Origin of the sequence: Terrihalobacillus insolitus, from assembly GCF_028416575.1 — a bacterium.
In the GTDB taxonomy this organism is placed as follows: Bacteria; Bacillota; Bacilli; order Bacillales; family Amphibacillaceae; genus Terrihalobacillus; species Terrihalobacillus insolitus.
On record NZ_JAMQKB010000021.1, the window covers coordinates 1 to 42,828 of the forward strand.

General features: G+C 37.1%; 46 protein-coding genes. 4 read left to right on the forward strand and 42 right to left on the reverse strand.

Annotated features, from left to right (window positions below):
- Positions 1 to 192, forward strand: a 192-nt coding sequence (locus NC797_RS14845) for a hypothetical protein (RefSeq protein WP_272437596.1), incomplete at its 5' end; no start/stop codon positions are given.
- Between the two features lie 105 nt (positions 193 to 297).
- Here the strand turns inward: NC797_RS14845 and NC797_RS14850 are convergent.
- From NC797_RS14850 to NC797_RS14870, 5 genes are all read right to left on the reverse strand, one after another.
- On the reverse strand, positions 298 to 519 hold the full coding sequence (locus NC797_RS14850) for a YneF family protein (protein ID WP_272437597.1): 222 nt from the start codon (positions 517 to 519) through the stop codon (positions 298 to 300).
- 45 nt (positions 520 to 564) lie between these two features.
- On the reverse strand, positions 565 to 1,026 hold the full coding sequence (gene sirA, locus NC797_RS14855; protein ID WP_272437598.1) for a sporulation inhibitor of replication protein SirA: 462 nt from the start codon (positions 1,024 to 1,026) through the stop codon (positions 565 to 567).
- Positions 1,027 to 1,179: 153 nt separating this feature from the next.
- On the reverse strand, positions 1,180 to 3,183 hold the full coding sequence (tkt, locus tag NC797_RS14860; protein WP_272437599.1) for a transketolase: 2,004 nt from the start codon (positions 3,181 to 3,183) through the stop codon (positions 1,180 to 1,182).
- 209 nt (positions 3,184 to 3,392) lie between these two features.
- Positions 3,393 to 3,629, reverse strand: coding sequence for a DUF896 domain-containing protein (locus NC797_RS14865; protein ID WP_272437600.1), 237 nt, complete (start codon positions 3,627 to 3,629; stop codon positions 3,393 to 3,395).
- 156 nt (positions 3,630 to 3,785) lie between these two features.
- Positions 3,786 to 4,445, reverse strand: coding sequence for a YneB family resolvase-like protein (locus tag NC797_RS14870; RefSeq protein WP_272437601.1), 660 nt, complete (start codon positions 4,443 to 4,445; stop codon positions 3,786 to 3,788).
- A 289-nt stretch (positions 4,446 to 4,734) separates the two neighbouring features.
- On the opposite strand from NC797_RS14870, the gene lexA reads away from it, so the two are divergent.
- Positions 4,735 to 5,358 (forward strand): transcriptional repressor LexA, encoded by a 624-nt coding sequence (lexA, locus tag NC797_RS14875; protein ID WP_272437602.1) that lies wholly within the window; start codon positions 4,735 to 4,737, stop codon positions 5,356 to 5,358.
- A 108-nt stretch (positions 5,359 to 5,466) separates the two neighbouring features.
- On the opposite strand, the gene glnA is transcribed toward lexA, so the two are convergent.
- The 15 genes from glnA to NC797_RS14950 form a co-directional block, all read right to left on the reverse strand.
- Positions 5,467 to 6,804, reverse strand: a complete 1,338-nt coding sequence (gene glnA / locus NC797_RS14880; protein WP_272437603.1) for a type I glutamate--ammonia ligase — start codon at positions 6,802 to 6,804, stop codon at positions 5,467 to 5,469.
- A gap of 19 nt (positions 6,805 to 6,823) precedes the next feature.
- Positions 6,824 to 7,219, reverse strand: a complete 396-nt coding sequence (locus tag NC797_RS14885; RefSeq protein WP_272437604.1) for a MerR family transcriptional regulator — start codon at positions 7,217 to 7,219, stop codon at positions 6,824 to 6,826.
- A gap of 120 nt (positions 7,220 to 7,339) precedes the next feature.
- Entirely contained in the window at positions 7,340 to 8,614 is a 1,275-nt protein-coding gene (locus NC797_RS14890) for a methionine gamma-lyase family protein (RefSeq protein ID WP_417168717.1), read from the reverse strand.
- Positions 8,589 to 9,863, reverse strand: a complete 1,275-nt coding sequence (gene hflX, locus NC797_RS14895) for a GTPase HflX (RefSeq protein ID WP_272437606.1) — start codon at positions 9,861 to 9,863, stop codon at positions 8,589 to 8,591. The genes NC797_RS14890 and hflX overlap by 26 nt, the downstream gene beginning before the upstream one ends.
- 125 nt (positions 9,864 to 9,988) lie before the next feature.
- Positions 9,989 to 10,918, reverse strand: coding sequence for a stage V sporulation protein K (gene spoVK, locus NC797_RS14900; protein WP_272437607.1), 930 nt, complete (start codon positions 10,916 to 10,918; stop codon positions 9,989 to 9,991).
- 258 nt (positions 10,919 to 11,176) lie between these two features.
- The gene (locus tag NC797_RS14905) at positions 11,177 to 11,689 is read right to left on the reverse strand and encodes a hypothetical protein (RefSeq protein ID WP_272437608.1); all 513 of its coding nucleotides are present in this window, start codon (positions 11,687 to 11,689) and stop codon (positions 11,177 to 11,179) included.
- A gap of 12 nt (positions 11,690 to 11,701) precedes the next feature.
- Complete coding sequence (locus NC797_RS14910; RefSeq protein ID WP_272437609.1) at positions 11,702 to 12,358, reverse strand: ABC transporter ATP-binding protein; 657 nt, start codon at positions 12,356 to 12,358, stop codon at positions 11,702 to 11,704.
- A 13-nt stretch (positions 12,359 to 12,371) separates the two neighbouring features.
- Positions 12,372 to 13,184 (reverse strand): hypothetical protein, encoded by an 813-nt coding sequence (locus NC797_RS14915; RefSeq protein WP_272437610.1) that lies wholly within the window; start codon positions 13,182 to 13,184, stop codon positions 12,372 to 12,374.
- On the reverse strand, positions 13,181 to 13,981 hold the full coding sequence (locus tag NC797_RS14920) for a hypothetical protein (RefSeq protein WP_272437611.1): 801 nt from the start codon (positions 13,979 to 13,981) through the stop codon (positions 13,181 to 13,183). Before NC797_RS14920 ends, NC797_RS14915 begins: the two co-directional genes overlap by 4 nt.
- Complete coding sequence (locus NC797_RS14925; protein ID WP_272437612.1) at positions 13,968 to 14,744, reverse strand: hypothetical protein; 777 nt, start codon at positions 14,742 to 14,744, stop codon at positions 13,968 to 13,970. The genes NC797_RS14920 and NC797_RS14925 overlap by 14 nt, the downstream gene beginning before the upstream one ends.
- A 17-nt stretch (positions 14,745 to 14,761) precedes the next feature.
- Positions 14,762 to 15,535 carry a hypothetical protein gene (locus tag NC797_RS14930; RefSeq protein WP_272437613.1) on the reverse strand — a complete coding sequence of 258 codons (774 nt, stop codon included), beginning with the start codon at positions 15,533 to 15,535 and terminating at the stop codon, positions 14,762 to 14,764.
- A complete protein-coding gene (locus NC797_RS14935; protein ID WP_272437614.1) occupies positions 15,528 to 16,484 on the reverse strand; it encodes a hypothetical protein in 957 nt (318 codons plus the stop codon). The genes NC797_RS14930 and NC797_RS14935 overlap by 8 nt, the downstream gene beginning before the upstream one ends.
- A 335-nt stretch (positions 16,485 to 16,819) precedes the next feature.
- A complete protein-coding gene (locus NC797_RS14940; protein WP_272437615.1) occupies positions 16,820 to 17,011 on the reverse strand; it encodes a hypothetical protein in 192 nt (63 codons plus the stop codon).
- 107 nt (positions 17,012 to 17,118) lie between these two features.
- Positions 17,119 to 17,532: a hypothetical protein gene (locus NC797_RS14945; RefSeq protein ID WP_272437616.1), complete on the reverse strand. Its 414-nt coding sequence runs from the start codon at positions 17,530 to 17,532 to the stop codon at positions 17,119 to 17,121.
- A gap of 52 nt (positions 17,533 to 17,584) precedes the next feature.
- Positions 17,585 to 18,058, reverse strand: coding sequence for a GNAT family N-acetyltransferase (locus tag NC797_RS14950; protein ID WP_272437617.1), 474 nt, complete (start codon positions 18,056 to 18,058; stop codon positions 17,585 to 17,587).
- On the opposite strand from NC797_RS14950, the gene NC797_RS18460 reads away from it, so the two are divergent.
- Entirely contained in the window at positions 18,033 to 18,092 is a 60-nt protein-coding gene (locus NC797_RS18460; RefSeq protein WP_417168718.1) for a hypothetical protein, read from the forward strand. The two genes, NC797_RS14950 and NC797_RS18460, sit on opposite strands and share 26 nt — an antisense overlap.
- A 138-nt stretch (positions 18,093 to 18,230) precedes the next feature.
- Here the strand turns inward: NC797_RS18460 and NC797_RS14955 are convergent, their stop codons facing one another.
- From NC797_RS14955 to NC797_RS14975, 5 genes are all read right to left on the reverse strand, one after another.
- Positions 18,231 to 18,593, reverse strand: a complete 363-nt coding sequence (locus tag NC797_RS14955) for a nuclear transport factor 2 family protein (RefSeq protein WP_272437618.1) — start codon at positions 18,591 to 18,593, stop codon at positions 18,231 to 18,233.
- A 21-nt stretch (positions 18,594 to 18,614) separates the two neighbouring features.
- Complete coding sequence (locus tag NC797_RS14960; protein WP_272437619.1) at positions 18,615 to 19,016, reverse strand: thiol-disulfide oxidoreductase DCC family protein; 402 nt, start codon at positions 19,014 to 19,016, stop codon at positions 18,615 to 18,617.
- 114 nt (positions 19,017 to 19,130) lie between these two features.
- Positions 19,131 to 19,919: a GNAT family N-acetyltransferase gene (locus NC797_RS14965; protein ID WP_272437620.1), complete on the reverse strand. Its 789-nt coding sequence runs from the start codon at positions 19,917 to 19,919 to the stop codon at positions 19,131 to 19,133.
- A 115-nt stretch (positions 19,920 to 20,034) separates the two neighbouring features.
- Positions 20,035 to 21,150: an NAD(P)/FAD-dependent oxidoreductase gene (locus NC797_RS14970; RefSeq protein ID WP_272437621.1), complete on the reverse strand. Its 1,116-nt coding sequence runs from the start codon at positions 21,148 to 21,150 to the stop codon at positions 20,035 to 20,037.
- Between the two features lie 385 nt (positions 21,151 to 21,535).
- A complete protein-coding gene (locus NC797_RS14975; RefSeq protein ID WP_272437622.1) occupies positions 21,536 to 22,546 on the reverse strand; it encodes a LysM peptidoglycan-binding domain-containing protein in 1,011 nt (336 codons plus the stop codon).
- A gap of 229 nt (positions 22,547 to 22,775) precedes the next feature.
- On the opposite strand from NC797_RS14975, the gene NC797_RS14980 reads away from it, so the two are divergent.
- Positions 22,776 to 23,156, forward strand: a complete 381-nt coding sequence (locus tag NC797_RS14980) for an SET domain-containing protein (RefSeq protein WP_272437623.1) — start codon at positions 22,776 to 22,778, stop codon at positions 23,154 to 23,156.
- Positions 23,157 to 23,268: 112 nt separating this feature from the next.
- Here the strand turns inward: NC797_RS14980 and coaA are convergent, their stop codons facing one another.
- From coaA to NC797_RS15065, 17 genes are all read right to left on the reverse strand, one after another.
- On the reverse strand, positions 23,269 to 24,213 hold the full coding sequence (gene coaA, locus NC797_RS14985; RefSeq protein WP_272437624.1) for a type I pantothenate kinase: 945 nt from the start codon (positions 24,211 to 24,213) through the stop codon (positions 23,269 to 23,271).
- Between the two features lie 459 nt (positions 24,214 to 24,672).
- Positions 24,673 to 26,514, reverse strand: a complete 1,842-nt coding sequence (locus NC797_RS14990; RefSeq protein ID WP_272437625.1) for a M6 family metalloprotease domain-containing protein — start codon at positions 26,512 to 26,514, stop codon at positions 24,673 to 24,675.
- Positions 26,515 to 26,841: 327 nt separating this feature from the next.
- Positions 26,842 to 27,066 carry an RNA chaperone Hfq gene (hfq, locus tag NC797_RS14995; RefSeq protein WP_272437626.1) on the reverse strand — a complete coding sequence of 75 codons (225 nt, stop codon included), beginning with the start codon at positions 27,064 to 27,066 and terminating at the stop codon, positions 26,842 to 26,844.
- A 37-nt stretch (positions 27,067 to 27,103) separates the two neighbouring features.
- Positions 27,104 to 28,039: a tRNA (adenosine(37)-N6)-dimethylallyltransferase MiaA gene (gene miaA, locus NC797_RS15000; protein WP_272437627.1), complete on the reverse strand. Its 936-nt coding sequence runs from the start codon at positions 28,037 to 28,039 to the stop codon at positions 27,104 to 27,106.
- 137 nt (positions 28,040 to 28,176) lie between these two features.
- Positions 28,177 to 28,629, reverse strand: coding sequence for a Dps family protein (locus NC797_RS15005; protein WP_334313201.1), 453 nt, complete (start codon positions 28,627 to 28,629; stop codon positions 28,177 to 28,179).
- 300 nt (positions 28,630 to 28,929) lie between these two features.
- Positions 28,930 to 29,247, reverse strand: coding sequence for a hypothetical protein (locus NC797_RS15010; protein ID WP_272437629.1), 318 nt, complete (start codon positions 29,245 to 29,247; stop codon positions 28,930 to 28,932).
- 140 nt (positions 29,248 to 29,387) lie between these two features.
- Positions 29,388 to 31,226 carry a DNA mismatch repair endonuclease MutL gene (gene mutL / locus NC797_RS15015; RefSeq protein WP_272437630.1) on the reverse strand — a complete coding sequence of 613 codons (1,839 nt, stop codon included), beginning with the start codon at positions 31,224 to 31,226 and terminating at the stop codon, positions 29,388 to 29,390.
- Positions 31,227 to 31,240: 14 nt separating this feature from the next.
- A complete protein-coding gene (gene mutS / locus NC797_RS15020) occupies positions 31,241 to 33,826 on the reverse strand; it encodes a DNA mismatch repair protein MutS (protein ID WP_272437631.1) in 2,586 nt (861 codons plus the stop codon).
- A 205-nt stretch (positions 33,827 to 34,031) separates the two neighbouring features.
- Positions 34,032 to 34,595, reverse strand: a complete 564-nt coding sequence (cotE, locus tag NC797_RS15025; protein WP_272437632.1) for an outer spore coat protein CotE — start codon at positions 34,593 to 34,595, stop codon at positions 34,032 to 34,034.
- Between the two features lie 208 nt (positions 34,596 to 34,803).
- On the reverse strand, positions 34,804 to 35,232 hold the full coding sequence (locus NC797_RS15030; RefSeq protein ID WP_272437633.1) for a YlbF/YmcA family competence regulator: 429 nt from the start codon (positions 35,230 to 35,232) through the stop codon (positions 34,804 to 34,806).
- Position 35,233: 1 nt separating this feature from the next.
- On the reverse strand, positions 35,234 to 36,814 hold the full coding sequence (gene miaB / locus NC797_RS15035) for a tRNA (N6-isopentenyl adenosine(37)-C2)-methylthiotransferase MiaB (protein WP_272437634.1): 1,581 nt from the start codon (positions 36,812 to 36,814) through the stop codon (positions 35,234 to 35,236).
- Positions 36,815 to 37,045: 231 nt separating this feature from the next.
- On the reverse strand, positions 37,046 to 38,221 hold the full coding sequence (locus NC797_RS15040; RefSeq protein ID WP_272437635.1) for a glycine C-acetyltransferase: 1,176 nt from the start codon (positions 38,219 to 38,221) through the stop codon (positions 37,046 to 37,048).
- Positions 38,222 to 38,250: 29 nt separating this feature from the next.
- Positions 38,251 to 39,291 (reverse strand): L-threonine 3-dehydrogenase, encoded by a 1,041-nt coding sequence (gene tdh, locus NC797_RS15045; RefSeq protein WP_272437636.1) that lies wholly within the window; start codon positions 39,289 to 39,291, stop codon positions 38,251 to 38,253.
- A 925-nt stretch (positions 39,292 to 40,216) separates the two neighbouring features.
- Positions 40,217 to 41,140 (reverse strand): dipeptidase, encoded by a 924-nt coding sequence (locus tag NC797_RS15050; protein WP_272437637.1) that lies wholly within the window; start codon positions 41,138 to 41,140, stop codon positions 40,217 to 40,219.
- Positions 41,141 to 41,244: 104 nt separating this feature from the next.
- Complete coding sequence (locus NC797_RS15055; protein WP_272437638.1) at positions 41,245 to 41,505, reverse strand: stage V sporulation protein S; 261 nt, start codon at positions 41,503 to 41,505, stop codon at positions 41,245 to 41,247.
- Between the two features lie 106 nt (positions 41,506 to 41,611).
- On the reverse strand, positions 41,612 to 42,409 hold the full coding sequence (locus NC797_RS15060) for a TIGR00282 family metallophosphoesterase (protein ID WP_272437639.1): 798 nt from the start codon (positions 42,407 to 42,409) through the stop codon (positions 41,612 to 41,614).
- A 229-nt stretch (positions 42,410 to 42,638) separates the two neighbouring features.
- Positions 42,639 to 42,828: hypothetical protein (locus tag NC797_RS15065; protein ID WP_272437640.1), on the reverse strand; the 190-nt coding region annotated here is incomplete at its 5' end.

The following is a 42,828-nucleotide window of genomic DNA, read 5'->3' on the forward strand; positions in this document are numbered from 1 at the left end:
ATACCATATTTAGAAGAAAGAAAAAGCCTTTGGGCTATCGCCCAACCGAAATTCATCTCCCCCTTACCGTTGGGCTACGCCCTTTACACGCTTGAAGAGGGAGACTTCTTTCGGAAGTACGTTAAAACAGCCTCAAATAACATAAAAAACCACTCCTTTCTGCTTTATTTCAACAGAAAAAGTGGTTCTTGAGAAAAATTTTCCAATCATACGTTAAAATGACTAGGAAAATTAAGTAAACAAGGTTTTACAAAGAGATAAAATTTATAGAAATACGATAAACCTTGTCCCAATTTTTTACTTCGTTTGTTGGTTATTCATCGCTCGCATCATTTGATTGATTTTCTTCTGTGATGGTTTTTGTCCCATCTGCATCATCATGGTACGGAGCATTTGTTCATTAATTGGTGGATTCTTTTTTAAGTAATTCATCATGTACTTTCTTGCGATGAAGAACCCTAACGCAACACCAGCAATTAGAGCCAGAACAGCAATTAGTACTACCCAAATCGTGCCCATGTCAAGCCTTCCTCCTTCATGTTGTCTCTCATACAGTATAGTAAATCAACGAGTAGAATACAATAGTTCCTTATCTAATATATCTTTTCTTTTCTTTAACGGTGAAATCCAGCCATAATTGTGTACTCCTTGTTCAATGACAAAGAAACAAGAATCAAATGTTCGTAATGGCTGAAATACTACACTCTCCGCATCTTGAATATGCTGACAACGTATTTGAACTTGCTTTCTATGTATATCCATTGTAACCATCAGTTGATCGTTTCCATTTAAAATTATTTGATTTCCTTCTACTTGGATATCTAAAAATGGAGTGTAATAACTTTTAATATGATTTACTAATTGAATATAAGGTATATCCTGCGCAACAAATTGAAATTGAGAAGATAATATGGGATTGTGCGTTTCTTTATGATAGCTTGCAATAAAACGAAATAGGATCTCAGAACGGAAAAAATAACGATTACAGAATTCTTTTCTAATCCAATAAATTGTATACTCTCTCATGGCTTGTCCCTCCTATTGAGGAACATTATAAACTAAAAAATCTGAAATTACTGTCAAACCACGTCGGAGATACAAACGTATTTTGTCGAAAAGCTTGTACAAATTGAAAAACCCTTGACAGAAGAAGTGTAGTCAAGGGTTTTTTACACCGAACTACTTACTAAATAACGCTTCTACATGTTTTACAACCTGATCTACGGTGAATCCATACTCCTCAATCACCTTCGTGCCATTAGCAGAAGCACCGAATGTATCGATTCCCATTATAGTTCCTTCATCCCCAACATATCTTTCCCATCCAAATGGTGACGCCATTTCAATTGCAACCCGGCGTTTTACAGATGATGGTAAAACTTGCTCTTTGTATGCTGTATCTTGTTCCTTAAATCGATCCCATGAAGGCATACTAACAACACTTACATCATGGCCCTTTTTCTTTAGCTCTCCTTGTGCTTTAACAGCTAACTGTACTTCGGAGCCAGTTGCAAGTAAGAGTGCATCTGGTGTTTCTTTCGAAGCTGGACTTAGCACGTATGCACCTTTTTTAACACCTTCATATGCCTGTTGCTTTGTTCCTTCAAGTGTTGGTAACCCTTGCCTTGTTAGTACAAGTGCAGTTGGAATGTTGTTAGATTCAAGTGCCAAGCGCCATGCAGCTTGTGTTTCATTACCATCTGCAGGACGAATAACAGATAGATTAGGCATTGCTCTTAAAGAAGGAAGTTGTTCTATTGGCTCGTGGGTTGGACCATCTTCCCCAACAGCAATAGAGTCATGGGTTAGTACATAAGTGACTGGTACTCCCATTAAGGCTGATAACCGAACTGCCGGGCGTAAGTAATCACTAAATACAAAGAATGTCCCACCAAATACTTTTAGACCACCATGCAAAGCCATCCCATTAAGCGCAGCTGCCATCGCAAATTCTCTTACGCCAAACCAAATATTTCTACCGGAATAATTATTGCTAGAGAAGTCTCCACCATCTTTAATGGTCGTTTTATTCGAACCAGCAAGGTCTGCACTACCACCAAAGAAATAAGGAACAGTTTGTGCTATTGCATTTAATACATCACCTGAAGCAGCCCTTGTAGCTGGCTTGTCTTTTCCAGGTTCATATACAGGTAAGTCTTGGTCCCAGTTTTGAGGTAATTCTCCGTTTATTGCTTGTTGTAATTCAGTCGCCAACTCTGGGTACTTTTCTTTATATGCATCGAAAAGCTTATTCCATTTATCTTCCGTTTCTTGACCTTGTTTTTGAATCTTTTCTTCAAAATCTTGATACACTTCTGCTGGGACGTGGAAATCGTCATGCTCCCAATCATAATATGATTTTGTTAACTTCACTTCATCTGCACCTAGTGGAGCACCATGTGATGCCGAAGACGCTGATTTGTTTGGCGATCCATACCCAATTACCGTTTTCACTTCAATAAGTGTTGGCTGATCGTTAGTAGCTTTAGCTTGCTCAATCGCACGGTGAATTTCTTCTACATTGTTTCCATCCTCCACACGAATGACTTGCCAGCCATATGCTTTAAAACGTTCCTCTACATTTTCAGAAAAAGATAGGTTTAGTTCCCCATCCAACGAAATATCATTAGAATCATATAATGCAATTAATTTACCCAATTTTAAATGACCTGCAAGTGAAGCCATTTCATGAGAAATTCCTTCCATCAAATCGCCATCACTACAGATTGTATACGTATAGTGGTCAATTACTTGAAATGAATCACGATTATATTTTGCCGACAAATGCTTTTCAGCCATAGCCATACCTACTGACATGGCAATTCCTTGTCCAAGTGGTCCTGTAGTTGCTTCAACACCGTCAGTATGGTGAACTTCCGGGTGTCCAGGTGTTTTTGAACCCCATTGACGGAAATTTTTAATGTCTTCTATTGTTACATTATAGCCTGCAAGGTGTAACAGACTATATAATAACATTGATCCATGTCCTGCTGAGAGAACAAAGCGATCTCGATTAAACCATTTTGCGTTGTTGGGATTATGGTTCATATGTCCAGTCCATAATGTGTATGCCATTGGAGCAGCGCCCATAGGCAAACCAGGATGACCTGAATTTGCATTTTCAACCGCATCAATGGACAACGTACGAATTGTGTTAATTGACTTTTGCTCAGTTTGTCCCATTTTTCCAAACCCCTTTCTTATGAAAACTCATTTATGTACCATGTATTATCCTATACCTAAACGCGGATTGAGACAAGTAGTTATTAAGACAAAAGTCAACAAAAAACGAATAAATCTTATTAAAAACTATTTCTGTTGGTAATCAAACTTGTTTCAACATCATTCTTTTATTTTGTAGTCGATCAATATAGTAAGCAATGTTGTCAGATTTAATGCTTTCGTTTCTCACGAGCTTGCATTTCTTTTAATTTCTTTGGTGTTACATCATTGCCATTAGGATCAACAACCGTCATTCCTTTAAATTGGTTTTTGAATGATTTACGTACGTTCTTTAAGTATTCTTCACGAAGACCCTTTTGTTCATTTTTTTCGGCGTCACTTAATCTTTCCGTTTTCGATTTATTTGCAAGTTCATTAATTCGTTGAATCTTTTCTTTTGAAAGCATTTTAGAACCCCTTTTCATAGTAAAGAAACTCGACGAATGCCGAGTCTATTAAGGCGACAGCAAGCCATCATCCCACAAGAATAACCTAAAGACCTTTGCACTTATTATTAATAAAGCAAGGATAGAGTATACCTGCTTCAATCTCATCTTTACATTTTAACGTTTCGATTCGTTTGATTCAACTAATGAAAACTCCTGGTATCGTCGATGTACAGTTGCTTTAGAAACATTATAACCAAGTCCCCGTAGTGTAATCGCAATTTCATCAAAGCTAAGCTTATTACGTCGAAGCCTTACCACTTCTTCGATAGGGAACTTTATTCGTTCTCTTCCTTGAGCATTTTGTTGATTTGAAAGATTTTTCTCTGGATTAAATCCTTTATCAATCGCTTTTCTCATACCGCGTTTAATTTTTAAATTATGAATTTTTCGTTGATATTCCTCCACAAGACCTACTATTTGTAGCACCATCGTATCAGATTCAGATAACTGCAATTCTCCTTGATGAGAAACAGAAAACACTGGTACATTCATTTTGTTCAATTGATGAAACAGGGCTATCTTTGTGTTACCCCGCCCTAGCCTTGTTTCATCTTGAATTAATAGACAATCAGCTTTCTTGTTGGTAAATAGATCTAGCATTTCAAAAATGCCTTCTCTATCAAAATCGTATCCACTTTCTTTTTCTTCAATTATTTTTAATACGGTGAAATTTTTATCAGCTGCTAACTTTACAAGTTCTTCTTTCTGCCTAGATAATGAAGTAGTCTGTTGTTCTTTTTGCGTGCTAACTCTACAATAAATAATTGCTTTCATTATAAGGGTCCTTCCTTTTATTCATTTTTCAACTTTTATCCACTGGTGACCATTGAAAAGTACATAAATCCTAATGTTAATACAAATGAAATAAGATAAAAGACATCTACCTTTGAAGTTTTTCTTTCCATATATATCCCTCCTGTCAAGAACTTTTGTTCGCTTCATCTACTATCTATTATATAGAAACATAAGTTCTTGTCAAATGTTTTTTCGAACGAATGTTTGTGTATGCTTTATTTGTGTGCTATACTATTTATATTAAATCTATGTTGGAGGGGTTGAATATATGAATAAACTATCTGTTAGGCAGCAAGCGATATTGGATTATATTAAAAGTCAAGTACTAGAAAAGGGATATCCACCATCCGTACGTGAAATTGGAAATGCAGTAGGTCTCGCTTCTAGTTCCACGGTTCACGGACATCTATCTCGTCTAGAAAAAAAGGGGTACATTAGAAGAGATCCGACAAAACCGAGAGCTATTGAAGTATTACATTTAGAAGACGATAGCACTATTCCAAAAGGGGAAGCTACTTTTGCTCCAGTGATCGGAAAAGTAACGGCTGGAATCCCTATTACAGCAGTTGAGAATATTGAAGAATATGTTCCACTCCCAAACACAATCGGAGCTCCTGATGACAACTTATTTGTTCTCGTAATAGATGGAGAAAGTATGATTGAGGCTGGCATTTTAGACGGTGACATGATCATCGTAAAGCAGCAACAAACTGCAAATAACGGAGAAATTGTAGTTGCGATGACAGAAGATAATGAAGCAACAGTAAAACGTTTTTTTAAAGAAAATAACCATATTCGTCTACAACCTGAGAATACAACAATGGATCCTATTATTCTTGACAGTGTTTCTATTTTGGGTAAAGTTGTGGGATTGTATCGTGCCATCCATTAAAACAATTCGAATTTTTAACGATCAAAAAGGCTGTATCGCAATTGACACAGCCTTTTTTCAAAAAAGCATAAAAACCTCTCAACGCTTATGCGCCAAGAGGTTTTACGATTAATACGTAGATAAATACTGTTCACGTTCCCAAGGGTGTACTTGTGTACGGAACATGTCCCATTCGATTTCCTTTGCTTCGATAAAATGTTCAAACAAGTGCTCTCCTAATGCTTCCACAATAGTATCATCTTTTTTTAGATACTCTAATGCTGCAAATAAGGTTGCCGGCAAGTCCTGAACACCATTCTTTTCTCGTTCTTCTTTATTCATAACATAAATATTACGGTTAACTGGTGTTGGTGCTTCAAATTTATTTTTCACACCATCTAACCCTGCAGCTAACATTACAGACATTGCTAAGTATGGGTTTGCAGCTGGGTCTACACTACGGACTTCAATCCTTGTACTTAAGCCTCTTGAAGACGGTACTCGGATAAGTGGGCTTCTGTTTTTTCCAGACCACGCTACATAGCAAGGTGCTTCATATCCAGGTACTAGTCTCTTATAAGAGTTTACTGTTGGGTTCGTTACAGCTGTAAAGCTCATTGCGTGCTTAATAATACCCGATAGGAATTGATAAGCCGTTTCACTCAATTCTAATTCTCCATTCTTATCGTAAAATGCATTTTCGCCATTCTTAAACAATGACATATTTGAATGCATTCCTGATCCATTCACACCAAACAACGGCTTTGGCATAAAGGTCGCATGGAGATTATGTTTGCGCGCAATTGTTTTAACAGCAAGTTTGAATGTTTGAATGTCATCACAATGCTTTAATGCATCCGAATATTTAAAGTCAATTTCGTGTTGTCCTGGAGCAACCTCATGGTGTGAAGCTTCAATTTCAAAACCCATTTCTTCTAGCTCTAAAACAATATCACGACGACAATTTTCACCAAGGTCAGTTGGAGCCAAATCAAAATAACCACCTTTGTCATTTAACTCCATCGAAGGCTCCCCTCTTTCGTCGAGCTTAAAGAGGAAAAATTCTGGTTCGGTACCAATATTGAAAGCCGTGAATCCTAGTTCTTCCATTTTTTTAAGGTTTCGCTTTAAGTTATATCTAGGGCAACCTTCAAAAGGAGTACCATCTGGATTATAGATATCACAAATGAATCGTGCTACTTTTCCTTTTTCAGATGTCCACGGGAATACAACAAATGTATCAAGGTCTGGATACAACTTCATATCAGATTCTTCAATTCTTACAAATCCTTCGATTGATGAACCGTCAAACATCATTTCGTTATCAAACGCTTTTTCAAGCTGACCTAAAGGAATTTCTACATTTTTTATGGTCCCTAGCAAATCTGTGAATTGCAGTCGGATAAAACGTACATTTTCCTCTTTGATCTGTTTTAAAATTTCTTCTTTCGTTAATTTCGCTCCCATTCCTTACTCCTCCTATTTTTTAATGAAAGAATCGTGATAATTCTCCCTGGCGTAACGATGCTTTTCCTAGGCGGCCGCTTTCAAACAATTCTTGATGAAGCATGGTCCTGAGCTCCTTATCAGATAGGTCATCAGCTTTATTCTGAGACAAGGCTTCTTGGTTGGGCTCGTATTGCTTCATCGATAAAACTTGCTTAATACCCGCCAAGTTAATTCCTTTTTCAATTAGCTCTCTTATTTCTAAAAGTCTATCTACATCATTGAAGGAAAATAATCTTTGGTTGCCAGTTGTTCTAGCAGGTTGTATGAGATGATGTTCTTCGTAATAACGAATCTGTCTCGCAGTTAACTCTGTTAGTGATTTGACAATACCAATTGAAAATAAGGGTAATGAACGTCTATCCATATCACTCAATTTCCTAACCCCTTTCCTTCTTGTTTATAGTTCTATTATACAGAGGGAAATTAAATTGTCAACACATGTGAGGTTTATTAACATCATTTTTAGACAAAAATTAAAGCAGTAGACACTACTCTACTGCTCTGTTTCATCCGTATTATTTGTAAGAGGAACCAGACCTTGTTCCTGCAATCTTTGTAAGGCAGCGATCATCGCAATTTTAACATGGGCGTACGTTAATCCTCCCTGAACAAATACGGTATAAGGCGGTCGGATTGGCCCATCGGCGGTTAGCTCTATGCTTGCACCTTGTACAAATGTTCCTGCAGCCATTATTACTTCACTTTCATATCCTGGCATTGACGAGGGGTGTGGCTTCACATAGGAATTCACTGGTGATGCCTCTTGTATTGCCTGGCAAAATGCAATCATTTGTTCACTAGTTGCAAAATTGACAGACTGTATAAGATCTGTCCGCCTCTCGTCTGGAGCGGGTGAAGTTTGGAAACCTAACTCTTTTAATAGCTTTGAAGATAAAATCGCACCTTTAAGTGCTTGCCCAACTATGTGTGGCGCAAGAAAGAGCCCTTGAAACATCTCCTGGAGTAATCCTAGATTAGCACCTGTTTCTTTTCCGAGTCCTGGTGCAGTGAGACGGTTAGCGCATTGTCGAATATAGTCCTTTTTGCCAACGATATAACCGCCCGCTCGTGTAATTCCACCTCCAGGATTTTTGATCAACGAACCCGCTATCAAATCTGCACCTATGTTAAGGGGTTCATCTTTTTCTACAAATTCCCCGTAGCAATTATCAACAAAAACGATAAGATTAGGATCGATATTTTTCACAAAACGAACCATCTCTTTCATCTGCTCGATCGTAAAAGACGGACGATTCGCATACCCTTTAGATCGTTGAATACCGATTATTTTGGTGTTCTTAGATATATTTTTTCGTATTTGATCCCAGTTAACAGTTCCTGCATCTGTTAAAGGGATTGCATCAAAGCCAATATGAAAATCTTTAAGTGAACCATTATCTCTATTATCTCCACCACGGCACCCGATAACTTCCTCTAACGTGTCATATGGCTTACCAGTAATGTAGAGGAGTTCATCTCCAGGTCTTAAAATCCCAAACAAAGCTGTCGTGATCGCGTGTGTTCCAGATACAATTTGTGGACGAACAAGTGCATCCTCTCCTCCAAAAACTGTTGCATATACTTGTTCCAACACGTCCCTGCCGAAGTCGTCGTACCCATAACCTGTTGTAGGATTAAAATGACTATCGCTTACTTTATGAGTCTGAAATGCACGTAATACTTTTTGTTGATTTTCCTCCACTATGTGATCAACATGTTTAAAATGTTTTTCTAATTCTTGTTCAACTTTCGCCGCTAATTGTTCCATCATTGTCGGAAGATACCTGCACTTTCATTGAATATTTTAATGGATGATCAGGGGCAATTTTACCTCTTACTTTATATGTTTCTTCTGCATCATCAAAAATTTGTTCCAAAATAACAGTTTGTCTTTTTAACCGTTCTAATAATTTTCCGTTTGAAGCTGGGACAATTTGCTCGTATTCCTCCCAACTAGCAGTTATCACTTCTTCTATTTCCGTCAACACCCGCTTACGATCTTCACTATTTAACGCACTGATCGTAATGGAAGGGTGAAAGCTAGGAAAAAAAGTTTCTGTTAACAAATCTTTTTTGTTATAAACTGTAAGCATAGGTAGTTTTTCAGCGCCTAGCTCATTTAACAGCCGTGTAACAGTTTGTTGATGTTGCATTTGATCAGGGTGGGAGGCGTCGACCATGTGTAAAATAAAATCTGCTTCCGTCACTTCTTCTAGAGTAGAGCGAAAAGCTGCAACTAATGATGTCGGAAGGTCTTCAATAAATCCGACCGTATCCGTTAGCAAAACTCTAAACCCTGACGGAAGGATAATTTGTCTTGTCATTGGATCAAGTGTTGCAAACAATTGATTTTCCTCAAGTGATTCGCTTTTTGTTAAACGGTTAAAAATGGTAGACTTACCTGCATTTGTATACCCTACAATTGCCACCTGAAATGCTTTGTTTTCTTTTCTACGTTTACGATATTGTGCTCGTTGATTTACAACAGCTTCAAGCTTATGTTTGATATCATCGATTCTTCGTTGAATATGTCTACGATCTGTTTCCAACTTTGTTTCACCAGGACCACGCGTACCTATTCCTGCACCTAAACGAGACAAAGCTAGTCCTTGTCCATAAAGCCTTGGTAACAAATATTTGTACTGCGCTAACTCAACCTGCAGTTTCCCCTCTTTTGTGTGGGCTCTTTGAGCAAATATGTCAAGAATTAATTGGTTTCGATCTAGTACACGTACGCCTATCTTATCGACTAAGTTTTTCTGCTGACCAGGTGAAAGTCCATCATTTGATATCACTAAATCAATTTCCATTTCATCTACTAACGCATGAATCTCCTGCACTTTTCCCTCTCCTAAATACAAAGCAGGGTGGATCCGATCACGTTTTTGGGTAACAACCTTTACTACAGTGCCCTCTGCCGTTTCTGTTAATGCTTTTAATTCATCTAAGGACGAATAAAACCGCTCTTCCTCTTGATTTCCATGTTGGACTGCAACGAGTAATGCTTTTTCCTGCATAGGCCGATAACCTCTTTTCTTTTCTTGGATTCATCATATCAAACAATAATTTTAAATTGAAATTTAAAACCCCCTTGAACGATAGGATCAAGGGGTTAGGTTATCATATTTGAACAACCTGTAGCTTAGTCTACCAAGGTAAGGTCATTTTTAGTAATCAATGTTAAATCTTTTGTCGTGTATTGCTGCCTTTGCATTAAGCGAACTGCATGTTTACGAATGGACTTTTCTATCGAGTTTCGAATAAAGCGTGCATTGGAAAAATGACTAGGATAACTTTGCTTCTTTCGTGTCAAATAGTCTCGTAGTTTTGATTCGGCTTCTTCTGTTAATTGATATTCGCGTTCCATCATCATTTGATTTGCGATTTTTAATAACTGATCAACAGAGTAATCATCGAAGTCAAGTGTAATCGGAAACCGTGATTTCAACCCAGGATTTAATGACAAAAATCGTTCCATCTCATTTGGATATCCAGCTAGGATAAGGATGAAGTCATTACTCCGATCCTCCATCTGTTTCACCAATGTATCGATTGCTTCTTTTCCAAAGTCTTTTTCTCCACCCCGAGCAAGCGAGTATGCTTCATCAATAAACAACACGCCACCAATTGCTTTTTCAACCAGATCCCTTGTTTTTTGGGCGGTGTGTCCAATGTATTCTCCTACAAGGTCAGCACGTTCCGCTTCAATGAAATGTCCTTTTGATAAGACATTCATGTCGTAAAATAAATTTGCCAGCTTTCGTGCAACTGTTGTTTTGCCTGTTCCAGGATTTCCTTTGAACAACATGTGCAGCACTTGCTTCTGGCATTTTAAACCAACTTGCTCACGCTTTTGATTAATGTGTATATTTGCGTATATTTCTTTGATTGTTTCTTTAAGGTTATGCATACCGATAAAGGAAGAAAACTCTTGCTCAATACTCTTAAAGGGATCTTCTTGTTTTTCCTTAAAATACTCATTTTTTTCTACGATTACATTTTCTCGGTCATGTAAAACAATATTAATTTGGCCATTTTTATTTTTGTTGAGTGTTACTTGTGAATCCACCACGTCACCACCCCTTACACAACACATTATACGAAAAAGAGGCCATATATGTGACATATGCCTATAGTTTTGTTTTTTGAAAAGGATCCTGTTGTCTGGTTGGATCATTTTTAAATTTAATACAGCAAGAACATACATTACTCTGAAGTTGGATGTGTCCGCATGTTTTGTTACAGATCACTAAAATGAAAAACAGAAAAGCTATGTACCTTGGTATCTTAATTTCATCATTTCTCAAGTGATAAATCGTACCCTGAACCATTATAGTTGAATTACAATTCCGTACCTTTTTCCTGTTTGATATTTATCCATGACTTGTTCTCCATATAAATCCTGGGGGATGTATAATTTCGCTTCTTTACCATTATATTTTGGTTTGACTTGATAGGTTAGCTTTATGTTGGTTGTTGTTTTTGGAGGTAAATTTTTCAATTCATATATATCAAAATCCCCATCTCTTGTTTGGTAAAAATCCAATCCGTAAGCAAGCTTGGTTTCAATAATTCTACTAATTGCGATACTTTTATCTGAAGTATTCTGGACTTCCATCTCTATCGTAAGAGGAATTGTTTTAGAATCATCTTCTTCAATTGCACCATAACGAAAGTCAATAACTTTATAAGTTGCATTATCAAAGAGAACATTATCCAAAACTTGATATGTTTTTATGTCATACTCTTTAGCGATCCCGTCGTTAACGTAATAAACCCTTACACCCCAGCTAATCATAACAACGATAACTACCGATAGTACGATGATTGATTTTTTATTCATTGTCCAACCCCTTCACAAATTGTAATGGTCTACAATTTTGCCGTTTTCCATCATAAAAATTTCATCCGAAAGATAATCAAGCTCCTCTTTATCATGGCTAGCAATGAGAATGCACTTGTTCTGCGCCTTCAAATCAAGTAACAACTTTTTGAATTCCTCCACACCATCTGAATCCAATGCATTGGTTGGTTCGTCCAAAATGATCAATTCTGGTTTTTCCATGATGGCCTGCGCAATTCCTAGACGTTGTTTCATTCCAAGCGAATATTTCCGATATTTTCGTTTATCATTAGGATCCAGTCCGACCAAACGAATCGATTCACTTATGCGGTTATCGTCAATCACATCATTAAGGTTTGCAAGCATTTTTAAATTTTTAAACCCAGTATAACCATTTAAAAAGCCTGGATATTCAATTAATACACCAACGCTCGGCGGAAAAGACCCTTCTTTTCCCAAAGTAATTCCTCCAATTGAAATTGTCCCTTTCGTTGACAGAATAAGACCACATAATGCCCTGAACAGCATCGTCTTACCAGAACCATTTTTTCCTCTAAAACCATAAATAAAGCCTTTTTGTAATGATAAATTGATATCATCCAAAATCAGCTCATTTTTTATTTCTTTCGATACATGGTCAGCTTTTAAATAAACATCATGTTCAGTCATTTTCCCTCTCCTCCTATAGAATGTCCTTTTTTCTAGAGACAATGAACGTTACAATTGAAACTAAAAAGTATAACACAACAGAATACATGATTGAAAAACGCAATGTAAGATAATGTTCATAATCAAAGATGGCTTGCTTTAAAATCATGGAATGAATGGCAGGGAGCCATTTTAGATCCGAAAACGTAGAGACACCACTCAGGATAATGACACCAAAGTATGTTATTACTGGTGAAATAAATTGGATACCAAGTAGCAAGATGCTAGATAATACAATACTTGTCATGATATATCCCAACAATATCCGCGCGATGAATTGTACAGGAGTGATTTGGATATCCATTTGTGATGCAATAGCGTTTTCAAAATAGGGGGACGATCCAACCGAAAAATCACCTATTGTCATGCTCGAAACAATATAAATAACAGCAAATATCACAATATATAGGACTATATTTTGAACCACTATCCAACACATTTTGGAAAAAATATATCGCCCTCTCGAACGGCACCTCAGTAACAAATAGGTACGATTATTGTCAAGATCCTGAAATAAGAAATCACCGATCAGAAACAGAACTAAGAATTGGATAAAAACCCAATTGAACGGTACTTGATAATCGGAAAGTTGATAAATATAGCCATTATCCTTTAGCAAAGAATAAAATATCCCCACACTATTACTACCATATGAATCTAGCTGTATACTGGTCATAAGTGATAAAATAGCAACGATGCTAAACAAGAAGACATACTTATATTTACCATTGGATATGCTGTATGCCATGTCTCTTGAAAACAGCTTATAAATCGAATATTTCATCATGAAAGAAAGTCCTTCCTTTCATATAACCATCCTGTGATAGCATATAACACCAATGAAACAATAAGTAAATAAATAGAGTTATAGATAGTAACTATCGGATCTAACCAGTTATTTATTGATAAAGTCGCCCTCCAGGTGAATATTGGAATAAAGGCACCTGTCTGATCTAGCCCGGCTAGTCCAATTAAAATAATCATAATAAGGGCGCCACTCTTAATAAATTGTTTCAGAAAAAGGGCAAAAAAAGAAATCATTAAAAACCCTAAGAACTTAGTAATAAATAGGCTAAATACAATTTTATAGGTTGTAACATTTGCGACTAATGACTGGAATTCTTCCCGATCATTTAATAGTTTTCCAATTGTTCCAGAAGGGTGTACCCATGTATTATCCATCCCGACAAACAGTCCACCAACAAGGAAAGAAATAGTCAGAATAAGAAAAGTAAGAATGAAGGACAAACAGACTACAGATGTGACATGGCTATGCCAGGCGCGAAAACGTGAACCAAAGGTAATCACATATAATGCGCCTTCGTGCTTTTCTATTAATTGGGTAATTATGGTTACAATGATCGGTATTGCTACAATATAAAACATATGATGATTGGTACTGCCAAGCGCGCCACCTACATCAGCAATCAAATCAAAAATACCTCTATCCGACCAGGCGCCATTTCTAGCAATCAACATCAAAGACGGTAAGACAACAAAACAATACACAATTATAGCTAACCAAATTTTCTTGAACGTAAATAGCTCTTTAATTGAAATACGGATTATTTTATACGGTTTCATTTTTATCACCCAAAACGTAGTACCAGATAAAACTTCCGATAAGTCCTACAAACAAATAAATGAAAAGTTCCCAACTCGCTCCAACAATCCCTAAAAATAAAACTGTAATAGAATGTTGCCCCATCGTACTAGTCAAAACATCTATTCCCATCACGACTAGAAAAGGAAAAATTAGGACGATGTACCGATTTTTCACGATAGTGGAAAGCGCGAGGCCTAATGACGCAAGCACGCCACCTAGCAAAAATAATAGAGTAACTCTTACAATCACATAAAGTAAAGGATAATTGTAAAACAAATCAGGCCAAAAGGAAATTCTAGAAACTGGATTCATGCCAAAATAAAAGTTATTCTCGATCAATGGATAGGCTGCCATTTCACCCAAAAAATTTATAACAAGTGGAAAAACCGCTACAAATCCGCCTACACAAAAGTTAACTGTATAGCGAATGAGTAGATATTTTTTCTTTTCCACTTTGGTTAAAATGTTTTTGATTAACCCTGTATTAACATCTTCAGCGTAAGTATCTGAGTAGGCTAAAGACGCAAGAAGAGGGAAAACCAATGAGTAAATATAATATGTGCTTCCTACAAAAAACATCCAACTGATATAAGGATTTCTGGGATAAAAAACATAATAATCATCTGTAACACCGCGCGGCCAGGTGTTGATAACAGGAATTAATGCAAGAGCAAAACCAGCAACAATGATTAACCAAAAAATTGGTCTCGTAACAATTCGGTTGAATTCCATTCTAAGCATTAATCTCATCCTATCTATTAATCATAAAATTCCTTTTTATCATAGTTTCTCAAGCAAATTAAATAAACTATAACGATTCCAAATATAAAATATACGATATTAAACATCTGATCTTCTGGTGATATCCAAGTTTCCAAATTTATTCGAGTTTTTCCTAAAAACAAACTATATCGTCCTGAAAAAAATGCATCTGTACCAAATAAGATCAATGCGACAAAAAACACATATATGTTTTTCTTTAGAATTAGCTTTAAAAATATCACACAAGTCGCAATAAATAAGGTAGCCAGAAATCTTGAACTGATAATATATGCCCAAACTTTAACACTCGTAACACTAGGAATATATAATGGAAAATACGCCTTGTTATCTAATAAGAAATAAATTGTTCCTTCCTTTGTTCCCCACAGATTATCAATATTTCCTGTAAGAATAAAAGAAGCTATAATACCGCCCAAAACCATTACCAGGGTGAAAAAGGCACTTGTAAGGATTGAAAAAATAAAATGGCTGTAAAATAGTTTTCTTTTGTGCTTTAACCTGAGCACAATCATATCTTTTTCCAATTGATCAATCATTAAAGGAAGGACGAGTGCGATTACCGGGAGAACACCCAGTACTAACGGCATTATACTAGCACTACCTCCGCCCCGATTATTGGAAACGTAATCAAATAAAGAATTACTGACCCCATTTGCAGCGCCACTTAAAATACTTACAATAATGACTGCCATGAAATAAACAACAGATAAAACAAACAGTTTATTGGAAGCAAATTTAAATTCAATCATTGCTCGTTTCTACCCCACCAGGTTTTTTCTCATAATTTTCAATACCACTTAAGTTAAACTCCTTATTAGATACCTCTTTATCACCAGAAACATCCAACTGAAAAACGTCGTCAGAAACGCCTTGATTAATCTTAATCTCCTTTGCCTTGAGATATAGAATGACTTCATTATCCTGACCATAACACTTTAAAGCTAATAAAGCACCCGTATCTTTAGAAACCACCATTGTAAAGGGGCCAGCTAAGTCTTCGGATTTTTTTTCGGATAGTTCTCCTTCAATTTGATAAACAGGCATACCATATTTTTCATCAACTTTATAATTCCAATCTGAATAATTATTGTATACAAGCGTGTACCATTCACTATTCGTAATCACACTGTTAAATAAACCTATATAACGCTGTTGGTTATCAGTTGTGACAGGTTCTTTAGTAAAAATGTTTGTTTTCGGCTTTTGACGAATGGCATTGCTATCCTTTAATAAGAGATTAATTGTTTCAGTAACCTTGCCATCTTGCAACCGTTCGTATTTGGCTCGATTTTTTTTCTTAACAAAGTCTACATAAAATTGCACTTGTTGAATATCACCAATATTAGGGCTACCGTATTCATATTCACCTTGGGCATTATCAATATAGTCCCAAGCATAGTACATTTTTTTTGCGATGTTAAATTTGTCAGGATATTTTTTCGCGAGTTCTTCTTCCGCTTTTTCCCTAAATGGAAATTTTTCTGGTTTTGTTTTATCTTTGTGTTTCGCACTATCTATTTCAGGTTTCTCATTCGTTTCACTGGAACTATCAGCATCTTTGATAAGTTCCTTATTACCTTGTGCTTCATAATCATCTTCGTTTACCATCATATCTTTAAGTTCAGGGTAAAATTTAATTCCTACTAATAGTAGAGCTAACAAAGTAACCAAAAAAATGGGAAGCAACTTCTTTAACATCGACTACTCCTCCAAAAACTTAATTAATTATTAAACAAAAGATGGATAGTTTTGTACTGTCCATCTTTTGTTTAACTACTAAATGGAATCTGGACTCCAAACGCCTGATCCATAGAATCCGTTTGGATCTGGACCTCTCTCTCCTTTAATACGTACTTTTACATTAACGCCGTCATCTTCATAATCTATTTTTTGTAACCGTTTACAAACATAAGACTATCATACTATTTAAAACTCTGCAACCAATCATTAGTGATTGTTCCTGTATTTGTAAAACACCTTATAAAACCAACATATTCATTTTGGGTTTTTGAATGATCTGGTATTTTTTAATATTAACGACGTTTCCTGTGAAAATTGGATAAAAAAATCATTGCTAAGCCTAAAGCCAAAAATGAAATAGCTGCCCATTTATTTGGCGTTATCGGTGAATATTCAACCATACCTGTTATTGGACTTGCTCCAAACATAAACAATAGGAAGCCTAACCAAAAAATTATTTTACCAGCCTTTGTATGCTTTATCATTTAAATCTCCTTTATTTTTTTGGAGTCGAACTACTTCCTTTTGTATAGGAAAATACATCGCAATTATCCTAAATTTCAGAACTCCGATATATCATAGTTCCCCCTTGTTATCCTTCAATTAGTCCGATATAAGGTACCTTCTTGCCTTTTATAATAGCTACTAGGACTGCACCTTGCTTTTCTTTCGGTTCATAAATTTCTGTTCCGACTGGCAGTTTTGTTGCCATGTCAGCTTTAAAATCACTTCCACTATATTCCTTTCTAATTTCTTTTACCCGATTACCTAATGTAAGGTTAAACTCTTCCGCCCGGTCTTTGGCATTTGTATAAACGATTTCTTTATATTGAAATATGTCTGCGTCAGAATTATCTTCCAGAATTTCTTCTGGTGTTGGATTGCCGATTTCTGATAGTGAATCGTCTGAAGTGTTTGCATTATCCTTTGTACATCCTGATAGTATGAAGAGAACAATGATTACACACAAAACGAACCTACCTAACTGTGTTTTTCCAAATAGCAACGGATCAGCACCTCCTTCATTAACCAGAAAGTTTCATTAACGCTTCACATTACTAATTACTACAACAATACCCCTTCATTCTAATTACTTTTCCATCCAATTCTAAACCGACTTCTTGCATGCCATTTTTCTTATAAAAATTAATTGCGCGGGTATTAGAAGGGGATACTCTTAGGTGATATTCATTCACATTATGATCATAAAAATACCGCATAGCATATTGATAAATTTCATCGCCTTTACATTGTCCTCTTTGTTCTGGAATGAGATAATACAGATGAATATAACCGATCATTTTTCCTTTATATTCTTTGATAGATAGTTCAAGCTGTCCAACGATTTGATCGTTTTCTACTACCATGACATACCCTTCTGGAAATTGGACTGACTTTTCCTCAATCCATGAAACATATTGATTTTCATCAAAATCCGAAGCATCTCCAAAACTTATTTTAAATGCATCTTTGCGAAATTGGAGCATTTCATCCCTATGTTCCATACTGTCCAATTTTTTAAAGGTTAACATAGACATCAGACCTCCTAATGTTGAACATTTATAGATCAGTTGTTTTGTTGCTTATTCTTATTAACCAAATAAACCTTACCGTTATTTGGAATAAGTTTCCGTATTTATTTTTTTAAAAAAGGAACTACTCTATATTTTAAAGAATAGTTACCTCGTGAAATGACTTCGTTCATCATAACTTTAACTTGGTTAAGGTTCCTTGATGAAAAAACATTTGCCATCTGTTATTTCTAAACTTCCAAATGGAGCTGCGCAATGTATGATGTTCTCGTGTTTTATCCTCCACACGATATGTTGTTAATACAACATCAGTTGCTAAAGGTTTTATATCAAAATCATAAAGATTCATTTCACAAACACTAATCCCACTTTCACCTACGAAATCCTTTTTATACCAAACGTTTCCAGAACTCCCGAATTCAAAAAAATCGTCTGAAAGTAATCTTTCTAGTTCTATTGGGTCTGTACGAACCTCAGGTTTGAGCAATCTTTCCTCAAGAAGGTATAAATGTTCTTTTAACGCTTGTTCATCCAATTTTTATTCACCTCTCAATACCTACTCTATGAATCTATTTTTGTTCTCTGGAGTAGGGATCATGCAATGATCCCTACTCCCAAACCATTTATAACGATTTTTTGCAACAATAGTATAGATGGAGTCTCTTAATGGCCTTGGGATCAACCGAAGTACAACGAGCAACTTCCACAACCCTTTTAGGTTTCTACACACTTCAAGTGCTGCACTAGATTTGGAGTACCACTTTCCGTGTTCAATTAAAATAAATGTATCCGTATTTTCTGGTATGCCGTATTCATTTATCATTCTCTTTCCTGCTTCACTTTGCAACGAAGCGAATACAAAATGTTGCTTGGGATCTCTTTTTAAAATAAATTGAATACTCCCGTTGCACAGGTTACACATTCCATCAAACAAAATAATATTGGACTTGGAGATCATGAAAAATCACCCTAATCTCAAAATTTCGGTAAACATAGCATTTCTGTCCTTTTTCTTCTTTTCATTTTAATTTTATCAAATGTAAAAAAACACACCAATCGAAAGTAGACAGATCTAAAAAACGTGCATTACCCATTTACCGATGTCGACAAAACCAAGTCTCTTATAAATATTACCCGCTTTTGGATTATCATAAAATAGGCAGAGATCTTTCCCCTCTTTTAACAGTTCTCCACACAAATGGGTCATACAAGCACTCGCATAGCCTTTTTTCTCATATTCAGAATGGGTACAAACGCCAACAACCATCGCTGACATACTATTTTCAGCTGTTGTCATAGCAGTTGATATTATTTTTTCACCGTCCTCAACATAATACGTGCGTGAAATACCTTCTTCCATATTTTTTTTCAAACTCTCTTCTTGTCCATCTCTTGTCTCAAATTCTGGAATCTGTTTTTGCAGTTCAATGATTCGAGGAATATCATGGATTCCCGCCTGTTTTATATTTATATCTGGAATTTGTAAATCCTGCATTTTTTCACATTTAGCGTAATAAAATTCCCTCGTCTTCCTCGGCTTTTGGGATAGGTGGACAACTACTTTATTCACAATAGATGATATGCCAGATAAGAATTTATGTGTACGACTATCTTTAGCAATAATTTCTCCAATCCCACTTGCATTAAAATCCCCAGGGGAATAAATGATGTAATTTTCCCGATACCTTAGCAGGACTGCTTTTAGATCCCCGGCCTCATCAAAATCGCCCCACAAATCCTGAAAGTCTTCGTCAAATCCAAATGCTTCAATATCGCCGATGATAAACAAATTTTCAGCTGGTTTTTCTTTCACAAACGCCAAACATTGCTCTCGATCCGTTTCCGTAAGTACCCGTATCATCTGACAACCCCTCTTTTAAATATAAATTGTATCCATAATACCAAAATTATCCGAAAACACAAGATAATCTACAATAGTTTAAATATTCTAAATTGCATTTGGAAAGGGGTAATTGTTAGCTAAAAGCACTTGATACGTCGTAGTCATTTAAATCAAGTTCAGTAGGATGACCAAGCGCTAATTTAGCGAGCTCTGAACCTAAGTAGGGGCCACTTGTTAAACCTGAGGCACCAAGGCCATTTGCAACGAATAAACCATCTGTGTTGGGTACTGGACCAATCACAGGCAGATGATTTGGTGTGAATGGTCTAAAGCCAACTTTTGTTTCTACATACGTACTAGAGGCTAAACCAGGTGCCACTCTTAATGCTTTATCCATGATTTCATGAATTCCGCCCATTGTTACTCGATAATCCATGCCTACATTATTCTCGTGGGTAGCACCTAAAACGATCTTCCCATTATTAAACGCTAGCATATATTGATTGAAAGGTGGGATTACAACAGGCCAGAAACTAGTGTCCGTGTTAGGCATGTTAAGGTGAACTATTTGTGCTTTTTGTGAAGTTACTAAAAAGTTCATTCCGAGTGGCTCTAATAACTCTTTAGACCAAGCCCCTCCAGTCACAATCACTTGATCAGCGTGGATTATTTTTTCATTAACGGTTACTCCCGTAATTTTCGCACCATTATAAACAAGTGATGCGTCTCCATGAATAAAAGTTGCCCCATTTTTTTCAGCACAACGTATAAGTGCGTTACGTAACGCTCCTCCGTTAACACGAGCAGCACCACTAACATGTACAGCACCATATTCCTCTGATAACGGTGGAAATAATGCTTTTGTCTCTACAGGAGATAATTTTGAAATTTCCCCCATCTCAGGTGTGCTTTCCTTACGTTTAAAAGCTAACTCCATTTTCTTGTCTAATTTCTCTTCCGTGTCAAAAATGTTCATTGCTCCAACTCTAGCATAACCCGTTTCTGTTTCCCCACCCGCTTCTAATTCCTGAATAAGCGTAGGATAATACTTTGCTCCTCCAACAGCTAAACGATACCAAGCTTTGTTACGACGTTTCGTAAGCCATGGGCATACAATACCTGCCGCAGCATTTGTTGCTTGCCCAACATCATTCCGATCCACCAACGTTACATCTACACCTTGCTTAGCCAAATGATATGCGGTAGATGCACCGAGAATACCAGCCCCTATTACGATATATGTTTGCATGTGAACACCTTTCCCCATTTAATCTAACGTGTCTAAAATTTTAACATAGAAATAGACCTTTTTTGAATGAATGTTGAGGATCACCAGACTCCACGATGGAGGAAATTAGGTTTAAACTGGGGCAGAATCAAGATAATGGCCACTCTTTTCGCGTTATGAGAACCCATGACTAGGCGAAAATCACGTTAACACGCTCTCATTCGCGCTATGAGAACCCACAGACAGGCGAATATCACGTTAATGCGCTCTCTTTCGTGCCAAAGTGACCATTCTGAGGCAGGCTGGCAAGAAAAAGACCCTTCATAAGAGCTATGAAGGATCAAACTAGGTCGTATCTGCACCTCACAAGAGAACCAGTTGCATGGGGCCTGAGTTTTTTTTTACATTAATGCATCGTTGCTAAAATTTCTTGCATTTTTCGTGACACGAGCGGATAAAAATTATTTTTTGCACTTGTTGTAGAATTCCCTTCGAAAAATCCCGTGCCTGGACAAGTTTTAACAGCATGTCCTTCACTGTTATCTAATACCCTTTCTCCTGAGTTCATATCCCACCAATGGTGGTATGTGATACTGTCAACGGATGGAGTTAATCCGAATTTCAGCATAAGTAAGGCTGTAACACTAATAATCGTTTCCCTTTGTTCTGAAGTCATTTGATTGTTACCTTTGTCAAAGTTCCCTACATTTTCAATTGCTAATGCATCAGCTTCGATGGCCTCCATTGCGGATTTATTCTGTAGTCCAAATGAACCTTCAGGGGGTGTGTTAAATGGTCTACCAACTGCTACTTTCCCATCTGGAAATGTTGTTAATTGTTGGCTTATATTACTCCATCCCATTTCATTCACATGATAATCCTCCATACCCTTCAACAAGGAAAAATGATTGGATCCATTGAATTGTTGATAAGACGGTTGGTACGTATGGTGTTGTTGAATTTTACCAATTTCCCTAGTGAAACGATGGTTAAATAGCCAGTCCTTAAATTCCTCCCTCGTCATAAGAACGTACTGTCCTTGCATGTCCAGTGTTTTAGGAGGAATCTTTAATTTTTGCCCAATATTAATTAAATTAGATGAAAGTCCATTTGCTGATTTTATTGCTTGGACGGAAGAATTAAAGGATAAAGAAAGCTTCCATAGTGTATCACCAGAAACTACTTCATACGTGATTGGAACCCTCAATTTCTGCCCAACTAGTATTAAATCGGATTGCAATCCATTTATTGCTTTTAAATCTTTTACAGAAGTACTATACTGATTTGCAATTTTCCATAAATAATCTCCAGATTTCACCTCATAAATATTTCTGGGGTTATTAGCTGCATGAGCAGAAGATACATTCATTGCCATCATTAAAATCACACTAAAAACCAGTACAAATTTTTTTCTCATATTTATGTCCTTTCATTGGTGTCACAAAAATTTTGTTCTCAGTAAGACACCATTTCTATGTTTATAGTTTTAAAACAGCTATAAAATTATTCTAATTACTTGTTGTTAATTTTTGTATAAGTAATCTTTAAAGCTAAACCAAGCCAAGTGCAACTAGTTGCTATCCTTCATAATAACTGTCAAAATTAAAAGGTATGATTAAATAAAATACGATTAGGTGATGAGTATCATGATTGAGGTAAAAACTTCTCCACTAAGCGATGGAGAATTTAATAGAGGCGTATTTGCGACTCGTGCAATAAAAAAGGGGGAGCTTATCCATGAGGCACCAGTCATTCCCTATCCTAATAGGGAGCACATATTAATAGAGCAAACCATATTAGAAGATTACGTGTTCGAATACGGTAAAAATCATACAGCTGTCGTCTTAGGATATGGCATGCTGTTTAATCATTCATACAAGCCAAACTGCACGTATGATATCAATTTTCCGAATCACACGTTTGACTTCTATGCTTACTCAGATATAAAAGCGGGAGAGGAACTACTCATTAACTATAATGGAGATGTTGATAACAATGATCCACTATGGTTTAATATGGAAAATTGATTCTGGTGATGATCCGTTGAGGATACTGTTTATGATAGGCTGACTACGAAAACACAACGTTTTTTAAACATTTGCTTTTCGTAGTCAGGAAATGGCAGAAACTTAGCATTTTTTAAATCTTTCTTAGCTTAATATTAGAAACAGAATGGTTTTTCCCCTTTCTAACAATAATATCCGCACGATTTTTGGTTGGCTTAATATTCAGGTCAAGATTTTTTTTGTTAATATTGTTCCAAATATCCGTTGCCACCTTTTCCGCTTCAACAACTGAAAGGTCAGCAAACCTTTTAAAATAGGACTCCCTTTTTGTAAACGCTGTATCCTTCAGCAATTTAAATCGGTCTACATACCATTGTTGTATATCCTTTTCATCTGCATCAACAAAAATGGATAAATCGAAGAAATCAGATACATACACACTAGGAAGCGTTTTGTCCTCGTTTTTCGGTGTCTGGAGAACGTTGATCCCTTCAATAATAACAATATCCGGTTGAACAACCTCTTGATATGTATTTGGAATAATATCATAATACAGATGTGAATAAACAGGTGCTTTTACCTTTGTATCTCCAGACTTGAGATTTGTCAAAAAGGTAATTAACTCCTTTATGTTATAACTTTCTGGAAATCCTTTTTTTTCCATCAATCCATTTTTATTTAAAACGTCATTTGGGTATAAGAAGCCGTCTGTCGTAACAAGTTCTACTTTAGGATGATCTGGTGATCTCATAAGTAAGGATTGCAGTATTCTTGAAGTTGTGCTTTTTCCAACTGCCACACTTCCCGCTACCCCAATTACATACGGAACTTTTCTCGTTTTTTCTCCAAAGAATTCATCCGTAACAGTATGTAGTTGTTGCGAAGCCTTTATATATAGATTTAACAAGCGGGTAAGAGGTAAATAGATGTCCTCAACCTCTTTCATTGAAAGTTTTTCGTTCATTCCTTGTAATTCCTGGATTTCAGATTGTGTTAAAGTCAATGGTGTGTTAAAGCGTAATTTCGCCCACGCTTCTCGCGAAAACGTAATATACGGCGAGTATTTTGTGGAAATCATCGTAAGCTATCCCCTTTTAATAAACTGCTATTGCTACATTTTAGTGCGTGTTCAAAATGTCGCCGAATTAGAAGCAAGCAGGTCGAGGCGGCGTAGTTTTGAGGAGCGCAGTGTAGACATAACCTACATGAGCACCGGAAAAACAAGCCAACGAAGAGATGCGCAGCTTATCATTTGGTGACTTTTTGAACAACCTCTTTTAGTATGGTTTTTTTCATTATAAACGATTATACATTCTTACCATAGACATTTGTATTCCATCTAGGTCAAAAGTTATAATAGGCACGATATTTTTGAGTATCTTTTGTTTTCGATTTGTATCAAAAATAGTATAGTTCACGGGCATAGCTAAGTGAAACATCGTTTTCTCCAAGAGCATTTGAAATTTTTACACACGAAAGGCTATACCAAAAACATTGATATAGCCTTTCGTTAAACTTCTATCATTTGTTGTTTATGTTACTTTACTTTCGCTTCATTAGTGGAATAGTAAAAGTTTGCTGTGATAGAGCCATCATCATTTTCTACAATGTCTGTAACATGGATTCCAGAGTCAGCTGGAGTGGCACTATTACCTTTCCAAAAGTAGTATGAACCGGTATGCACATTGCTTGAATTAGGAGTAAGGCTGTCTCCAGTTTTAAAGAAGTCTCCTGCATCTCCGCGGTTTACATACTTTTCAAGATCATAGTTTCCATCAGCTTGAAGAACAGACAAACCATAGTGAGTCACTTCTGTTCCATCACTTGCAGTTTGGGATTGGTTATACTGAAAACGCTTATTCATCCAGTTTTCAACATTATTTGGTCTAAACCCTGCAGTTTGATATAGATTTATAATATTTTCATCAACATGCCATGCAACCAATCCATTGGAATCTTCACCTTGACGGATGAGACCTTCATTGAAACCGCTTTGCTGAATGTTTTCAAATAAGAAATACTCCGTACCGTTTGATCCTGGTACTTCCATTTTCACGATTCCATTCGTAGCATCTGCTTTATCAATTGATGGTAATGTAATTTCTTGAATTCCACTTTCTGGGGTTACATTTATCGGCTCTGCCCAATCTAAAAATATTTTTGAAAATGGGTCAAAGTTGGTTGGCGAATTTCCTGAATATGCACTAGCGTCAGGGTAACGCATCCAAGATCCACCTGCCATCATAGAGTAATTACCAACACCTTCAGAAGTATAGGCAGTATCGTAAAAGTCAGGTAAGCCTAAAGCATGCCCGAATTCGTGCGCATATACACCAGCTTGAGCTGGATATGGCCCTGTTTTTAATTCTTCGTCATAGCCACCTGTTTCTAAATTATAACCAGAAACATTGCCACCAATTTCAGGCTGTATATTGTAATTGTTAACAATTACACCATCATACGTCATGTCTTCTTTTATTGTGTTATTTTCCCAATCATTATAATCTACTCCTTCATATTCTGGAGCAGGTTTACCTGTCTCGTAATATTTACCATAGTATAAAGCGCTTAACAAGTTCCATTTATGAGACCAAATTTGTGCAGGGTCTCTACTAAACTCCGCACCTGTACCTTCATGAATTATAAATACGTTGGGAACTTCACCATCTTCTGCATATTTACTAAAGTCTACTTGGTCATCTGCTGCTTCTAATGCATCACGAACGAGTTCACCAATTCGAGCATAACCATTTTCGTTACCATATTTATAAGAGTCGCCATCTGCATATGTGCCATCTTGATCTAAATAGTATGAGGCACCCTTTGGTAACTCCACCCATTTATAATCCGTGTTTTCTTTATTTACTAGATTAATTCTTCCATTACTAGATTCTTTGTAAGCGTTTTGCATCGTTTTGTTCGTTGGTGCTTTTACACCATTAAATTCTGCATATTGCTTAAATTGATCTAACTCATAAGGATTGTATTCGTTACCAAAAATTAAATCCTCAAAATATTTTGCAGGAACTTGGCCTTCTGGATCACCTACTGGCTCATCATCGCCTTTAAATTTGGCAAGAATCACAAGCATTGGTACGTCACCTTTTGCTTTTTGATAGGTTACACGATTATCTCCAGCTTGTTGAAATTTTGAACCACTATTCCATTTTTCTGCAGGATCAACCCGAGATAAATCTACACCTAAGTCTTTTGCCTTTTCTACTAATTCTGGTGTACCCACAACAGGATTTGCTAAACTTAGGCCAAAATCTTTTTGAGCATTTTCATCCGCAAAATTTACTCTTGAAGCGCCGCTTGTAAATACGAGACTTCCGATCAATGTTACAGATAATGCTACAGTTGACAGTTTTTTAATCAATTAGAATCCCCCCTCTATTTTTGCTATAAGACAATAGCTTATTTAAATTTTACAATATTTGAAAAATTAAATAAATCGGTATAAAGTCTGATCGTTTCGGCATTTTTCTATCTTTCAACCGTCATTCTAGTTCATTCATACTATCTTTAAGAGTCGTTTCGACAAATTTAGGGGATGACACCCCTTTGATCGCATGACTCTACTATCTACAAACAGACAAAAAAATCGAGCATAAAATCTATGCGATTTTACACTCGATCGTCTGTTATCTGTAATACTTGCCACTTTGATCCGTACAACTTAGTTGCATACACTCGTTTTGTCTTATTACTCTTTGTCTAATTGCACGTTTTTAACGGGAGCAAATGTAGATATAGCATGCTTAAAGATCAACTGCTGCTTTCCGTCTGTTTCGAATAAAACGGTGAAATTATCGAAAGCTTTAACAGTACCTTTTAACTGAAAGCCATTTAACAAAAAGACAGTTAATTGAATTCTTTCTTTGCGAAGCTGGTTCAAATATTGATCCTGAATATTTACTGTTTGAGACATGAAATTTCCTCCTCTTTTCTATCTATCCATATAATTTCTATTTTTTTTCAAGCTTTCCTGCAAGATCGTTTAAAATTTTTTGAAATTTTTCCTCTCTATTTTCCTCGTTTATCGCATACCAATCTACATCCATTTTATTTTTAAACCATGTTAGCTGGCGCTTCGCATATCTTCTTGAATTGCGTTTTAGAATTTCGACTGTATACGGAAGCGATTGCTCTTCTTCAAAATAAGGAATAAACTCCTTATACCCAATTGCCTTCATTGACTGTGCATCCTTTAGTCCTTGATCATATAACTCCCTTACCTCCTCTAACAGTCCCGCTTTCATCATCAAATCAACACGGTTGTTGATCCGTTCGTACAAACGTGCTCTGTCCATTTCTAACCCAATAGAAATCACGTCATATAACGATTCCTGTTGTTGGTTTGTGAGATACTGCGACATTGTCATGCCCGTTGTTTCATATATCTCTAATGCCCTAATTAATCTACGCGTATTATTGGGGTGGATTTTCTTTGCTTGCTCTGGATCAACTTGCTTGAGTTTTTCATAAAAACCCATAGCTCCACGTTCGTTTATTTTCTGCTCCAACTGTTTTTGGTAGGCGTCATCTCTTTTTTTGTCAGCAAAACGATAATTCGTTAATGCTGCTTGTATGTAGAGTCCAGTTCCGCCAGCAATTATGGGCAAGTGATTTCTTTCCGTTATTTCAGAAATATGCTGACGAACAAGTGACTGAAAATCAGCTACTGAAAACGAATCACTAGGATTTTTACAATCAATCAGATGATGTGGAATACCTTGCATTTCTTCCTCTGTCACCTTTGCAGTACCGATATCCATCCCTTTGTATATTTGCATGGAGTCCCCGCTAATGATCTCCCCATTAAACTGCTTTGCAATTTTAACACTAAGCTCCGTTTTGCCTACGGCTGTAGGGCCAACTACGGTAATGACCTGTGGTTTCATAAACCTAACTCCTAAATTAAATCGGTTACTCTTATTGTTTTTTTATTATACACGTTATTTCATTTTTCGCAACGGGGAGCACTTTTCATAAAAAACTGCTCTACCTTTTTAAGCGAGCAGTAAAAAATTATTACTTTTTATTCATATGCGATATAGGCCTGCAACATCCATACGTGCTTTTCAAATCGTCCTTGAAATTCATTTAGTAGATCGGCTGTAGGTTGATCATTATGTTCTTCTGTCAACGGTACCCCTGTTTCCTTAATTTCATGTATAATGGATTGATAGTCCTTCATAAGCTGTCCAATGATCTCATTTTCTTTATCATCGGCTTGCGCTTCATGGATGGTTGCCTCTTTTATATACATGTGCATTGTTGCAAGTGGCTTCCCACCGATTGCTAAAATTCTTTCGGCAATTACATCGAGATCTGTGGCTGCTTCTTTATACAACTGCTCAAACACCTCATGCAATTTAAAAAAATGGCGCCCTTGAACGAACCAGTGATACCGATGGAGTTTCACATAAAGAACTGCAAAATTTGAGAGTTCTTGATTTAAAAAATTAATTAACCTTTGATTTTCCTGCAAACGATATCCTTCCCTTCCTGATAACATCCCCTACTAGTGCGTGTTCAAAATGTCGACAAATTAGAAGCAAGCAGGTCGAGGCGGCGTAGTTTTGAGGAGCGCAGTGTAGACATAACCTACATGAGCACAAGGATTGCTTCCCCGAATATACATCGCACGAAGGAAAAGCGAGTTTCTTTTCCAGGACCGGAAAAACAAGCCAACGAAGAGATGCGCAGCTTATCATTTGGTGACTTTTGAACATCCCCTACTATTCTAAGTGGATTACACTATTTTTATACAACTTAAGGAGCTTCCCTATCACTTGTGCTGTTCCGAATGTTCACGTTCAAGTAAATAAGTTGCAGATTTCGTCTCACCATGCAAATCACAATACCAAACAACTGTTTTAATTTTTTGATCAACATCACACTGACGCGTTTTCCGAATAAAATTGTCAAAAATTTTATAGTCATGGGTGCGTACATTCTTTTTCGTATAATCAACGTTCGATACTTCCCAATTGTGCGGTGTTTTTGCGATTAGCATGTCCGACTTAATCGATTCTCCATAGGAAATACTTGGAATAAGAATAGTAAACAAAATGGAACACAAAACAACGGATAACCATCTTTTCACATTGATCGACTCCTTGGAAAAAACTTGTACCAATAGCTTGATCTAAAAAATAGAAAATTATGCTACTTTCATGTAAATTTATGTGCGCGCATGTAAAAAAGCGCCTAGTCTTTGTTATCAGAACTTAGGCGCTACCTATTCTACATCACTCGTTTAAACATTTTCTCCATTTCATATCCTGAAAAGTGTACAATAATTGGTCTGCCATGTGGGCATGTAAACGGATCTGTGGATTTTCTTAAATCCTCCAGTAGACGAAACATGTCATCAGAGTTCAGAAAATGATTCGCTTTAATGGATCGTTTACAGGACATTAATATGGCCGCTTCTTCTCGGATTTTTTGAATGCTTACCTTGCCTTCTTCCATTACTTGATCAACGATTTCTCGGATGGTTTCTTCCTCGAAGCCTTTAGGAAACCATTGCGGATGGGACCGAATAATAAAGGTTTGTTCGCCAAAGGATTCAAAAAATAACCCTACTTTTTTCAATTCCTCTTGATACTGCTCAATCATAAGTGCTTCTTGCTTAGAGAAATCAAAGGTTAGTGGTATTAATAATTCTTGAACCTCGTTTGTTACTTCTCCTAATTTATCACGAAAAAATTCATATTTGATTCGCTCTTGAGCCGCGTGCTGGTCAATGATATATAAGCCTTTTTCATTTTGAGCTAATATATACGTACCATGATGTTGGCCAATTGGATACAAAACTGGAATCCTTTCATGATAAACATTGTTTTCTTGGTTCGTCTCTATATCAACTGTTTTTTTCTCAATAAAACTCCCCGTGTCCTCTTGTACGCTTTCAAGGGCTTTTTGTTGCGCCTCGTAAAACGGATCCGGAACCGTTTCATCTGGTACAGGATCAAAAAGTGATGTGGAAGATAAATCCTCTTTGGCGTCTGCGCGTTTTTCTTCGCGATCATCAAAATGAAGTGTATGCTGTACACTGCTTTCTTGTGATTTTTTTGGCATCTGTGCTTCTGGTATAAGGGATCGCTGGCGAAATGCATCCTTTATTGTTGTTTCAACTGCTTCATATAATTCCTTTTCTTTACTAAAGCGAACCTCTAGTTTCGCTGGGTGGACATTCACATCTAACAAAATTGGATCCATTTCGATGGATAATATAACGAGTGGCTGCCTCCCGATCGGAAGTAGTGTATGATAACCGTTCGTGATAGCTTTATTGAGTGGAATACTACGGACAAACCTTCCATTAATGATCGTGGAAATATAATTCCGAGAAGCTCTTGTTATTTCTGGCTTTGCAATATAGCCTTTTATGTTGAAATCTAATGTTTCATGGGATACAGCTATCATTTTTTTCGCAACACTCATACCGTAAACTTGCGCAATTATTTGCAGTAAATCGCCCCGACCCGAAGATTGAAACAGCATTTTTCCATTATGCGTTATTTCAAATCGAATATTCGGGTGTGAGAGTGCCATCCGATTTAAAACGTCCGTAATATGCCCAAGCTCTGTATGAATCGTTTTCATGTATTTCAGTCGTGCTGGGGTATTATAAAATAAATCTTGAACAGTAATTTCAGTCCCCTGTCTTGCATCGCTTCTTTCTTTCTGAACGAGTTTTCCACCTTCCAATTCAATAGTAGATCCAGCTTTTTCACCAGTAGATGTTTTTATTTTTAACCGACTTACCGCGGCAATACTAGCTAAAGCTTCTCCTCGGAATCCTAATGTTCGGACATGAAACAAATCGGTTTCGTTTTGTATTTTACTCGTAGCATGTCGTAGGAAGGCGCGCTCACAATCCTCTTCTGACATTCCTTCTCCATTATCTGTAATTTTAATCGTATCAAGACCCGCTTCTGCTACTTCTACCTTTATCCAAGTACTATTTGCATCAATACTATTCTCCACCAATTCTTTTACGACAGAAGCTGGGCGCTCGACCACTTCACCTGCTGCAATTTTATTTGCTAATGCATCTGGCATTTGATAAATCTTCATAGCTACACCCTCCCTTAGTCCTGTTTCGCTTTTTTCTGTAAGCGATACAATACATTCATTGCCTCAAGTGGTGTCATTTCCATTATGTTCAAGCTCTGCAAATCACGTAGTAGTTCCGTGTCAAGCTTTTTGAAATCCTTTTTCTGTTTCTTTTCAGATGACTCTCCAACGAAAAAGGATAGCTGTTGTTGATCATCTGTGACCTTGCCTTTAGCCGGTGTATCTTTTTGTTCAAAATCAGCTAAAATGTCTGTTGCACGTTCAATGAGTTGTTGTGGTAGTTTCGCTAATTTTGCAACGTGAATGCCATAGCTTTCATCTGCTGCACCATCATGAATTTGATGTAAAAATACAACATTTCCATTGTATTCCTCTGCCCGAACATGGACATTTCTAAGCCTGTCCAACGTATTATCTAGCGTCGTAAGTTCGTGATAGTGGGTTGAAAATAAAGTTTTTGCTCGAACGTTATCATGAATATACTCCATAATGGCTTGTGCTAATGCCATACCGTCATAAGTGCTCGTACCCCTACCTATTTCATCTAAGAGGATTAAGCTGTTTTCGGTTGCATTTGTTATGGCATGTTTTGCTTCAAGCATTTCAACCATGAATGTACTTTGTCCAGAAACAAGGTCATCGGCTGCCCCAATTCTCGTGAAAATCTGGTCAAATACCGGTATATCTGCCTTGTCACATGGAACATAACATCCAATTTGAGCCATGATTGCAGTTAAGGCTAGCTGTCTCATATACGTACTTTTCCCAGACATGTTTGGGCCAGTAATTAATAACATATCCGTTTTATCATCAAAATGCACATCGTTTGGGACAAATTCTACCTGTTGCATTACTTTTTCTATAACAGGATGTCGACCTTTTTCAATTCGAATCTTTCTACCTTCATTTAAAGCTGGTCGATGATAGTCGTTCACTTCACTAACTGTTGCAAAGCCTTGTAATACATCTAAATGACTAATTTGATCGGCAAGATACTGGAGCTTTGGAATGTAAGCTTTCACTTTTTCTCGTAGTTGAATAAAAAGTTCGTATTCGAGCTCCACACTTTTTTCTTCTGCTTCTAGGATTAATGCTTCCTTCTCCTTTAGTTCAGGAGTCACATATCGTTCAGCGTTTGTTAATGTCTGTTTTCTTTCGTATTTTCCTTCTGGTAAAAGATGAAGATTTGCCCGTGTTATTTCAATATAGTAGCCAAACACACGGTTATAACCAATTTTTAATGATTTAATTCCTGTTTCTTGTTTTTCCCGCTGTTCTAATTCGGCAATCCACTTTTTCCCGTTCTTTGACGCATCTCGATAATCATCTAACCTACCATCAAAGCCATCCTTTATGAGCCCACCTTCTTTAATCGAAACAGGTGGATCATTCATTAAGCTTTGTTCTAACAAGTCATATAAATCTGTTAATGGATCAATGGTTGGACTGAGTGCTTGTACCTTTTCACTAGCAAATGTTGAAAGTAAATTCTTTATGTCTGGTATTTTACTTAAGGAATGTTTTAACTGTATGAAATCTCGACCATTTACATTTCCATAGGACACTCGTCCAGAAAGGCGCTCTAAGTCATAAACAGACTTCAGCATTTCTCTAAGTGACTCGCGCTCGAAAAATTGTTGCAACAATCCTTCAACCAAATCATACCGATCCTCGATTTGCACTTTTTTCAATAGAGGACGTTCCAACCATTTTTTTAACATTCGAGCTCCCATGGCTGTAACCGTTTGATCCAGTACCCATAGTAGTGATCCATGTTTTCCTTTTCTCATGATCGTCTCTGTCAGCTCTAAGTTCCGTTTTGAAAACATATCCAAGGTCATGTATTCGTTCAAATCTATGATTTGAGCAGGCTTTAAGTGATGTAAAGATCGCTTCTGTGTTAGACGAATATAATTAATCAATCTAGCAAACGCTTGTATCATTTTCTCTTGATGTAAATCTTGGGTCAACTGTTCATCTTCTTTTTGTATTGTTACATTGTCGTGTGTGGAAAAAGTGATCTGTAAGCGCTGCTGCAGCTCATTTTGATACTGCTCAGGTAGTTTTGAATCAACAACCATCTCCTTGACCGAACGATTAAACAACTCACTGATTACAGCATCCAATCCCCCTGAAAGCTGTGTAACATGGTTTTCCCCAGTAGAAAGATCATTATAGGCAACGACAAACGTGCCATCATCAAAGGCGGAAAGGCTGGCCAAATAATTATTTTCTTTATCTGTCAGCATATTCCCTTCCATTACGGTGCCAGGAGTAATCAACTGAACGACCTCTCGTTTCACAACGCCCTTCGCTGATTTAGGGTCTTCCACCTGCTCACAAATTGCTACTTTATATCCTTTTCCAATTAAATTTTTTATGTAATTTTCAGCAGAATGATAAGGGATGCCACACATCGGAATGCGCTCTTCACTTCCACCATCCCTACTTGTAAGCGTAATCTCTAACTCTCTTGATGCAACAATCGCATCATCAAAAAACATTTCATAGAAATCGCCTAAACGAAAAAACAAAAAAGCATCCTTATGTTGTGCTTTTATCTTCAAATATTGCTGTATCATTGGTGTATAGGTCGTCATCCATATTCCTCCAACACGTAAAAATATCTATCATCATTATAGCATAGATGATAGATTCATTTAGTAGATAGAGGACCATTTTTAGTTTATATCTTATATTAAATCCTTAATTCAACGATTATTGACCATTTCTATAGAAATCTCATCCATTCGTAATTCATCAAAAAGAAGAAAAAAACGAGAGACTATGCTCTCGTTTTTTTTCTTATTCTTCCTCGTCACTTGCGAGAAAGTCTGGATCAATGGAATCGAACTCATCATCAGAAAGTTCAAAATCCCAATCGTCATCATCGGCAACATAGCCATCTGGATCTACTTTCACACAGACCTTCGTTTCCCCAATGACCTCTACTAGAAATTCTCTTTCAACTTCCACAACGATTTTGTGTCCTTGATTAGCAATTTTGCATTCTAGGCAATTTGGCTGCTGGATTACCTTTGCGTATACTTCTACTTCATCGTTGATTGTTTGTTCATCCTTAACAGACAATTTTACATGATCACAGTAGTTAACACGTTCTGTTACAACTTCTGTTTTCGTATTGTCGTTAAAGGAATACCAAATGTTAATGTCATAGCTTCCAGATACTTCAACCACATCGTTCCCTTTTTTCTTTGCGTTATAGATATGGTTAATTACCCAGCAGCCCAAGATGCTTGAGGGTCTATGTGATGGGGTTACGGTATTCGTATCCTGAACAAACCTCCGCCCTTTTCCTATGACAGCTTTCGTAATAATTTCCCGATATTCTTGATCAAGAAATGACATAAGAACTAAAACCTCCTCTTTTTTTCATAGTCATTTTATGCATGGTAATCACCTAAAGTGCATACCTTTTCTGATGAATATGACATTCTGATATGACATTAAAGGTTCTAGTTCATCGTATGCAGCTGCCTAAGAAAATGTACATATGAATGCGGAGATTGAAAAAGGAGTAACCTATGGATAGGCTACCCCCTTTTTATAAAGGTTGTTAAAAAGCACAATTGTTACTATTTTTTACTTTTGATCCAGTTTCGCCTGATAAAAGGTCTCCGTCAGTGGATCGGATCACTTCGTTCGTTACTTCTCTTGAGATTGTACTTGACACAAGCTGGAGAACATCGTTAATTACCATCTGTGAATCTTTAAACTCCTGCACAATTGGAATCTCATCTATTTCTGTTTCTAATCTGTTAATTTCCGCTTCCACTTTTTTCAATGCTTCATTTTTTTCATATGCCTGGAAATTGACTGCTTGCTTTTGAAGAGCTTTAATTCGATTAATTAGATCCTGTACTTTTTTATTTTCGTTTAATTTTGCTTCTAGTTGCTTAAAACGATCTATTTCCTCTGTGCTTGCCATCATTTTTGCGAGCTTTTCTGCTTCTTCAATTACTTGTTTACGTGTATATTCTGCCATATTATTTCACCTCTACAGCCTTCTCAACCATTTCCCCGTCAAGTGACCAGGTTTTGGCTTCGATAATTTTTACTTCAACGATTTCTCCAATTACTGATTTTGGTCCAGCAAAGTTGACTAATTTATTTCGTTCCGTATATCCAGCTAAAATGTCAGGATTTTTTTTGCTTTCGCCTTCAACAAGTACTTTAACGGTCTGCCCTTTATATTCTTGCATTGCTTCAGCGGACTGTTTGTTGACCAATTTGTTTAGACGTTGCAGACGCTCTTTTTTCTTCTCCATTGGAATATTGTCTTCCCATCTTGCCGCAGGTGTGCCTTCACGCGGAGAGTAAATGAACGTATAAGCACTTTCAAAGCCAACCTCTTCCATAAGAGAAAGTGTTTCCTCAAATTGCTCATCTGTTTCATTTGGAAATCCAACAATAATATCCGTCGTTAAAGTTGCGTTTGGCATTGCTGTTCTTATTTTTTTAACGAGCTTAAGATATTCTTCTCTTGTATATCTACGCGCCATCACACGGAGTACCTCTGAGCTTCCAGATTGGACTGGCAAATGAATGTGATCAAGCAAATTTCCGCCCTTTGCTAATACTTCAATTAGCCTATCATCGAAATCTCTCGGGTGAGAAGTAGTAAAACGGACTCTCGGTATATCTATTTTACGGATTTCGTCCATTAGATCACCAAGTCCGTATTGCATATCCTTCAAATCTTTTCCATATGCATTTACATTTTGTCCAAGTAATGTTACTTCTTTATACCCCTGTGCAGCTAAATGCCGAACTTCTTGAATGATGTCCTGTGGAAGTCGGCTTCGTTCTTTACCACGTGTATATGGTACGATACAATACGTACAGAATTTATCACATCCGTACATAATATTGACCCATGCCTTCGTACTACCCTTTCGTACTTTAGGAAGGTTTTCAATAATGTCTCCTTCCTTTGACCAAACTTCCACAACCATTTCTTTCCCAAACATCGCTTCTTTTAATAGTTGTGGTAACCGGTGAATGTTGTGAGTACCAAAAATCATATCGATGAATGGATGCTTTTTCAAAATACGATTCACAACCGACTCTTCTTGTGACATACATCCACAAACGCCCAGAATAACACCTGGGTTTTCTGTTTTTAATGGTTTTAAGTGTCCTATTTCACCAAATACTTTGTTTTCAGCATTTTCTCGGATTGCACATGTATTAAGCAAAATAATATCTGCTTCTTTTGTATCATCGGTAGACTCGTACCCCATATCCGTTAATAGCCCGGCCATCACTTCTGTATCATGCTCGTTCATTTGACAGCCGTACGTACGAATGAGAAACTTTTTACCCTTCCCGACATTTTCCATATCTTCTGGTACAGAGTAATCATAGTGGATTTGCACTTCTTCTCTTCTACGTTTTTTTGCTTTTTTTAAATTTGGTGGTTCGTATGTGGTCTGAAAGTATTTGTTGATCAAGTCATCGGATCCCATTTGTTTCAAGCGATTAAGGTTGCCGTTCCCACTGGATTTTTTGTCCGAGGAAGAGACTTCCTTTATTTGACTCATCTCTTTACGTTGTTGTTCGTTCATCCATGTTACTCCTTTCATTTTCATTTATTTACGATCGTGGTTATCTATATAAAATTTAAAGCATTTACTTTTAGACAGCCTAAGTCATGCCCCTAGTTTTACATTATAGCAAGGATAGACATTAAAAATAAAGGAAAACTTCTTTCGGTTGACTCCTACCATCTTATAGAGGATTGCCTAACAGAAGAAAAGGTAAAACCAAAATGACCGGTTTCACCTTTTCGCAATAAATTAAATAATATTTAACTCCTTACCAGCTCTTTCCATTGCGTTAAGTGCTTCTGCTAACTCTTCTTTCGTATGCTCGGCTGTTACAATCGTACGAATTCTGGCTTTCCCTTTTGGAACAGTTGGAAAAACAATCCCCTGGGCGAATACACCATAATCAAACAATAGATCGGAGAATTGGAGAGTTTTTGCATCGTCGCCAATGAGAATCGGTGTAATTGGTGTTTCACTGATCCCAGTGTCAAAGCCCATTTTTGTTAGTCCATCTTTAAAGAATTTCGTATTTTCCCAAAGCGTTTCAATTAGGGAAGGTTCTTCTAACAACACATCAACGGCTGCCTCACATGCCGCTGTTACTGCAGGTGGGTGGGATGTACTAAATAGAAATGGACGCCCCTTATGAATGAGATAATCTTTCAGTGTTTGTGTACTGGCGACATACCCACCTAGAACACCAACCGCTTTACTTAATGTACCTACCTGAATATGGACTCTACCATCCAAACCAAAGTGGTTGACCGTACCTCTTCCGTTGTTGCCAAGAACACCACTAGCATGTGCATCGTCTACCATGATAAGTGCGTCGTATTTTTCTGAAAGCATTACAATGTCTGGAAGCGGTGCGATATTTCCGTCCATGGAAAACACGCCATCTGTTACGACAATACGTTTCCGATAATTTTGCGTTTCTTTTAATGCTTGTTCGAGGGATTCCATGTTCACATGCTTGTAAACCTTTCGGGCAGCCTTTGTTAAGCGAATCCCATCAATAATAGAAGCATGGTTTAATTCATCTGAAATAACAACGTCTTGATCCGTGAGTATCGAGGACAATACCCCTTGATTCGTAGTGAAGCCAGATTGAAATACAAGTGCCGCTTCTGTATGCTTGAATTTCGCGAGTTTCTGTTCAAATTCCTCATGCATTTTTAAAGTTCCAGCGATCGTTCTTACTGATCCAGTCCCTACACCAAATTCCTTTATTGCCTGCTCTGCTGCTAATTTCAGTTTCGGATGTGACGTTAACCCTAAATAATTATTGGATGAAAGCTGGATGACTTCCTTTCCCTTAATTTGCACCCGTGAGCCTTGGGCAGACTCTAACGGTATTAATTCTCGAAACGTACCTTCATCTTTCATTTGGTCGAGCTGTTCCTGTAAATAGTCAAAGCCTTTCATTTTATCAGCCTCCGTTTATATGGTTTTCATTAAGGATGTAAAACAACTTTTCCACATTTTCCTTGGTTCATCAAATCAAAGCCCTTTTCAAAATCTTCTAATGGAAAATGATGTGTGATTAATGGGGTAAGGTCAACTTGTTTCGAATGTAGAAGCCCAGAAACCTGCTGCCATGTCTCAAACATTTTTCGACCAGTTATTCCTTGCACTTCAATCCCTTTAAAAACAATATCATTTGTTATGTCTATTGTAACAGGCTTTGTTGGAAGACTTAAGATAGACATTCTACCGCCATTCGTGATCATTTTTAATCCTTGATCAATTGCAACTGGATGGCCGCTCATTTCACATACAACATCAACCCCGTGTCCATTTGTACATTTTTTTGCTTCCATAACAGGATCCGTTTCTGTCGAATCCACAACACGAGTCGCTCCCATTTGTTCAGCTAGCTTTAGACGATATGGGTTAATATCAAATGCTATAATTTGAGAAGCTCCCGCTGCCTTGGCAACTGCGACAGCCATTAATCCAATTGGACCACAACCGATAATCGCTACATTTTTACCGACAACATCACCATTTAATACTGTATGGACTGCATTGCCCATTGGCTCTTGAACAGAGGCAATATCTGTTGGCATTGTTTTCGGGTTTTTCCACAAATTTCCCTCTGGTAAGGCAACATACTCGGCAAAGCAACCATCGCGGTCAACCCCGATTATTTTTGTATTTTCACAGATATGAAATTTACCGACTAAACATTGCGGGCAATTCCCACATATAATATGGGTCTCTGCACTGACATAGTCCCCTACTTCTACCTTTGTTACTTTTTCTCCAAGTGATACGACTTCTCCTGCAAATTCATGGCCGAACACGTATGGCGGATTCACTCTACTTTGTGACCACTCATCCCAATTATATATGTGTACATCGGTACCGCAAATAGACGTTGCATGCACCTTTATGAGTACATCGTGGTCACCAACTGATGGTATTGGAACCTGCTTTATCTCGGCTCCTTTCCTCCGTTCACCTTTAACGATTGCTTTCATCATTCCATTCACAACGAACACCCCTGTCTTTATATAAAACGATTAAACTTAGTATATACATACATTTTACCATGAACAAAAATCTTTTCAATACCTATTGTCCACTACATAAACACAAATGACTACTGTGGGGGTTTTTTTATTTTTTTATAAAGTGCGTGTTCAAAAAGTTGCCGAATTAGAAGGTAGACTAATGTCGCCACGTCCTGTGCGTCGCAAGCAGGTCGAGGCGGCTTAGTTTTGAGGAGCGCAGTGTAACTCCCCAAGAAAATTAATGTGTTCCCATCCCAACGGGGAAAATGGTTAAGATTCATAAAAAAGTTGTGTCTTATACCGGGGATATAAATGATGTTGAAAGAACAAAGAAGAATAATAAAAAATGTGTACAAATATTGATTCCGTGGTATAATGAACATAGAAAGATTATAAGTGCATACAATAATAAAGACCGCCCATGCTGGTGCATGGACAGTCACAATAGACCGAACCCCATCAAGAGGGGCTAGGCAGCTTTTAGGAAAAATAACCCCTCAGCGCCCGCAAAAACGCTTATGAGGGGTTATTTTTTATGGCTATTATCAGAAACGATAAACGCTACTAACATCCCGAAGGATATCATAAGCGTAAGCGCACTAACAATGTCCATTGGCAAGCACCTCCCTCCCCGGGAAGTCTCCCACCGAAGACTACCGACGATCGACAGTGCTACCAGACCCCTCATGCGAAGCCAGTCTATTGTATTTTATTGTAACATATTTCAATCATTTATACTGTAATTACTGAGGCAATTTTTATTTAATACAAACTAGTCAAAAGTTTTACGAAAATAGCAAAAGCCATTTGATTCTTGGTAACATATTATATAAGGATAAGCCTTTAACCAAAGGGGTTCTTATTCCATTTAATGATTGTTGTTGGGATGTTCAACTGTAAATGTTCATTTCGTTCGTGGGAATTTTTCTATAAAATTTTGATAGCATAATTGGAGAAGAGTTTCTTCAGAGACCTCTTGCTTTAATTCTTGAATGAATGTTCCGTAATCTGTATGATCATATAACCTTTCTACGAATCTGCTAGTACCATCAAAATCGGATCCAAACCCTAGGCAGCCTTTAGCTCCGAGTTCTAGGAAATAGTGAAGGTGTCGTTTAACGTCTTCTACTGTGGCAGTGTTTTCTTCAGTTAAAAACATTGGAACAAATGTAATTCCGATCCATCCATCCCGTTCTATTAATGCCTTAATTTGCCTGTCATCAAGATTTCTGCGATGGGGTGTAATAGCAAAAGCATTTGAATGAGATGCTATAGGATACTTTGCCCGTTCCATTACATCAAAAAAACCTTTATAAGAAAGGTGGGAAACGTCTGTCCAAATTTGTTGCTCGTTTAACAGATCCACCACTTCTTCACCAAATGAGCTAAGACCTGCACCTCTTTTTTCACCCACACCATCACTTACAGCATTTGCTTGATTCCAAGTTAAACCAACGGCCCTAACCCCTAAGCGGACCAATGTTTTTAGTTTGTTGATGTCGTGTCCAATGGAATGACAGCCTTCTAATGTTAACATCGCACCTCTTTCATTATCTTTTAAGGATAACAGATCTTCTTTTGACAAGATGACCTTAATATCGCTATTCGGTTCTACAATCTGTTTATAAAAAATGTCAACCATTTCAAGTGCAGTCTGAAATTGCGAATCTTCCGGTACATCATCTGGAACAAAAATAGCAAAACATTGTATTTTGACCGGACTTATTTTCCACTTTTCGTTCGTCACTTGAAGGAGATCACTAGATTGAAAGGAACCTTTCTTTTCCCATAATTTAAGTAAAGCATCGCAATGTGCATCGATAATCATTTAAAATCCTCCTATGTCAGATAGTACATGTTTCATTGTCAGTAAATAACTTGATTACCCAAAAGAAAACCTGCTTGCCATAGCAAACAGGTGGAGCAATGTTGTTACCTCGGTTCTACAATTAATTTAATTGCTGTACGCTCTTCATTATCAATCATAATGTCTGTAAAAGCTGGAATACAAATTAAATCCACTCCACTAGGTGCTACAAATCCTCGTGCAATCGCTACCGCTTTTACGCCCTGGTTTAATGCACCAGCACCAATCGCCTGAATTTCCGCTGAGCCACGTTCTCTTAACACATTCGCAAGTGCTCCTGCTACCGAATTCGGATTTGATTTGGCTGAAACTTTTAATATGTCCATTCCTAGTACCTCCTTAGTTTACTAAAGTAGTTCCACTTTTACTATATTCTTAGAGATGAACGTTATTCCCTTTTATTATGACTTAATTTGTCTAAAAATTCAAACATTAACTGAAGAAAGGATGATCATCATTAATCAAGATTCGATCGACTTTTTTAGTCGTACCTAATTTATCATCGACTTCAACCAAAAAGGCACTTAGCTGGGATCTGCCATTTTTCTTAACTTCAAATCGAACGGGTAATTGGGTTAAAAAACGAGTGAGAACTGCTTCTTTTTCAACACCCAGAATTTCATCATATGGGCCTGTCATCCCAACATCTGTTATATACCCAGTCCCTTTCGGTAAAATCCTATCGTCCGCCGTTTGTACGTGTGTATGTGTTCCTACCACAACACTTGCCCGACCATCTACATACCAACCCATTGCTAATTTTTCACTTGTCGCTTCTGCATGAAAATCAATAAAAATAATATTTGTACGTTTTTTTGCTTCCTTAATTAAATCATCGACTTTTTTGAATGGATCATCTAATGGAGCCATAAAGGTCCTTCCCTGTAAATTGATCACAGCAATTTCAGTATTGTTTGACTTTAGATAAACAATTCCTCTACCAGGTGTATCCTCAGGGAAATTTGCCGGTCTAACCATTTTATCTGCATGATCAATAAACTCAAATATTTCTTTTTTATCCCACGTATGGTTGCCCATCGTTACAATTTGAGCTCCCCATTCCAAAAATTGTTTATAAATTTTCTCTGTAATTCCTTTTCCTGAAGCGGCATTTTCACCATTGATGATCGTCACATGGGGTTGGAGCTTTTTCTTTAACTTTGGTAGATATGTTTGCACCATGTCTCTTCCTAATGACCCAACTACATCCCCAATAAATAAAATTTTCATCGCACCTGCTACCTTTCTATCCTAATTCTTACTTCAGTTTTACACACAGGTTTCAACTTGTCAAAGTAGGACTTTTGTTACTACCTATAGAAAATTACATACTGCATAGCATATTTGGACAAATTGAACTACCCACCACTTACAAAAGAAAGTTCACTTTTGTTGAAGTGGGGGATTCTAATAAATAGACATACACGGTTTGTGTTGTGTATGACCGTATCCCGTTCAACTAGGATACGGTTTTTCCACTTTTCAGCTTGGACAAACTTTTTTGCTCTAAATCTGTGAGAGTACCTAAAGCAAAGATCTCGTTTGTGGTACGAAACTTGTCTAAGTCAAAAAGATCTGATTGGTAGAATGCATGTGCACGTGTCCCTTTCAGCAATTTCGTTACATACTTCCACTGCACCCAGTGATGC

Excerpts from the sequence above, each read along its gene's own strand:
- NC797_RS14850 (WP_272437597.1), bottom strand. The coding sequence starts at position 519 with ATGGGCACGATTTGGGTAGTACTAATTGCTGTTCTGGCTCTAATTGCT.
- sirA (WP_272437598.1), bottom strand. The coding sequence starts at position 1,026 with ATGAGAGAGTATACAATTTATTGGATTAGAAAAGAATTCTGTAATCGT.
- tkt (WP_272437599.1), bottom strand. The coding sequence starts at position 3,183 with ATGGGACAAACTGAGCAAAAGTCAATTAACACAATTCGTACGTTGTCC.
- NC797_RS14865 (WP_272437600.1), bottom strand. The coding sequence starts at position 3,629 with ATGCTTTCAAAAGAAAAGATTCAACGAATTAATGAACTTGCAAATAAA.
- NC797_RS14870 (WP_272437601.1), bottom strand. The coding sequence starts at position 4,445 with ATGAAAGCAATTATTTATTGTAGAGTTAGCACGCAAAAAGAACAACAG.
- lexA (WP_272437602.1), top strand. The coding sequence starts at position 4,735 with ATGAATAAACTATCTGTTAGGCAGCAAGCGATATTGGATTATATTAAA.
- glnA (WP_272437603.1), bottom strand. The coding sequence starts at position 6,804 with ATGGGAGCGAAATTAACGAAAGAAGAAATTTTAAAACAGATCAAAGAG.
- NC797_RS14890 (WP_417168717.1), bottom strand. The coding sequence starts at position 8,614 with ATGGAACAATTAGCGGCGAAAGTTGAACAAGAATTAGAAAAACATTTT.
- hflX (WP_272437606.1), bottom strand. The coding sequence starts at position 9,863 with ATGCAGGAAAAAGCATTACTCGTTGCAGTCCAACATGGAAATCAAGAG.
- NC797_RS14905 (WP_272437608.1), bottom strand. The coding sequence starts at position 11,689 with ATGAATAAAAAATCAATCATCGTACTATCGGTAGTTATCGTTGTTATG.
- NC797_RS14910 (WP_272437609.1), bottom strand. The coding sequence starts at position 12,358 with ATGACTGAACATGATGTTTATTTAAAAGCTGACCATGTATCGAAAGAA.
- NC797_RS14915 (WP_272437610.1), bottom strand. The coding sequence starts at position 13,184 with ATGATGAAATATTCGATTTATAAGCTGTTTTCAAGAGACATGGCATAC.
- NC797_RS14920 (WP_272437611.1), bottom strand. The coding sequence starts at position 13,981 with ATGAAACCGTATAAAATAATCCGTATTTCAATTAAAGAGCTATTTACG.
- NC797_RS14925 (WP_272437612.1), bottom strand. The coding sequence starts at position 14,744 with ATGCTTAGAATGGAATTCAACCGAATTGTTACGAGACCAATTTTTTGG.
- NC797_RS14930 (WP_272437613.1), bottom strand. The coding sequence starts at position 15,535 with ATGATTGAATTTAAATTTGCTTCCAATAAACTGTTTGTTTTATCTGTT.
- NC797_RS14935 (WP_272437614.1), bottom strand. The coding sequence starts at position 16,484 with ATGTTAAAGAAGTTGCTTCCCATTTTTTTGGTTACTTTGTTAGCTCTA.
- NC797_RS14940 (WP_272437615.1), bottom strand. The coding sequence starts at position 17,011 with ATGATAAAGCATACAAAGGCTGGTAAAATAATTTTTTGGTTAGGCTTC.
- NC797_RS14950 (WP_272437617.1), bottom strand. The coding sequence starts at position 18,058 with ATGTTAACCTTTAAAAAATTGGACAGTATGGAACATAGGGATGAAATG.
- NC797_RS14960 (WP_272437619.1), bottom strand. The coding sequence starts at position 19,016 with ATGATCTCCAAGTCCAATATTATTTTGTTTGATGGAATGTGTAACCTG.
- NC797_RS14965 (WP_272437620.1), bottom strand. The coding sequence starts at position 19,919 with ATGATACGGGTACTTACGGAAACGGATCGAGAGCAATGTTTGGCGTTT.
- NC797_RS14970 (WP_272437621.1), bottom strand. The coding sequence starts at position 21,150 with ATGCAAACATATATCGTAATAGGGGCTGGTATTCTCGGTGCATCTACC.
- NC797_RS14975 (WP_272437622.1), bottom strand. The coding sequence starts at position 22,546 with ATGAGAAAAAAATTTGTACTGGTTTTTAGTGTGATTTTAATGATGGCA.
- NC797_RS14980 (WP_272437623.1), top strand. The coding sequence starts at position 22,776 with ATGATTGAGGTAAAAACTTCTCCACTAAGCGATGGAGAATTTAATAGA.
- coaA (WP_272437624.1), bottom strand. The coding sequence starts at position 24,213 with ATGATTTCCACAAAATACTCGCCGTATATTACGTTTTCGCGAGAAGCG.
- hfq (WP_272437626.1), bottom strand. The coding sequence starts at position 27,066 with ATGTCTCAAACAGTAAATATTCAGGATCAATATTTGAACCAGCTTCGC.
- miaA (WP_272437627.1), bottom strand. The coding sequence starts at position 28,039 with ATGAAACCACAGGTCATTACCGTAGTTGGCCCTACAGCCGTAGGCAAA.
- mutL (WP_272437630.1), bottom strand. The coding sequence starts at position 31,226 with ATGAAGATTTATCAAATGCCAGATGCATTAGCAAATAAAATTGCAGCA.
- mutS (WP_272437631.1), bottom strand. The coding sequence starts at position 33,826 with ATGACGACCTATACACCAATGATACAGCAATATTTGAAGATAAAAGCA.
- cotE (WP_272437632.1), bottom strand. The coding sequence starts at position 34,595 with ATGTCATTTCTTGATCAAGAATATCGGGAAATTATTACGAAAGCTGTC.
- NC797_RS15030 (WP_272437633.1), bottom strand. The coding sequence starts at position 35,232 with ATGGCAGAATATACACGTAAACAAGTAATTGAAGAAGCAGAAAAGCTC.
- miaB (WP_272437634.1), bottom strand. The coding sequence starts at position 36,814 with ATGAACGAACAACAACGTAAAGAGATGAGTCAAATAAAGGAAGTCTCT.
- NC797_RS15040 (WP_272437635.1), bottom strand. The coding sequence starts at position 38,221 with ATGAAAGGCTTTGACTATTTACAGGAACAGCTCGACCAAATGAAAGAT.
- NC797_RS15050 (WP_272437637.1), bottom strand. The coding sequence starts at position 41,140 with ATGATTATCGATGCACATTGCGATGCTTTACTTAAATTATGGGAAAAG.
- NC797_RS15055 (WP_272437638.1), bottom strand. The coding sequence starts at position 41,505 with ATGGACATATTAAAAGTTTCAGCCAAATCAAATCCGAATTCGGTAGCA.
- NC797_RS15060 (WP_272437639.1), bottom strand. The coding sequence starts at position 42,409 with ATGAAAATTTTATTTATTGGGGATGTAGTTGGGTCATTAGGAAGAGAC.